The 57,671-nt window shown below is 43.4% G+C and carries 50 protein-coding genes and 2 pseudogenes (2 of these 52 running past the window's edge); 19 read left to right on the top strand and 33 right to left on the bottom strand.

Annotated features, from left to right (window positions below):
- Window positions 1-1,040, bottom strand: the 5' portion of a protein-coding gene (locus tag MKX36_RS24750) for a PTS fructose transporter subunit IIABC (RefSeq protein ID WP_340865997.1). Its footprint begins 958 nt before the window's first position; 1,040 of the gene's 1,998 nt are visible here — the first part of the coding sequence; its start codon is at window positions 1,038-1,040; its stop codon lies beyond the left edge, outside the window.
- A 169-nt stretch (window positions 1,041-1,209) separates the two neighbouring features.
- Window positions 1,210-3,162 carry a BglG family transcription antiterminator gene (locus tag MKX36_RS24755; protein WP_045244766.1) on the bottom strand — a complete coding sequence of 651 codons (1,953 nt, stop codon included), beginning with the start codon at window positions 3,160-3,162 and terminating at the stop codon, window positions 1,210-1,212.
- 161 nt (window positions 3,163-3,323) lie between these two features.
- On the opposite strand from MKX36_RS24755, the gene MKX36_RS24760 reads away from it, so the two are divergent.
- Window positions 3,324-4,211, top strand: a complete 888-nt coding sequence (locus MKX36_RS24760) for a GNAT family N-acetyltransferase (RefSeq protein WP_340865999.1) — start codon at window positions 3,324-3,326, stop codon at window positions 4,209-4,211.
- Here MKX36_RS24760 and MKX36_RS24765 read toward each other — a convergent pair.
- Window positions 4,192-4,749, bottom strand: a complete 558-nt coding sequence (locus MKX36_RS24765; RefSeq protein WP_340866001.1) for a GNAT family N-acetyltransferase — start codon at window positions 4,747-4,749, stop codon at window positions 4,192-4,194. The genes MKX36_RS24760 and MKX36_RS24765 overlap by 20 nt on opposite strands.
- A 247-nt stretch (window positions 4,750-4,996) precedes the next feature.
- On the opposite strand from MKX36_RS24765, the gene MKX36_RS24770 reads away from it, so the two are divergent.
- Window positions 4,997-6,115: an RDD family protein gene (locus tag MKX36_RS24770; protein ID WP_340866002.1), complete on the top strand. Its 1,119-nt coding sequence runs from the start codon at window positions 4,997-4,999 to the stop codon at window positions 6,113-6,115.
- Between the two features lie 277 nt (window positions 6,116-6,392).
- Window positions 6,393-7,388: a CdaR family transcriptional regulator gene (locus tag MKX36_RS24775; RefSeq protein ID WP_019689033.1), complete on the top strand. Its 996-nt coding sequence runs from the start codon at window positions 6,393-6,395 to the stop codon at window positions 7,386-7,388.
- A 172-nt stretch (window positions 7,389-7,560) separates the two neighbouring features.
- On the opposite strand, the gene MKX36_RS24780 is transcribed toward MKX36_RS24775, so the two are convergent.
- Both MKX36_RS24780 and MKX36_RS24785 read right to left on the bottom strand, forming a co-directional pair.
- Complete coding sequence (locus MKX36_RS24780) at window positions 7,561-8,706, bottom strand: glycerate kinase (RefSeq protein WP_340866003.1); 1,146 nt, start codon at window positions 8,704-8,706, stop codon at window positions 7,561-7,563.
- A 21-nt stretch (window positions 8,707-8,727) separates the two neighbouring features.
- Window positions 8,728-10,023, bottom strand: a complete 1,296-nt coding sequence (locus MKX36_RS24785) for a GntP family permease (protein ID WP_016822522.1) — start codon at window positions 10,021-10,023, stop codon at window positions 8,728-8,730.
- Between the two features lie 215 nt (window positions 10,024-10,238).
- Between MKX36_RS24785 and MKX36_RS24790 the strand changes: the two genes are divergently transcribed.
- Genes MKX36_RS24790 through MKX36_RS24800 form a run of 3 tightly spaced genes read left to right on the top strand, consistent with a single transcriptional unit; the run spans window position 10,239 to window position 13,874 of the window.
- Window positions 10,239-10,970 (top strand): GntR family transcriptional regulator, encoded by a 732-nt coding sequence (locus MKX36_RS24790; RefSeq protein WP_340866005.1) that lies wholly within the window; start codon window positions 10,239-10,241, stop codon window positions 10,968-10,970.
- Window positions 10,963-12,501 (top strand): gluconokinase, encoded by a 1,539-nt coding sequence (gene gntK / locus MKX36_RS24795; RefSeq protein ID WP_340866006.1) that lies wholly within the window; start codon window positions 10,963-10,965, stop codon window positions 12,499-12,501. Before MKX36_RS24790 ends, gntK begins: the two co-directional genes overlap by 8 nt.
- Before the next feature lie 26 nt (window positions 12,502-12,527).
- Window positions 12,528-13,874, top strand: a complete 1,347-nt coding sequence (locus MKX36_RS24800; RefSeq protein ID WP_025366221.1) for a GntP family permease — start codon at window positions 12,528-12,530, stop codon at window positions 13,872-13,874.
- Window positions 13,875-13,982: 108 nt separating this feature from the next.
- Here the strand turns inward: MKX36_RS24800 and MKX36_RS24805 are convergent, their stop codons facing one another.
- The 5 genes from MKX36_RS24805 to MKX36_RS24825 all read right to left on the bottom strand — a co-directional run bounded on the left by MKX36_RS24805 (window position 13,983) and on the right by MKX36_RS24825 (window position 18,371).
- Window positions 13,983-14,354: a DMT family transporter gene (locus MKX36_RS24805; RefSeq protein WP_016822518.1), complete on the bottom strand. Its 372-nt coding sequence runs from the start codon at window positions 14,352-14,354 to the stop codon at window positions 13,983-13,985.
- Window positions 14,354-14,905: a TetR/AcrR family transcriptional regulator gene (locus MKX36_RS24810; RefSeq protein WP_123797840.1), complete on the bottom strand. Its 552-nt coding sequence runs from the start codon at window positions 14,903-14,905 to the stop codon at window positions 14,354-14,356. The genes MKX36_RS24805 and MKX36_RS24810 overlap by 1 nt, the downstream gene beginning before the upstream one ends.
- 188 nt (window positions 14,906-15,093) lie before the next feature.
- Window positions 15,094-16,050: an endo-1,4-beta-xylanase gene (locus MKX36_RS24815; RefSeq protein ID WP_340866009.1), complete on the bottom strand. Its 957-nt coding sequence runs from the start codon at window positions 16,048-16,050 to the stop codon at window positions 15,094-15,096.
- Window positions 16,051-16,344: 294 nt separating this feature from the next.
- A complete protein-coding gene (locus tag MKX36_RS24820) occupies window positions 16,345-17,283 on the bottom strand; it encodes an alpha/beta hydrolase (protein WP_249507015.1) in 939 nt (312 codons plus the stop codon).
- 26 nt (window positions 17,284-17,309) lie between these two features.
- A complete protein-coding gene (locus MKX36_RS24825) occupies window positions 17,310-18,371 on the bottom strand; it encodes an LLM class flavin-dependent oxidoreductase (RefSeq protein ID WP_019689040.1) in 1,062 nt (353 codons plus the stop codon).
- A gap of 321 nt (window positions 18,372-18,692) precedes the next feature.
- Between MKX36_RS24825 and MKX36_RS24830 the strand changes: the two genes are divergently transcribed.
- A complete protein-coding gene (locus MKX36_RS24830; RefSeq protein ID WP_164964365.1) occupies window positions 18,693-19,274 on the top strand; it encodes a TetR/AcrR family transcriptional regulator in 582 nt (193 codons plus the stop codon).
- 145 nt (window positions 19,275-19,419) lie between these two features.
- Here the strand turns inward: MKX36_RS24830 and MKX36_RS24835 are convergent, their stop codons facing one another.
- A complete protein-coding gene (locus MKX36_RS24835) occupies window positions 19,420-19,830 on the bottom strand; it encodes a YjdF family protein (RefSeq protein ID WP_016822512.1) in 411 nt (136 codons plus the stop codon).
- A gap of 286 nt (window positions 19,831-20,116) precedes the next feature.
- Here MKX36_RS24835 and MKX36_RS24840 point away from each other — a divergent pair, with 286 nt between their 5' ends.
- Window positions 20,117-21,562, top strand: coding sequence for a DEAD/DEAH box helicase (locus tag MKX36_RS24840; RefSeq protein WP_340866012.1), 1,446 nt, complete (start codon window positions 20,117-20,119; stop codon window positions 21,560-21,562).
- 62 nt (window positions 21,563-21,624) lie between these two features.
- On the opposite strand, the gene MKX36_RS24845 is transcribed toward MKX36_RS24840, so the two are convergent.
- A complete protein-coding gene (locus MKX36_RS24845) occupies window positions 21,625-22,704 on the bottom strand; it encodes an elongation factor G (protein ID WP_340866013.1) in 1,080 nt (359 codons plus the stop codon).
- 241 nt (window positions 22,705-22,945) lie between these two features.
- Here MKX36_RS24845 and MKX36_RS24850 point away from each other — a divergent pair, with 241 nt between their 5' ends.
- Together MKX36_RS24850 and MKX36_RS24855 are read left to right on the top strand one after the other, a co-directional pair.
- Complete coding sequence (locus MKX36_RS24850) at window positions 22,946-23,536, top strand: RNA polymerase sigma factor (RefSeq protein ID WP_151255240.1); 591 nt, start codon at window positions 22,946-22,948, stop codon at window positions 23,534-23,536.
- Window positions 23,497-24,564 (top strand): DUF4367 domain-containing protein, encoded by a 1,068-nt coding sequence (locus tag MKX36_RS24855; protein ID WP_340866015.1) that lies wholly within the window; start codon window positions 23,497-23,499, stop codon window positions 24,562-24,564. The genes MKX36_RS24850 and MKX36_RS24855 overlap by 40 nt, the downstream gene beginning before the upstream one ends.
- A 116-nt stretch (window positions 24,565-24,680) precedes the next feature.
- Here MKX36_RS24855 and MKX36_RS24860 read toward each other — a convergent pair whose 3' ends face one another.
- The 3 genes from MKX36_RS24860 to MKX36_RS24870 form a co-directional block, all read right to left on the bottom strand.
- Entirely contained in the window at window positions 24,681-25,391 is a 711-nt protein-coding gene (locus MKX36_RS24860; RefSeq protein ID WP_290409659.1) for an SDR family oxidoreductase, read from the bottom strand.
- Between the two features lie 79 nt (window positions 25,392-25,470).
- Entirely contained in the window at window positions 25,471-26,049 is a 579-nt protein-coding gene (locus MKX36_RS24865) for a TetR/AcrR family transcriptional regulator (protein ID WP_016822504.1), read from the bottom strand.
- Window positions 26,050-26,414: 365 nt separating this feature from the next.
- Window positions 26,415-27,914 carry a malate:quinone oxidoreductase gene (locus MKX36_RS24870; protein ID WP_340866017.1) on the bottom strand — a complete coding sequence of 500 codons (1,500 nt, stop codon included), beginning with the start codon at window positions 27,912-27,914 and terminating at the stop codon, window positions 26,415-26,417.
- A 543-nt stretch (window positions 27,915-28,457) separates the two neighbouring features.
- On the opposite strand from MKX36_RS24870, the gene MKX36_RS24875 reads away from it, so the two are divergent.
- Window positions 28,458-28,814, top strand: a complete 357-nt coding sequence (locus tag MKX36_RS24875; protein ID WP_340866018.1) for a hypothetical protein — start codon at window positions 28,458-28,460, stop codon at window positions 28,812-28,814.
- A gap of 137 nt (window positions 28,815-28,951) precedes the next feature.
- Here MKX36_RS24875 and MKX36_RS24880 read toward each other — a convergent pair whose 3' ends face one another.
- The 5 genes from MKX36_RS24880 to MKX36_RS24900 form a co-directional block, all read right to left on the bottom strand.
- Window positions 28,952-30,514, bottom strand: a complete 1,563-nt coding sequence (locus MKX36_RS24880; protein WP_340866019.1) for a sigma-70 family RNA polymerase sigma factor — start codon at window positions 30,512-30,514, stop codon at window positions 28,952-28,954.
- A 93-nt stretch (window positions 30,515-30,607) separates the two neighbouring features.
- Window positions 30,608-31,471, bottom strand: coding sequence for a hypothetical protein (locus MKX36_RS24885; RefSeq protein WP_340866021.1), 864 nt, complete (start codon window positions 31,469-31,471; stop codon window positions 30,608-30,610).
- 95 nt (window positions 31,472-31,566) lie between these two features.
- Entirely contained in the window at window positions 31,567-32,991 is a 1,425-nt protein-coding gene (gene araA / locus MKX36_RS24890) for an L-arabinose isomerase (protein ID WP_340866022.1), read from the bottom strand.
- A 41-nt stretch (window positions 32,992-33,032) separates the two neighbouring features.
- On the bottom strand, window positions 33,033-33,728 hold the full coding sequence (locus MKX36_RS24895) for an L-ribulose-5-phosphate 4-epimerase (RefSeq protein WP_016822497.1): 696 nt from the start codon (window positions 33,726-33,728) through the stop codon (window positions 33,033-33,035).
- A 1-nt stretch (window position 33,729) separates the two neighbouring features.
- Window positions 33,730-35,343, bottom strand: coding sequence for a xylulokinase (locus MKX36_RS24900; protein WP_017426026.1), 1,614 nt, complete (start codon window positions 35,341-35,343; stop codon window positions 33,730-33,732).
- Window positions 35,344-35,634: 291 nt separating this feature from the next.
- Between MKX36_RS24900 and MKX36_RS24905 the strand changes: the two genes are divergently transcribed.
- The 3 genes and pseudogenes from MKX36_RS24905 (at window position 35,635) to MKX36_RS24915 (ending at window position 38,914) form a co-directional block, all read left to right on the top strand.
- The gene (locus tag MKX36_RS24905) at window positions 35,635-36,723 is read left to right on the top strand and encodes a GntR family transcriptional regulator (RefSeq protein ID WP_340866023.1); all 1,089 of its coding nucleotides are present in this window, start codon (window positions 35,635-35,637) and stop codon (window positions 36,721-36,723) included.
- Window positions 36,724-36,938: 215 nt separating this feature from the next.
- Window positions 36,939-37,178: a hypothetical protein gene (locus tag MKX36_RS24910; RefSeq protein WP_025366236.1), complete on the top strand. Its 240-nt coding sequence runs from the start codon at window positions 36,939-36,941 to the stop codon at window positions 37,176-37,178.
- 315 nt (window positions 37,179-37,493) lie between these two features.
- Window positions 37,494-38,914 (top strand): annotated as a pseudogene (locus tag MKX36_RS24915) (MDR family MFS transporter).
- A gap of 38 nt (window positions 38,915-38,952) precedes the next feature.
- On the opposite strand, the gene MKX36_RS24920 reads toward MKX36_RS24915, so the two are convergent.
- The 3 genes and pseudogenes from MKX36_RS24920 to MKX36_RS24930 form a co-directional block, all read right to left on the bottom strand.
- Complete coding sequence (locus MKX36_RS24920; RefSeq protein ID WP_340866024.1) at window positions 38,953-39,486, bottom strand: YceI family protein; 534 nt, start codon at window positions 39,484-39,486, stop codon at window positions 38,953-38,955.
- Between the two features lie 405 nt (window positions 39,487-39,891).
- Window positions 39,892-40,446 (bottom strand): annotated as a pseudogene (locus MKX36_RS24925) (GNAT family N-acetyltransferase).
- Window positions 40,447-40,602: 156 nt separating this feature from the next.
- On the bottom strand, window positions 40,603-41,937 hold the full coding sequence (locus tag MKX36_RS24930; RefSeq protein WP_340866025.1) for an SMI1/KNR4 family protein: 1,335 nt from the start codon (window positions 41,935-41,937) through the stop codon (window positions 40,603-40,605).
- Between the two features lie 275 nt (window positions 41,938-42,212).
- Between MKX36_RS24930 and MKX36_RS24935 the strand changes: the two genes are divergently transcribed.
- The gene (locus tag MKX36_RS24935; RefSeq protein ID WP_340866026.1) at window positions 42,213-42,593 is read left to right on the top strand and encodes a hypothetical protein; all 381 of its coding nucleotides are present in this window, start codon (window positions 42,213-42,215) and stop codon (window positions 42,591-42,593) included.
- Window positions 42,594-42,665: 72 nt separating this feature from the next.
- On the opposite strand, the gene MKX36_RS24940 is transcribed toward MKX36_RS24935, so the two are convergent.
- The 5 genes from MKX36_RS24940 to MKX36_RS24960 form a co-directional block, all read right to left on the bottom strand.
- On the bottom strand, window positions 42,666-43,193 hold the full coding sequence (locus MKX36_RS24940; protein ID WP_340866027.1) for a hypothetical protein: 528 nt from the start codon (window positions 43,191-43,193) through the stop codon (window positions 42,666-42,668).
- Window positions 43,194-43,314: 121 nt separating this feature from the next.
- Entirely contained in the window at window positions 43,315-43,956 is a 642-nt protein-coding gene (locus tag MKX36_RS24945) for a hypothetical protein (RefSeq protein WP_017426018.1), read from the bottom strand.
- Window positions 43,957-43,989: 33 nt separating this feature from the next.
- A complete protein-coding gene (locus MKX36_RS24950; protein WP_290409649.1) occupies window positions 43,990-44,550 on the bottom strand; it encodes a DUF4303 domain-containing protein in 561 nt (186 codons plus the stop codon).
- Window positions 44,551-44,655: 105 nt separating this feature from the next.
- A complete protein-coding gene (locus MKX36_RS24955) occupies window positions 44,656-46,620 on the bottom strand; it encodes an elongation factor G (protein ID WP_290409648.1) in 1,965 nt (654 codons plus the stop codon).
- Window positions 46,621-47,013: 393 nt separating this feature from the next.
- Window positions 47,014-47,598, bottom strand: coding sequence for a TetR/AcrR family transcriptional regulator (locus MKX36_RS24960; RefSeq protein WP_031462523.1), 585 nt, complete (start codon window positions 47,596-47,598; stop codon window positions 47,014-47,016).
- A 129-nt stretch (window positions 47,599-47,727) separates the two neighbouring features.
- On the opposite strand from MKX36_RS24960, the gene MKX36_RS24965 reads away from it, so the two are divergent.
- On the top strand, window positions 47,728-48,879 hold the full coding sequence (locus MKX36_RS24965; protein ID WP_290409646.1) for a YhgE/Pip domain-containing protein: 1,152 nt from the start codon (window positions 47,728-47,730) through the stop codon (window positions 48,877-48,879).
- A gap of 128 nt (window positions 48,880-49,007) precedes the next feature.
- Here MKX36_RS24965 and MKX36_RS24970 read toward each other — a convergent pair whose 3' ends face one another.
- Complete coding sequence (locus MKX36_RS24970; RefSeq protein ID WP_340866029.1) at window positions 49,008-50,726, bottom strand: methyl-accepting chemotaxis protein; 1,719 nt, start codon at window positions 50,724-50,726, stop codon at window positions 49,008-49,010.
- A 708-nt stretch (window positions 50,727-51,434) separates the two neighbouring features.
- Here MKX36_RS24970 and MKX36_RS24975 point away from each other — a divergent pair.
- Window positions 51,435-51,986 carry a DUF421 domain-containing protein gene (locus tag MKX36_RS24975; protein WP_031462526.1) on the top strand — a complete coding sequence of 184 codons (552 nt, stop codon included), beginning with the start codon at window positions 51,435-51,437 and terminating at the stop codon, window positions 51,984-51,986.
- A 101-nt stretch (window positions 51,987-52,087) separates the two neighbouring features.
- Here MKX36_RS24975 and MKX36_RS24980 read toward each other — a convergent pair whose 3' ends face one another.
- Window positions 52,088-52,930, bottom strand: a complete 843-nt coding sequence (locus tag MKX36_RS24980; RefSeq protein ID WP_340866030.1) for a helix-turn-helix transcriptional regulator — start codon at window positions 52,928-52,930, stop codon at window positions 52,088-52,090.
- 141 nt (window positions 52,931-53,071) lie between these two features.
- On the opposite strand from MKX36_RS24980, the gene MKX36_RS24985 reads away from it, so the two are divergent.
- Complete coding sequence (locus MKX36_RS24985; protein ID WP_017426008.1) at window positions 53,072-53,674, top strand: isochorismatase family protein; 603 nt, start codon at window positions 53,072-53,074, stop codon at window positions 53,672-53,674.
- A gap of 238 nt (window positions 53,675-53,912) precedes the next feature.
- On the opposite strand, the gene MKX36_RS24990 is transcribed toward MKX36_RS24985, so the two are convergent.
- On the bottom strand, window positions 53,913-54,086 hold the full coding sequence (locus tag MKX36_RS24990; RefSeq protein WP_249507027.1) for a hypothetical protein: 174 nt from the start codon (window positions 54,084-54,086) through the stop codon (window positions 53,913-53,915).
- Between the two features lie 984 nt (window positions 54,087-55,070).
- Here MKX36_RS24990 and MKX36_RS24995 point away from each other — a divergent pair.
- Entirely contained in the window at window positions 55,071-55,256 is a 186-nt protein-coding gene (locus MKX36_RS24995; protein WP_340866032.1) for a hypothetical protein, read from the top strand.
- Window positions 55,257-55,411: 155 nt separating this feature from the next.
- On the opposite strand, the gene MKX36_RS25000 is transcribed toward MKX36_RS24995, so the two are convergent.
- Together MKX36_RS25000 and MKX36_RS25005 are read right to left on the bottom strand one after the other, a co-directional pair.
- The gene (locus MKX36_RS25000; protein WP_290409642.1) at window positions 55,412-56,542 is read right to left on the bottom strand and encodes a protein kinase family protein; all 1,131 of its coding nucleotides are present in this window, start codon (window positions 56,540-56,542) and stop codon (window positions 55,412-55,414) included.
- Between the two features lie 367 nt (window positions 56,543-56,909).
- On the bottom strand, window positions 56,910-57,671 hold the 3' portion of the coding sequence (locus MKX36_RS25005; protein WP_340866033.1) for a hypothetical protein. Its footprint extends 381 nt past the window's final position; only the last 762 of its 1,143 coding nucleotides appear in the window; its start codon lies beyond the right edge, outside the window — the gene reads right to left on this strand; the stop codon is at window positions 56,910-56,912.

Below are 57,671 nucleotides of genomic sequence, written 5' to 3' on the forward strand. Positions count from 1 at the left end.
CAAATCGCAACGGCGATCGGTCCCATAATTTCGTAATTCCCTTCACCAATCATGGCCGAGCCAAATAAAAATGCGACTTTATTGACTGGACCACCCATATCAAAGGAGATCATCGCACCTAAAATCAGTGCCAATAAAATTGAACTTGTACCTTGCATACCTGCAAGCCAACCCGTTAAAGCTTCAAACAATTGTGCGACTGGAGAACCGATGATAAAGACAAAGATTAATCCTACAATTAAGGATGACAACACAGGGATAATAATAATAGGCATGATCGGCTGTAATGCTCGCCCAACCTTCAATTTCCGAATACCCAGTGCAACATAACCCGCCAGGAAACCAGCGATAATTCCGCCGATAAATCCGGCTCCCGCCTCACTTCCATAAAAACTGCCGTTCGCAGCAATGAATCCGCCAACCATACCCGGTGCAAGCCCCGGTCTATCTGCAATGCTCATCGCGATGAACCCAGCGAGGATGGGTATCATAAAGGTAAATGAAGCCGAACCGATATCCTGAACCGTCTTCCAAAATGAACCGTCCGGTATAACCAGACCGCCCGGTGTCTTCTCACCGCCAATCGTCAACGCAATGGCAATGAGCAATCCTCCAATGACGATAAAGGGTACCATATAAGATACACCATTCATCAAGTGGCGGTAGATAGGATTTTGCTTCGGTTTATTCTCCTGTGAGCTAGCTTCGGAGGTACGTGACTCTGCCTGGTACACAGGCACATTACCCTTCATCACCCGCTGGATCAATTCTTCCGGACGGCGAATCCCATCCTGTACTCCAACGACCAGCAGTTTCTTGCCGACGAAGCGGTCTTTGACCACCGTCTTATCCGCTGCAATAATAATGCCATCCGCTTCACGGATCTCCTGCTCAGTTAGTTGATTTTCTACCCCAATGGAGCCTTGTGTCTCGACCTTCATCTCGATACCCAGCTTGGCTGCTGCCTTTTGCAGATTCTCAGCTGCCATATACGTATGTGCAATTCCGTTAGGACATGAGGTAATCGCTAATATCTTCATAGTCATTCCCCTTCTCTCTGGTGTTTCCGCTTACATTGATAGTATAACCGCCTTTTTTGCTGTTATCGGGCGAACTTTTTACCGGAACTTTCGGAAAAATAGAATAATACGGACAAAAAAACAGGACTTATCTATAAGTCCTGCTCCAAAGCATGGCTTTTAATTTAGTTTATCCCTTTAGCTTCCCTAATAGTCTCATCGCATCGGTCTCCTTGGATAAAGCATGAACTAGAGCTGGCTGCTCACTGATTAGGGACAACTCCTTAAATAACTGCCGCATTTCTTCCCGCCCATCCTGTTTTACCGCAAGCAAGAACACAAGCTCCACTTTCTCGGTTCCCCAAGTAAGTGGCTTCTTTAAAGTAGCGACTACAATGGCTGACTGCCTTATCCACTCTGAGCCGCCATGCGGGATGGCTATGCCTCCCCCGATCGTCGTAGCCGACATTTTCTCTCGCGCCAATACGCTGTCCACATAACCTGTTTCCACATATCCTTTGTCCTCCAGTATTTGCGCCAGCTTGGAAATCAATTGTTCGGGACGCTGCACTTCTTGCTGGGGAAAGACTAAAAAAGGTGTTGTGTACTTAAAAAATACAGATTCATCTGCGACTCTAGGTTCCGGCTCATCCATTCGTCTGATCACTTGCTCCAGTTGACGCTCATCCTTGGCATCTAGCAATGGAGAGACGAGAATATGCGGAACACTAAGCTCTGGAAGATCCACGGTTGTAATGATCAGATCCAACTCCCGGGTTGCCAGATAGTCCTGGACTTCTGCCTTCGAAAGAGTTGTCTCCACATGTACAGCCGGAAACTTACGTTCCACCTTTGTGCGCAATAGCTGGGACATACCAATGCCCATGTGACACACGATAATGGCCCTCTGAGGATGACTTTCTTTCTGGTGAAGTCGCTCCACAGAAGCCTGAAAATGTAGCGTTAAATACGCCGCTTCCTCCTCGGGGAACGATAACCGAACCAAATTCCCTACCTCTTCCAGCGTAATAATAACCCGGTCGAACATGTAAGGGTACATCTTCTTGATCTCAGTCAGCATAGGATTAGACACCGTCAACCCATATTGAAGCCGATTCAGGGTCGTATATAAATGGACTTTCAACCCTTTCAGCAACATCTTATCTTTGGAAAAGTCAATCATATTCAGCTCCGACATCCGCCGGACTAACTGCTCAATCAGTTTAGGCAAAAGCGGATGGCTGTCTGCCAGATCGCTGTGTTTCCCCTTGCTATCCTCCTGCTGATAACGAAACTTTCCACCCAACAAATGCAGGGTTAGATAGGCCGTTTCTTCCTTGGAAAAAGGTACGGAAAACAGCTTTTGCAGCTGCCGTAAAAACGCAGTAGCCCATGTAAACTCAACCTTCTCCTGCAAAAAGGCAATGTCTTGTTCGGAGAGAGAAATGGGCTGTCCCAGCTTGGTTCGTTTGACCATTAAGAGAATATGGAGCATGAGACCCTCAAAGGCTTCATCCGTAAAGCTGAGTTCATGATGCTTTTGAAATACTTTTAATTCATGATGGATGGTGGCAATCTCGTGTGGCTCAAACTGCTTGCGCATCATCTGTCCCGTCAACTCAGGACTATCAATCAGCTGATTCATCCGCGCCAAAGCGATCCGCTTGTTTTTCTCAGTGCCTTGAATGGTCAAGCCTACACGCTGCTTGGTAATCAAGGCAAGATCAAAGCTGTGCAGCCAGTCATCAATCTTTTCCATATCTCTACGGATCACCGTCTTGTTCACATAATACTGAGAGGCCAGATCTTGTATCGTTACAGGCTTGGCATCCATCAAGAGCCGATAGGCGAGATGCAGCACCCTCTCCTCATCCGATTCATGCTGGGCTGTACTATCGCCTGCATACAGCCGGTGAAATAAATCAGCCTGCTCCGCTTCACTGATCTCCAAATAAATGCCACGTCCCGGTCTTCTCACCAGATTGGCATTGGAGTGCTTGACTAGATATTCTTCAATTACTTTTAGATCGTTTCGAATCGTCTTTTCTGAGCAATCCGTTTGATCGGCCAGATCCTGCACTAACCACAGTCGGTTCGATTCAGTTAACAACTTGCGAAAAATTTCTACTTGCCTTTTGTTCATTCCAATCTCCTATCTTCCAAAATAAAGAATGTCCAGGCATACCGGGTTATATTTTGTTAGCCTTATATTAGCTTATCGATATACTCATTGTAACCCTACAGCAACATACGGAGTGTATAATAAGACAATCCCAATATACTGGATTTTCAGGAGGAAGAACAGTGATCACCTATTTGAGATGCAATGAAGTCAGCATGGAGCACATTTTCCAGGCATTTTCGCTCGGATTCTCAGACTATTCCATTCGCCTGACCATGGAACAAGACGATTTCGCGGCACGTTTTTTCGGTCCAGAGGGTAATTCACGGAGCCACTCTTTCCTTGCCATGGATGAAGATCAGCCAATTGGCTTGATTCTAGGCGGTATCCGGCAGTTTGACGGGTATAAGACCATGCGTTGCGGCACGCTATGCATCGGTCCAGCTTACCGTGGCCAGGGTATTAGCAACAGGTTGCTCGAATTGCATAAACAAACGGCCATCTCCGAGAACTGTCAGCAGCAGCTATGGCTCGAAGTCATTACGGATAATGATCGGGCTGTCCAGTTCTATAAAAAGCACGGCTATGAGGTACGCTATACGCTAAAATACTACAACGGTACTGTCCCATCAATCTCTCCCGCTCCCTCATCACCGTACATGTTTAAGAAACTAACATTTGATGATGTCGCAGATTTTCGTACAACTCTTACCGACTGTCACATCCATTGGCAAAGTGACACACCTTATTACGCTAACAGCACACAGGAAGTTTTTCTCGGCATCTATGCGGTGAATCAAACCCGAGTCGGTATGATTGCTATGAGTGCTCAAGGTAAAATCAACTTTCTTTGGGTCGATCCCAAACATCGAAACCAAGGCCTTGGACGTACCCTACTTCATAAAGCGGTAGAAACCCAAAAGGTCGAGAAGGTATATATCTGCCTGTCCGACAATCACTCTCTTGAAGGCTTTATCCAAAAAACAGGCTTCTCGAAGGACCCTATTGAGCAATATGAAATGTGTATACCCCTTGATCCAACTACTTCTCTCATTTCTGAGAACGATTGATATATTCTGATTTAACGAGTGCGCACATGCAAAGATCATCATATTTCCCGGACGTAAATTCATACTGGGACAGGATTCCTTCCTGCCGAAAGTCTGCTTTTTCAAGCAAACGCAAGGATTGTGTATTCTCCGGCTCTACTAGTGCCTGAATGCGGTTCAACGGTAGGATATGAAACCCATAGTTGATCACAGCCGCAAGTGCCTCGGACATTAACCCTTGACCCCAATAGGCTCTGGACAATTCATAGCCCATTTCTGCCCGGTGATGACGTTGATCCCAGTTATGAAATCCGCAAGAACCGATGATTTTACCTTCCTTCGTTTGAAGAGCCCAGCGGATTCCCTGATCTGTCTCAAAAATCCGATCATACCAACGGATCTCATCCAGTGCCTCCTGTTCAGACTCAAATGGGCTCAGCCCGTAAAACTTCATCACCTGCTCATCTGAAAAGTATTCCAACATGTCCTTGCTGTCCGTCGCTACCATTTTTCGTAATACAAGACGTTCGGTTGTTATAACCGGAAACTCACGTTTCATATTCTCACCGCCTTCTCCGTTGTTCACTTTCGCAAGCTTTTCCTTGCATACCTACGCCGCTAAGTTCAATATTCGATGATCATTACTTTCTTCTTCCAATTATAATGTAAATGAAAGAATACCTCTAAAGGGATATTTATAATTAGTTCTTTGTTTATAGAATGTTTTCCTAATCATGGATGATAAAAAGACCGTTATATAAGGAGTGTGTTTTTAAATTATGGATTATTAAAATGAGGTGTACGATTTGGAAGACCAGCACATACCACAGAATTCACAAGTAGCAGCAAGAGAGAAGTACATTCGGCATGGGCAAAACTATGGGGAAACAAACAGAATGGCCGAAATATCAAAAACCTACGGTTCGTCTATTTTGTTTAGACGTTGGGGAGCAACCCTTTTTGATTTTATATTTTTTATAATCGGGTATATTTGTTTCTTTATCTCAGTCATTCAGATAACAGACAGATGGTTGTTACCCTTAGTGATTGCTTCCCGTTGCATTCTGATTATAGCTTTCTTCTGCTATTATTTGCTCTTGGAAGGTTACACAGGCTATACGCTTGGCAAATTCGTTTTTCGTATTAAGGTGGTTACCGGAGAAGGAAGACCTCCTGGTTTTCTTAAATCACTCATTCGTACGCTGCTCAGGTTAATAGACACCAATCCATTGCTAATGGGTTCACTACCTGCTGGTATCAGCGTGTTAGTAACTGCCTCTAGACAACGAATTGGTGATTTAGCTGCAGGTACATATGTGGTAAAGGTGCGGGACTTGGAGCCGATTAGCAAAAAGACAATGAGACGGTCGCTCTTCATATTTTTTACCGCAATGGTGATCTTGGGAGCCTCGTTTGTAAATGCTATTTTTGTACTGGCAAACAGTTACAAGTCCAGTGAAGCTCCGGTAAGCAAGCAGGAGCAGAGCTTTGTAAGTAGAGATGGACATTTTCAGATTTCTGCCCCATTAGACTGGTCGACAGACCCGGACCGGGAAGGAAAAGCAGATATTGCGATATTCAATCCCTACATTGAAAAGTCTGTTATCGTACGATCCAATTCGAAGGAGAAATTGGGTAATGTAACGCGCCAGTACTACACAAAGAAAATTCAAAACAACATGACCAAAGAGTTTAACCTCTCTACGGTAGGACCTTCTTCCAACACCACAATTCAAGGATATCCTGCCACTCAGTTCACGATTAAAGGGCAGAAAGATATAAACCATTATGTCACCCATGTATCCATTATTGAGACTGATAATAATTTCTGCCAGATCATCGGGTATACGCCTGCATCAAAATATAGCCGTTTAAAGAAAGAAATTCATGATATTACCTATAGCTTTCGTGAGGTTCGACCTTAGACAGCGTGACGGACCAGGACGAATAATGAAAGAATAAGACGCAAAAGACAGGTGCTCCTTGGAGCCCTGTTTTTTCGCATACAACTATTCTTGATATCTATGATAAAATAGGCTGACATGTTCGGCGCCCTGTTTTATTATATTGTTCAGATGCACAACAAATTGAAAGCCCTTTCAATTAATGTGATACAGTAAAACACCTTACATCACTAGATAAAGGAGGAATCCTGATCTGTTTCCGCTCTCCGAAAGACAAGCCCAAGACATCGTAGACAAAATGATGAAGGATATTCCATACAATATCAATATTATGAATGAACGAGGCATCATCATTGGCAGCGGCGAGAGTGAACGAATCGGAACCATTCACCAAGGGGCTGTTCAGGCGCTCGAAACCGGGAAAATGATTGAAGTGTGGCAGGACGGACATTACGAGAAAAAAGGAACCAATGAACCGATTGTCATTCATCATGAGCTAGTTGGTGTCATTGGTATTTCAGGCAATCCTGACGAAGTGCGTCCTTTTTGCAATATTGTTAAAACTACGGTGTCTCTCCTGATTGAACAGCGTATTTCCTTGGAGCACTTGGCCCATGAGGCCAACCGCAAAAAATCTGTACTGGAAATGCTGTTAAATCATCAGGGAGCCTATACCCAAAAAATAAAAAAAGAAGCTGCTCAATATCACATTGATTTGCTTCTCAAAACTTCGGCCGTATATGTAAAGCATCTTCCTTCCGATCCTGCTCATTTCGCCGAGTTATCCAATATATTCATGCAGCATCCATCCTTTCGTATGGAGGAAGACAGTTATCTCATCCTGATGCAAAATCAGGAACCAACGACCAAGCTACTGGAACCACTTGTACGCAGCCATCCTGATGTGCTGATTGCCATCAGCAGACAAGAGCACAGCATTGCGGATGTTTATATGCAAGCCAAGTCCGCTATGAATGTTGTACTAGCTCTGCGTCCACCTGTGCAGATTGTCTCTTTTGCAGAAGTCGAATTCTTGGTCAAATTAAGCCAAACCAACCTGACTAACACAATCCACCTGGTCAGCAAGCTGGAAGATACCGTGGATTTGCTGGATACGCTGCGAAGCTTTATTAACCATAACGGCAGTGTCTCCTTTACCGCAGATGAATTAAACATTCATCGAAATACACTGCAATACCGCTTGAAGCGCATCCATACCTTAACTGGCAAAGATCCCCGGAATCTCCTTCAGCTTATTGAACTTACGCACGGCTTATTGGCGCTGCATCAATGAACTGCTGTATCACGCCAGATCATGCTGCGATTATATCCTATTTTCGCTCGCCGTCACTCCCGAATTTCTCCACCAATCTCCGTTGGCTAAAGAAAACCGGGGTTACAGGCGAGCGCTCGTATTCCATTGTAATTATATTATGCCGTTTTATGTTCCTCGCCTATCAATCCGATCATTTCTCACTGATTTGAAGTACTCTCGCGATATTCTCGCACGTACGCTCTACGTTTTGTGGCCCTTCGGCCAGCAGCTTACTCAGCTCCGAGGCTCCCGGCACGATGCCAAACACCGCATCTATTCCTTCCTTGTATAGCGTGTCGATCCCTTCCCCGATATAACCTGCAACCGCAATGACCTTTTTGCCTGATTGTTTGGCTACCTGAGCTACTCCATACGGAGTTTTACCGAATTTGGTCTGAAAATCAATGCCGCCTTCTCCCGTCAATACGATATCAGCCGTGGCGAGCTTCTGTTTTAAATCGGTGTATTCAATCACGATTTCAATGCCCTTTTGCAGCGCCGCCTGAGTAAAAATCAATAAACCGGCACCCAATCCGCCTGCTGCACCCGCGCCTGGAAGATCGCGCACATCCTTGCCCAGCTGCTGCTTCACCACATCCGCATAATGGGCAAGATTAGCATCCAGTTGCTGCACCATTTCCGGGGTTGCTCCTTTTTGTGGGCCGAATACACGAGATGCCCCATGCTCCCCACATAACGGATTTGTCACATCACAGGCTACAATCAATTGCACCTGCTGCAAGCGGTCATCCAGTGATGAAATATCAATACTGTCCAGCTCGCCCAAACTGCCGCCGCCGCGTGGAAGAGTATTGCCTGCCGCATCCAGAAATCTAGCCCCCAGCGCTTCCGCCATACCTGTACCGCCATCATTCGTCGCACTTCCGCCAATGCCGATGATAATTTTTCGAATTCCCTGGTTCAGACACTCACGTATTAACTCACCCGTACCATAGGTTGTTGTCTTTAACGGGTTTTTATTGTCCTTATTAACCAGATGGATTCCGCTGGCAGATGCCATTTCGATTGCCGCAGTGGTGCCGTCTCCCAGCAAGCCATATGCCGCTTTTACAGGTTCTCCAAGCGGTCCTGTCACCTCCATGTAACGAAGCTGCCCGCCTGTCGCATCCACCAGTGACTGCACTGTTCCTTCACCACCGTCTGCCATCGGAACGTGGACATAATGGGCTGTCGGATAGACCTTGCGCAATCCTTTCTCCATTGCGATGCACACTTCCTTTGCCGTCATGCTTTCTTTAAAAGAATCCGGTGCCAGTACAAATGTTTTCTCTCTCATTTTGTCACCCCATCGTGAATATTAAAGTATGAATCCATACAATATGGTTGCTACAATCGCCATAGTTCCGCCCACAATAGCTTCATAAGGGATTAATCCCATCCGTTGCTTAATGCTCATTTTCATGCTGTCTGCCGTAACGTGGAAATAGTTGCCCTGTGGTAAGGAATCAATGACGGTAGCTCCTGTATGCACCATCACAGCGGCAGCTAACGGGGCTGTCCCCATGTTCAGAATGGCTTCCCCAAACGAGCCAGTCGCCAAAATAACGCCAGTTGAAGTCGATGCTGTGGCGGCCGCCATCAGGATCCCTGCAAGCGGTGCCAAAAATGTGCCAGAAACTCCCGAAGCTTCAATCAAGCCAACTACCTGAGCAGATAAATTAGACGCAGAGATCAAACCCGCAATCCCACCTGCACCGATCAAGATGAGCACGGTTGCCGTCATTTTATTCAAACCGGAAGCCGAATATTTCAGGATATTGCGCCCTTGTCCCATGGCCAGCATACCTACAATCCCGGCGATCGGCAAAATGTACATCGCGTCGACCTTGAAGTTCGACAGTGCTTCAATGCCAGAGATGGAACCAATCGGGTTAATCATCAGCAAAATAACGGCTACCACCGGGGCTACAATCGCCCGTCCCAATGCTGGGTACTTCGACGTATCGACATCACTATCCATAATATCTTGTTCGGATACCTTCACGCCCTTGTTTTTCAACATAGACGCCACCAGAACCGTCATGATTAATCCGCATATCGCAGGTACCACACCCGCCAACATAACGTGGCTTAAATCCAGATTAAACCCACGCGCCGCCGCAATCGTATTGGGATTCGGAGAGATAATGTTCCCCGCCTTTCCGCCTCCAGACAAGGCCAGCAGAAGAGCCAGCTTGGAAATCCCCATTTTGTTCCCAACCGACAAGGCAATAGGTGCCACAATGAGCACGGCCACGGGAATAAATACGCCTACTGCTGTAATAATCATCGTCGCTAACGCTAGTGCAAGGATCGCTTTACTGCCGCCAAACTTCTTTACAATAGCCTGTGCAATTGTCTCCGCTGCCCCAGACTCCATCATCACGCCTGCCAATACACCTGCCGCGAGCACACGAATGACCGTCCCCATCACGCTCTGCGTACCACTAATTAATACGCTGATCGTTTGCTCCAGATTGGCTCCGCCCAATAAAGCGCCTACAATAGCTCCCAAAAATAAAGCGTAAACCGGATTCAACTTTCTCAATATCAAAATAATTGCAATAGCCAGCCCTGCTAGAGCTCCTATCCAACTGATCGTTAACCCTTCCATCTGTCTAACCCCCCGGGCAATTTTTGATTACGCTTTCATTATATCGATTGCAGCGTGTGAATCATATTGAAGAACAGACGAAATTGATTGTGCATTTGCACAAAAAGGACAGAACAGGCTTACAAAATCAATTTAATGAATACGCTTGCAAATTTAAAATTTTAGATTATAATACTTGTATACAAGTATACTTGATTAATTGAGAAGGTGAATTTATGGTTCTGTCCAGTGAATTCCTATATCCCTCCAAATGGCTTCTCAAAGCCTCTGCTGGGGATCGTGTAACATCCGAGCTTAGAATGCGCATCATTTCTGGCGCAATTGAAAGCGGTACCATACTATCTGAAAATAAATTAGCTGCTGATTTTGCTGTAAGTCGCTCTCCTATTCGTGAAGCGTTAAAAATATTGGCTTCTGAAAATATCATCCGACTCGAAAGAATGGGTGCGGTCGTTATTGGTCTATCAGAGAAAGAAATAGAAGAAATTTATGATGTTCGTCTACTTATAGAATCCTTCGTATTTGAACGTCTTATAAAGATGGACACTCATGATTTAGCAAAGGAACTTAGTAAAATACTCGAAATGATGAAAGTAGCGGTCAAATATAGTGATGCCGATGAGTTTTCATATCAAGATGTCTTGTTCCATGAAACGATTATTCGTGCAGTTAATCATTCATACATTCTGATGATCTGGAATAACCTAAAGCCCGTGATGGAAAGTCTCATTCTGTTGTCGATGCGTATGCGCTTCAAAGAAAAGTATGAAGACTTTACACGCATTGTATCAAATCATGAACTTTATATTGAAGCAATCCAGGCAACAGATAGAGAACTTATGATTAAGTCTTTACATGAAAACTTTGATGATGTTCAAGGTAAAGTAGAAGACTTATGGATGTCCCAACAACTGCTGTCCAAAGGAGTCGTGCCACAAAATGACTAACTACATGTTAGGTATAGATATCGGAACCACCAGTACGAAAGCCGTTTTATTCAGTGAAAAAGGCGAAGTTATCCAACAAGAAAATATCGGGTACCCGCTTTATACACCAGATATAGCGACAGCTGAACAAAATCCTGAGGAGATTTTTCAAGCAGTCCTACAAGCGACTTCGAATATCATGAAACATCACTCACAAAAAAAACTATCGTTTGTTTCATTTAGCAGTGCCATGCATAGTGTCATTGCCATGGATGAACATGATCAACCACTTACGCCTTGTATCACTTGGGCAGATAATCGCAGTGAAGCGTGGGCACATCAAATAAAAGAGGAGTTGAACGGCCAAGAGGTCTACAGACGAACAGGAACACCCATTCACCCCATGTCACCCTTAACTAAAATAGCTTGGATTGTGAATGACCTTCCTGAAATCGCTATCAAAGTTAAAAAATATATCGGAATTAAAGAATACATTTTCAAAAAATTCTTTGATTTATATGTTGTTGATTATTCCCTGGCTTCAGCCATGGGCATGATGAATCTCGAAAAGCTGGATTGGGATGAAGAAGCATTAAAAATTGCGGGTATAACCCCTTCTCAGCTATCTGAGCTCGTGTCCACAACCAAAATATTTACCGACTGTAATTCAGATTTAGCAAAAAAGATGGGGATCGATCCACAAACACCATTTGTCATTGGGGCCAGCGATGGAGTTCTCTCTAATCTAGGTGTCAATGCGATACGAAAAGGCGAAGTTGCCGTCACTATTGGGACAAGCGGTGCCATTCGAACCATCATAGACAAGCCGCAAACAGATGAAAAGGGAAGAATATTTTGTTATGCCTTAACGGAAAAGCACTGGGTCATTGGCGGACCGGTAAACAATGGCGGGATGGTTCTTCGCTGGATTCGTGACGAGCTTGCCTCATCAGAAGTAGAAACAGCGAAACGACTAGGAATTGATCCATATGATGTGTTAACCAAAATTGCTGAACGCGTAAGGCCCGGGTCTGATGGATTGTTATTCCATCCCTACCTAGCTGGTGAACGTGCACCCTTATGGAATCCAGACGTACGTGGCTCATTCTTCGGTTTAACGATGTCGCATAAGAAAGAACATATGATTCGCGCAGCCTTGGAAGGAGTCATTTACAATTTATACACCGTATTTTTGGCCTTAACCGAATGCATGGATGGTCCCGTGACCCGAATCCAAGCTACAGGAGGCTTTGCAAGGTCAGATGTTTGGCGGCAAATGATGTCTGATATATTCTCATCTGAAGTCGTCGTTCCAGAAAGCTACGAAAGTTCTTGTCTAGGAGCTTGTATTTTAGGCTTGTATGCCACTGGAAAAATCCAATCATTTGAAGTGGTTTCTGAAATGATTGGCAGTACCAACAAACATGCACCCAAAGAAGAAGCAACCAAGGAATATAGGAAGTTGCTACCGATTTTCATTAACCTATCCAGAGTATTGGAAGAAGATTATACACGGATTGCTCATTACCAAAGAGGCTTAATTAAACACTAAAAGGATAAATACAGGGGGTAATTACAATGCCATTAGTCGTTGTAGGGATTGGAATTTTAGCATTACTCGTTTTAATCATGGGCTTCAAATTAAACACCTTCATTTCCTTAATCATTGTATCGTTCGGTGTAGCCTTAGCCCTTGGAATGCCATTAGAGGAAATTGTTAAAACCATTGAAGCTGGATTGGGCGGAACATTGGGTCACTTAGCGTTAATCTTTGGACTCGGAGCGATGTTAGGGAAGTTGATCGCGGATTCTGGTGGTGCCCAAAGAATTGCCATGACCCTCGTTGACAAATTTGGTGAAAAAAATATTCAATGGGCGGTCGTAGCTGCTTCATTCATTATCGGGATTGCGTTATTTTTTGAAGTAGGGTTAGTATTATTAATCCCAATTGTATTTGCCATTTCAAAAGAATTAAAGGTTTCTATCTTATATCTCGGTATTCCGATGGTCGCTGCTTTATCCGTAACACATGGTTTCTTACCTCCACATCCAGGACCAACTGTTATTGCTGGTGAATATGGCGCGAATCTGGGTGAGGTTTTACTTTATGGCTTCATTATTGCTGTTCCAACTGTTATTTTGGCTGGCCCTGTATTTACGAAGCTTGCCAAAAAACTCGTACCTGCCTCATTTACGAAAACCGGTAATATTGCCTCTTTAGGAGAACAAAAAGTATTTAAGTCTGAGGAAACTCCTGGATTCGGAATCAGTGTATTTACGGCAATGCTTCCTGTCATCTTAATGTCGATTGCTACGATTATTACTTTGCTTCAAAAAACAATGGGGTTTGAAGATAATAGTTTACTGGCCGCGATCCGATTTATTGGTGATGCATCCACTTCCATGTTGATTTCCTTACTGGTTGCCGTCTACACCATGGGAATCGCAAGAAAAATTCCAATCAAAGATGTAATGGCATCTTGTACAACGGCTATTACTCATATTGGAATGATGCTCTTGATCATTGGGGGAGGCGGTGCCTTCAAACAAGTACTGATTAATGGCGGCGTAGGTGACTATGTAGCCGATTTATTCAATGGAACTACATTATCACCAATTCTGCTAGCCTGGATCATCGCTGCAATCTTACGTATTTCCCTGGGTTCTGCAACTGTTGCAGCTTTAACAACCGCTGGTTTAGTGATTCCGATGTTAGGACAATCCGACGTTAATCTTGCTTTAGTCGTGCTTGCCACGGGAGCGGGTAGCTTAATAGCTTCCCATGTTAACGATGCCGGGTTCTGGATGTTTAAAGAGTATTTTGGTTTAAGCATGAGAGAAACCTTTGCCACATGGACATTGCTTGAAACCATCATTTCTGTAGCCGGATTAGGATTCATCTTAATACTAAGTTTATTCGTATAAACCATGATTTCCGGGCGGTAGATTCCCCACTTATCATTCTTAGAATCTTCTAAGTCGATAAGTGAGGAACTACCGCCTATTTACGAACTGGAGTGATATCACCTTATTTCACTTTTGAACGATTGAACTAGTTGCTTCTGTTGTTCCTTTTGCCTCACCATGTCCTGCACCAAATAGGTTCAATACCACCACGCCAATAACAATTAAAGCAATCCCTACGATACTTCCTGTGTTGATTTTCTCCTTCCAGATCAATACTGAAATCACCGTTGTAGCAACAGCCCCCACCCCTGACCAGATGGCATAGGTCATATTAAGAGGAAGTGTCTTGAGGGTTAGTGAAATAAAGAAGAAAGAGATTACAAACGCGACAATCGTGAATAGAGTCGGATACAGTCTCGTAAAACCTTCAGAAGCTTTTAGCATTGAAGTACCAATAAGCTCACTAGCAATAGAGATTGCCAAGAAAAAATAAGCCATCATTCATTCTCCTTTATATATGTCTTTAATTCTTCTATAATTTTTTGCTTCAATTCTTCATTGGGAAGAGCGAGTCCGAACATTTCGGCAAACCACAAACCGTCTATAGCTAATCGGACGATCGTAGAACGGACCGGGTCCAATTCGTCGTTTTCGATTTTATTTTGGATATTCGCATACTCATCCTGAAGCAGCTTGAGCATGTGAGGGTTCGTAAATTGTGCTGCCGAGAGAGCGGTATACAGGTCACTTGCATCCTGATCCCCGGAAAATGACGTATTCATATAAGCGCGAGTCCATCTACCTTGGGAATGTGTATCGTTTTCTGCCCTTTCATTAAATTCAGTGATAAAGCTAGTCGATAGCTGCTCAACCATTCCCAGAATCAATTCATCTTTATTCGGAAAATGGTAAAGCAATCCTCCCTTACTTACTCCCGCCTTCTTAGCCACCGCTTCTAACGTTAATTTTTCTACTCCTGCTTCTTGGACAATCATAGAAGCTGCTTTAAGTATTAATTCTCTTTTTAATGTTTTTTTAGTTGTGTTCATTCTGATCACCGCCCATTTAACTATACCGTCCGGACGGTTTTATTTCAAGTAAAAGATACGTTTAAGCTAAATAAAAAGAAGCCTTGGGCGTGTAACATTTCAGCCAAGACTTCTTTAAATAAACAACTACCCAGCCCGGACATTTGGCAAAAGTCCGCATCTGTTGGGTTTTAAGTGCCACCTATAGCTTATCTTTGCAGATATTGTCTCAACCATTGGAGTGCAGGACGTTCCGAGCCGTTCGAGTTCAGCAGATGTGTGTTCGCCTTCCAGGTTTGTCCCTGGATATACCCCCAGAGCGTAACTCCCTTCACTGAAGGATGTTGCCAGAGTACCGGAAACTTCTCTTTGTATCTGGCAAGTTGGGTGTTGTCATCTCCAGTTATATCTAGTTCCGACACATAGATCGGCAACCCGGTCGCCGACAGCTTATTTAGTACAGTATTCATCGTGTTGACTGAGACGTTGTCCATACTGAAATGGTGGCATTGAATGCCAATACCGTCAATCAGGCCTCTACTCTTGAGCTGATTAATAATATTGACATATTGGTCGGCTAAAGAAGGGTCGTTGATAATACCATAATCATTTATATGCAGTTTGGCATTCGGGAAAGCTTGTCTAGCCTGTTGAAACGACCATATGACCCAATCCCATCCGGTCGACCCGTCACCACCAATGGCATTGCGGTAGGACGGCTTCTGATGCAACGGCTCATTCACCACATCTACAAACGCCGCATTCGGATAGCGCTGACCTGCTGCTTTAATCCACTGAGTCACTTCCGCTTTCTGATCAGCAGCCGACAGTCCTTTAACCCATCCTGGCTCCTGGGCACCCCATACCAACGTATGGAACTTGAACGGGAAACCATTGCTACGGGCATAATTGTAGGCGGTATCCGCCTGCGACCAGTTCATGTTGTTACGACTGCCTTCAACCGATTCCCACTTAGTCGAGTTCTCCGGCGTCACTTGATTCCAGTATGTCCCGTAACTAGGAGGGACACTGCCCGCAATGATATTCCCCAGAAATTTGCTTCCATTTGCCAGGCCAGCATCAGCCTGGTTGACCAGAACAGATGATAACAACACACCCGCCAACGCCAAACTGCTCACCAGCTTGCCCACTTTAGTTCTTAACATAAAATCTCCTCCTCACACGTATAATTTGATATTACTCTTCCTCAATAATTTAAGCGCTTACATTTCCAATTATAAGAATGAATAGTTGTTTTCTGCTACATGTGAAAGTATAGATTTTACCCGAAAAATCTTACATCATTGCAGAACAGCCACAACACGAATCCCAAACAACTCTGAAACGATAACAAAAGGCTGCTGCGAAAAGTGATATACTCCCTTCACAGTAGTAGGTTTTATTATTCAACCTGTCTATCTTCTTGGGAGCATATCACCTGAAGACCGCTCCTTAATTATTTAAGGATTAAGCGCTCTTGCAATCGCGTCTACATAACTTTGGCTGGCGCGTTGACTTACTTCTGCTTGAGGAACCATCCCTTCAAAATTGTGGAATGTGCCGGGATACAGATGAAATTCGACGTCAACGCCCGCTTGGGCAAGGCGTGCCACATATTCGATCGTCTCATCTCGGAATAGATCGAGCTGCCCTACGCACGTGTAGGTCGGCGGCAGACCAGCCAAGCTTTCTGCTCTCGACGGCACCGCATATGGGGAAACCTCGCTATCTTCGGTACGATTACCCAAGTACATGTTCCAGGCCGTCAAGTTGTTCTTCCGGCTCCATGGTGCATTATCGGCCGTAATTTCATGACTTGATGCCGTAACATTGCGGTCGTCGATCATCGGATATAGCGGCATTTGGAAGATAAGGGCTGGTCTACCTTTGTCACGAGCCATTAAAGCAAGTGCTGCGGTTAGACCGCCACCCCCGCTTGCACCAGCAATTGCGACCCGGTCCAAGTCGATGCCCAGCAGCTCAGCTTCATCGGTCATCCACGTCAAAGCGGCATAACAGTCATCGATGGCAGCTGGGTAGGGGTGCTCGGGAGCAAGTCGATAATCGACCGATACGACGACGCAATTAGCCGCCTGCACGAAGCGTTCGCACAAAGCATCGTCCATATCAGGATGCCCCATTACATAGCCTCCCCCGTGAATCCACAGCATGGCCGGAAGCTTAACATCAGTTCGCTGGGCAGGTTCGTAGATTTTGACTAATATCTCGCCTGCAACGCTCGGAATCATCCGGCTTGTCGTGCGTACGTGTTCCGACTGCTCAATAGGCGGACTCGACAAATAACTTCTGCTCAGTTCTAAATTCTCCTCCAGTTGGAAACCGGGGAATTGTGCAATTACTGACCTTAGTTCTGGTAATAAACGATTTTCAAAATCCATGCGAATCACTCCTATGTTAGGTTATTTTATAGTCTTTTTTCCGTCTCCGCTTCCCACTTGGCTATTTCCTTCCGCACTCGGGGTGCTACCTCTGTTCCAAGTAGCTCAATGGCTCTCATCACCTCGGCATGCGGCATCGTGCTTAACGGAACATACAGCATAAAGCGTGTAACACCTACATGCTTGCGAAGATGAATGATCTTCTGGGCAACCGTCTCGGGATCGCCAACATACAGCGCACCTTCAAAGCTGCGCGCGGCATCGTAGCTGGAACGATCATAATGCGCCCAGCCTCGCTCCCTACCCAATCTATTCATACCTGCCATCGTAGAAGGGAAATATGTATCTGCCGCTTGCTCATTATTCTCTCCGACAAATCCTATCGAGTGCGACCCAACCCTAAGCTGCGATTCATCATGACCAGCGTGCGCTGCTGCTTTCTTATAAAGCTGGACAAGCGGTGCAAAATTTATCGGGTTTCCTCCAATGATCGCCAGCATCAAGGGCAGTCCTAACAGACCTGCACGAATAGCAGAATCCTGCCTTCCCCCGCTGCCTACCCATATTGGTAAAGGGTTCTGAACTGGCCGTGGATACACGCCCAAATTGTTAATGGCTGGCCGATGACCGCCCTTCCAGATTACCTTTTCGGACTCCCGTATTTTAAGGAGAAGTTCCAAATGTTGTTCAAACAGCTCATCATAGTCATCCAAGTCATAGCCGAACAGAGGAAAAGATTCAATAAAAGAACCCCGACCCGCCATAATCTCGGCACGTCCATTTGAAATACCATCCAGCGTAGCAAAGTCTTGAAAAACGCGCACCGGATCAGCTGAAGAAAGCACCGTCACTGCACTGGTTAGCCGAATCCGTTGTGTCTGCGCTGCAGCCGCGGACAGCACCATTGCTGGTGAAGATGCCGAATAATCCTTTCGATGATGCTCACCTACACCAAACACATCAAGTCCCACTTGATCAGCAAGGATAATTTCCTCGACAACTTCACGCAACCGCTGTGCGTGACTTATCACTTCGCCTGTCTGAGCATCAGGCTTTGTCTCTACAAACGAGGTAATACCTATCTCCATGGTCTATCTCTCCCGTTCTAATAGCTTTCTTTGTGTGCCAATTGAATAACAATAAAATATCATACCAACTGGTATGTTATTTTCCCCAGTAAATATAACTCACAAAAAAGAATACTGTCAACAATCATAGTAAATCCACTTTGATTATTCTTTCATATTCACCTCCTCTTTTCGGGAAAGACCAACCTTCATTTGACAATTTTAAGGACTAATTATAAGATAATAACGTACCAATTGGTAATCAAATGAATGTCACTGAACATTATAATCAGATACATGGAGCCATTAAGAATAAAATCATGAGTAACGAGAGGTATTGTTATGGGACGAACCCGCGAATTTGACGAAGAGAAAGTTTTAGATGCAGCTATGCAAATATTTTGGGAAAAGGGATATGAAGCCACCTCATTAAGTGATTTAACTTCCAGAATGGAAATTCAACGCCCCAGTATATATTCCACTTTTGGGGGCAAAAAAGAATTGTTCGAAGCCGCGCTACGCAAATACACGATGTCCCGTGCTTCTCTGATCCGAACCAAACTTCAAAGCATTCCATCTGTAAAAGAAGCATTTCGTACTTTTTTTGAGGGTGTGGTTGAAGAGGAGTATGCGGAAAATCCTAGAAAAGGATGCTTTTGCATTAATACAATGGTTGAACTTGCGCCCCATGATGAGAAGTTTGAAATTCTTACAAGGGAGCATCAAATGTACCTAGCAGTCATTTTTCAAGAAACCATTGAACGAGGGATACAATTAGGTGAGCTTGAGATCGGACTAGATGCGAAGGCTGTATCACAGGCATTAGTTGTATCGTTAATTGGTCTGACCGTCATGATAAAGTCTCGTCCAGAACGATCATTTATTGATAATACAATAGAAGTAACACTGACATTGCTTAAGTAATTTGGAATGGATTCATTTTAGCGGATAAATCTCTATACAACAGTTTAAAGGGCACCCAGTCGGGTACCCTTTGTGCGTAACACATGTTTTCACATATGTTGATATAAAACATGCATTACAATTGCGTATAAAAATGGAGGTTTTATTAATGTCCACGATGTTTTTCTTTCGCTTTTTTCTCCTTTAATTCCCTTATCCGTGCCTTCATAGATTCCTTTTGTTGTTTGGAGTAAGTACGTTTCTCCAACTTACGCTTCTCATACTCTAACTTTAAGGCCTCTTGTGCGTTGGAAGAGACTCCCTTTCGCCTTAATTCATACGCTGCCTGCCTTGCTAGCCGCTTTGGATTGATCTTCTTCGTTTCAGACCCCTTTACAGCCACCTCTTGTGACAGCCGACTAACAAGTTCACACATTTCCTCACGGATAAAATGGAGAATTTCTTCGTCTTTAGGCTCTGTACCAAAAATGTACCTGGCTGCCTTCAATTTCCCTTGGTCCTGCTCCTCCACGACTCCAACCCAATACTGTCCATCATGATAAATCGTAAGCTTCATTTGAATCCCCCTCATTTTAAATCGAAACGATGGACATCCCGAGGGGGGAAGGTTACTGACATGGCACTCTTGCTAATATAGAGTCGTCCATGCGTCTGGACTACCAACCAGACTGTGTTTTTTCGTCTCAGAAAAAGTATAGTTGCCTTACTGGAAAACAGCAAGTTAATCGCTGATATGTATTAGAGTGAACCTAGATATAGAGTATACTAGATGAGTATAAGTTCGGTACACGATGACATGATATATGTAATGGTACTTAAATACAGCGCAGAAGAGGTTGAGAATGAGTCAGAAGCATTTTGCAGATTATCCATTAAGTGAAGAAATTGTGAGGGCTCTGAATAGCTTGGGCTATGAGACGCCAACAGAGATTCAAACGGAGGTTATTCCCGTTGCGCTTGCGAAGAAGGATCTTGTGGCCAAATCGCAAACAGGCAGCGGCAAAACAGCAGCATATGGTATTCCACTTTGTGAGCTAGTAGATTGGAATGAGAATAAGCCCCAAGCTTTAATCCTGACACCAACTCGTGAACTCGCATTACAGGTTACTGAAGACATCACGAATATTGGACGCTTTAAGCGGATCAAAGCAACGCCCCTTTATGGGAAACATCCTTTTCATATACAAAAGGCCGAGCTAAAACAAAGAACACATGTGGCTGTAGGTACGCCTGGACGTGTACTGGATCACATTGAACGAGGCACGCTATCCTTAAATCGAATTGCCTATCTCGTGATTGATGAAGCTGATGAGATGCTGAATATGGGCTTTATCGAGCAGGTTCAGTCGATTATTCAGGCGTTGCCTAGTGACCGGGTTACGATGTTGTTTTCCGCTACTTATCCCGAAGATGTAGCCAAACTATCACGTAAATATATGAACGATCCTGCGGAAATTGAGATTAAGGCGACGGGTGTAACCACAGCCACGATTGATCACTCTCTTATTCAGGTGCGAGAGGCAGACAAACTGGCTCTGCTCCAGGATCTGCTCATTGTTGAGAACCCTGACAGCTGCATCATTTTCTGCCGTACGCAAGAGCATGTAGATACACTATTCAGAGCATTGGCTGACCTCGAATATCCATGTGATCGCATTCATGGCGGCATGGAGCAGGATGAGCGATTTGAGGTAATGAACGCATTCAGAAGGGGACAATTCCGTTACTTGATCGCAACGGATGTAGCCGCCAGAGGGATTGATATCACAAATATCACCCATGTCATCAACTACGATATTCCCCTTGAAAAGGAAAGCTATGTTCATCGTACAGGCCGTACAGGACGTGCTGGCAAAACGGGGAAAGCCATTACTCTAATCACTCCTAAAGACAGCAACCGATTAGCTGATATTGAAGCATATATTGGATTTGCAATTCCGCAAGTAAAAGCCCCCTCAGAAGAGGCTGTAGATCTCCGCAGAGAAGATTTCGAGCGGAACCTACATGTAAAAACTGTGCTCAAAAACGACAAGCGCGAGCAATTAAACCAACAGATTATGAAGCTCAATTTTAACGGCGGTAAGAAGAAAAAACTTAGAGCTGTCGACTTTGTGGGTACCATCGCTAAGCTTGACGGGGTAACGGCAGATGATATCGGCATCATTACGATTCTGGATAATGTGACAGATGTTGAGATTCTGAATGGCAAGGGCCCACTGGTGCTTGAAATTATGAAGAATACGACCGTAAAGGGCAAGCTGTTAAAGGTACGCAAAGGGCATAAGTAGAAGGTACGCTGCATAAAAAGAGTGAGGCCATCCCGTCCAGAACAGCCAAAGGTTTTCGTAAGCTATACAGGCGGGATGGCCAAGTTCATCTCTTGCTCCTCTAATTCATCTTTCCATTTAGCGATATTATAAATGACTTTGAATTTCTCTTTTAACTGAGTAACACCTTCAACTGGCACATAGCTGTCCAATTCTATATGGAAGTCCGAAATATCTTTTTTATGGTTATACATCTCTTCTAGAATATCAATGATTGTGGAAAGTCTAGATTTAAACGATAACTTATAATCATCTTCGTCCTCGAGTATACATAGATTTTCTACCCCTCTAAAAAAGGAGTTCTCTTCAAAATATAGCTTGTTACAGATCATATGGGCCTGCATCAATGGTTCGCATATTTGCCAATCTGCTTGCTGCATGGCGGTTTTAAGCGATACATGTGCTCCACTAGTGTAATAATAATCTCGATAAAAACACATTGAACAAGAGGCCTTCATTATTTTAATTTTAGAATCTACAGCAGGATACCCTAATACAAATCCTTCAGCTAATAATTTCTTGGAAAAGTAATCTAACGATTTTACGAATAATTGGTATCCAAGCTCCTTACCTTCCTCATCATCTTTATGACAGCAATAGTGAATAATATCTTCATTTACTTGTTTATTTTCATATTGATATCCCATTCCAGCCTCTAAACGATCAATATGAATTTCGACTCCTGCAAATAAGTCATTCAAACTTGTTATTCTGGAATGATTGCCTTTCAAATTTATGTTTAAGTCAGCAGTACATTCTCTATAGAGTATGCAGGTGTCTTTGATATTCAGGTTAACGTCTTGTCTATTCATAAAATTAGCAATTCTCTTGAGATGCAAGTAATCCATTCCTATAAAAATTATGTTCTCATATTCAATAGCCCCAGCATCAGATTGATTAAAATGAACAGCAATACAAACGTCCTCATCGTGTGCTATCAATGTCTCAATACTCTCAATCATCCTATTCCGTAGTGCAGCTTGTCGAGGAAATGGCATGGTTAATCCAATGTATTTTGATTCTAGGTTAGGCAGCAGCTTCATTTGATCATGAAGGTAAAGCATCACACGATCAAAATTATATTTCTTAGCACTTTCATTCATTAGAAACCGTAGACCTCCTTCTTATCAATTCTTAATTTCATTTTACCATCCCCCCACTTCCACAATATACCTTTAACTCTATAAAACTAACTACGTGGGTGATAATTGTTCTGCTTTATCGTATTCTCTTAAAGAGTCGCTAGAACACTTAAAAAAATTTTAGACAAGGTGTCCCTTTTGGTCATCTTCGTTTGTTATACAGATATAGTTTGCTTTTTGATCAGAGGGGGTGCCTAAATCCTTGAATGAGGACATCGAATACAGAATCAAACGAGTTCAAGCCGGCGAAATCCAGGATTACGCCTACATTGTAAAGGAGTATCAGCGTCAGATTTTTGTGTACTGCTGGAGGCTATTAGGAAGTGAGCAGGAGGCAGAAGAGGCTGTGCAGGATATTTTCGTCAATGCTTTTGAGAAAATCAGCAGGTACAAGCCGACAGTGGGCTTTTCCTCATGGCTGTATAAAATGGCCTATCATCACTGCCTGAACCTGATTCGCAGGAAGAATCTACAGCGCAAATTTAAACTTACCCTGTTCACCTCAGCTGACATGACTTCAGACAGTGCAGCGCAGGTTATGGAACGTCAGCTTTTCAGTGAACCGCTGAGCCGAGCGTTGGACCAACTGAACGCGGAGGAGCGTAACCTGCTGGTGCTGCGCATTTTTGAAGAAAAAACGTTTGGAGAAATCGGGGAAATCATGAACAAAAGCGAGGATGCTATCAAGAAAAAATACGGCCGAACAAAAACAAAGCTCAAAAAAATAATGGAGCCCCTAAAGGAGGACCAAAAATGCGTGAGTTACAAGACAGAATTCAAAAACAAAGCCTGAAATACACCGATCTGCAAGACAGGGGGTTCAAAAACATGGACAAGCTAACCGAGCCAGAGAACGCTTTGAAAATTCAGGCTTTTGACGTCTCTGACAAAGTAATGGAACAGGTCTACCAAAAGGCGATGCCCAAAAAAGGAAATATCGGAAAAATCCATTTTCAGCCTCGCTTGACTGTCCCCATCATGATTTTGCTTTTTGTAGTAGGGGCCTCTGTGACCGGATACGCAGCTTCACAATATCTTGAGTTCCGCAACAGTAAGGGCGCCGTTGTATTAAATACCGCCAAAACACCTACCGAAACGGACGCCTCCAAAACGTATACCTCCACCTACGAACGGTGGAACGAAGAGGTGAAGCGCCGTTTGCAACCAGGAGAATATGCTGCTTATTACGTCAAAGACGATTCCATGAATCAAAAAAACCTATCTAATCCGGCCCAGTTTGCGTACAAACCGGCTGAACTTTCAAGTTTCAACAGCTTACAAGATGAAATCAAGCGGACTGAGGCTCCTTTATTCAACAACCCTACTCACCTACCGGATGGCTATCAGTTTGAATTTGGATACGTCTATCCAGTCGCTGCATATCCTGGAATGATGGATAAAAAGGAATATCGCGCTTTAACCGATCAACTGATGCAACAGGCCAAAGCTGCACCGGAGGGTGAAAATCTGTTTATTCAAAAGCTAAGCTGGGACAAGTCAGACTCCTCCTTTGCCCGGTATGCGAAAGGAAACGACTATGTAAACATTACCGTCACCAAATACACTCCTGAAGTCACGAAGACGACCATCATGCAAAATGAACAGGATTCGGCTGAGCAAGTGACAATCAAAGGAACCAAGGTCTATTACATCAGGGCAAGTGAAGCAAGCAAGCCCTTGGAAGCAGGAAAAAACCGACTGGGATGGCTCGATGAAAAAAGACATTTACACTACAACATATCCGATAACCAAGACAGCCCGCTGACCAAAGAAGATTTGGTTAAAATAGCCGAAGATTTGCTTAATGGTTCACCACAATAGCTGCAACGGTAAGATTTAAAAAGAGACTGCCCTTCGCCAAGGGTAGTCTCTTTTTAAAGAATAGTCCCTATACCATTTCCTCACAAACCACTACCGCATACACCATAATCAACGCTTTACCACGGAAGCTGATCATCCATGTAATAGAATCCGCCTGTTGGACCATCCTCTGGCAGGGTCGCCAGTCGGACCGCCGTTTTTGCTCCATCCTCCACCGACAGTTCCGCCTTTTCCCCACCCATCTGCGTTTTGACCAAGCCGGGGTGTACGGAGTTAACCTTCAGATGCGTCCCACTGTTTTTTTGCGCCCAGTAGGCCGTCAGCATATTCAAAGCTGCTTTGGAAGCTGCATAAGCCGGGGTAGCAAGCCGCTGCACCCGTTCATTGGAAAGTTGGAACTGAATCGATCCTATAGCGCTGCTTTGGTTGACGATTCTGCCTGCTTCGCTCTTTAACAGTAATGGCAACAGTGCTTCTGTAATCAAATAGGGTGCGAACGTGTTCACCTCAAAAGTATCTCTGAAAGCATCCCCGTCATAACCCGCTTTTTCTGCCAAAATGCCTGCATTGTTGACCAAAATGTCCAGCCGACCGTAAGTCTTCTCAATGAATTGCGCCAATTCCGCGATATGTGCAGAATTCGTAACCTCCAGCTTCACGCCGACTGCCTGAATGCCATCTTGCAATAGCCCGGCCGCTGCTTCATCTGCTGCTGTTTTTGTGCGCGCAGCAACTAATACCGTTGTCCCTTGCCGCCCCAATTGTCTGGCAATCTCCAGTCCGATTCCTTTGCTTGCTCCGGTAATTAACGCGATTTTGTTTGCCATGATTTATTTCCTCCTCATTTTTATAAAATTGAGAATGATCGTTCTAATAACATGAAAAAAATTTGTTTTCGTGTATCGTCTATGTCTCTAAAATACGTAGATTTAACTCGGCTATCCGTTGCAGCTTTTCTTTCGGAACGGAAGTCCGCACCATCACCCTCAGTCCCGCTAAGGCATTTTGCAGATACTCAGCCAATTCCTTCGCTTCGTACTGCTGTGTGAATTCGCCGTTTTGCTGTCCCCACGTTACGATTTCTGCAAGCAGCTCCTCCGATTTTGCAAAGGCCTTCGTCGCTATCGCATCAATCTCCTCATCCCGAGCTGCTAATTCGACAGCCGAATTCACGAACATGCAACCGGGCGGTACGTCCTCTTCACCATTAATGATAAAGTCGAAAATGAACTGAAGTGCCTGCTTAGCCGTCTGGGATTGCTTGATCCCTGCCGACCATCTACCACTAACTCGCTCTCCGAATCGGTCCATCACTTTAAGAAACAGGGTGTGCTTGTCGGTAAAAGTATCATAGATACTTCTTCGATGGATCCCCATGTGCTCGACAAGATCATTCATCGAGGTTTTCTCATACCCCTGCTCCCAGAACAGCTTCATAGCTTTTTCCAGAACAACGTTTTCCTCAAATTCTTTGCTCCTGGCCATCGTAGCTACCCCCTGACCACTTAGAATAGGTTTGGATTAATTTGCATGACCTTTTGGAAACGATCGTTCTACATTGGTCGCTGATATGTCTTTCTTCTCTGTCTGGCTTTATCCTAACATATCGGGAACGATCGGTAAAGAATTACTTTTCCCCCTTTATAGCCCGCTCCATGATTACTGTAATCACTATAGCAAACACCAATAAACACAGAAGGATTACAAAGTTTTGCACTCGTAAGCAAGCATTTTAGCGGTGGGAACTCCCCACCGCTTCACGTTGTTGCTTATGCGACTGAATACGTATTGTAAGATTACTTTGTATTTTATTAAAATATTTGGATGATCGAGTTACTAGCCATGTAAAATTAACGATGCAGCGGTTCTTTTTCGCCCAGACCCAGCACCTCTGTAGTGGTATTGTGGATCTGTTGGTAAAGCTCTGAGTTTTCCGCTAACGACAATCCATAAGAAGGAATCATCTCTTTTATTTTTGGTTCCCATTTTTCCATATGTTGTGGGAAGCATTTCTCTAATACCTCCAGCATAACGTGAACAGCAGTAGAAGCCCCCGGAGAAGCACCGAGCAATGCAGCCACCGAGCCGTCAGCGGAACTAACCACTTCCGTACCAAATTGAAGGGTTCCTTTACCGCCCTCTGTATCTTTGATCACCTGCACACGCTGACCTGCTACCACGATATCCCAGTCCTCAATTTTGGCGTTGGGAATAAACTCGCGTAATTCCTCCAGGCGCTTTTCATTCGATAACATCACTTGCTGGATCAGGTATTTGGTCAATGCCATCTCTTTTGCCCCTGCCGCCAACATCGTGATGAGGTTATTGGGTTTTACGGAACCAATCAGGTCCAGATTTGAACCCGTTTTCAGGAACTTTGGTGAGAAGCCGGCAAACGGTCCAAACAGCAGCGCTTTTTGGTTACCGATGTATCTAGTATCCAGATGCGGGACAGACATAGGAGGAGCACCGACCTTCGCTTTACCGTATACTTTTGCTTGATGCTGGGCGACCACTTTAGAATTGTTACATACCATAAATAGTCCACTTACCGGGAATCCCCCGATATATTTGGACTCAGGAATGCCAGTTCTTTGGAGTAAAGGTAGACTTCCGCCCCCACCACCGATAAAAACGAATTTGGCAGTATGATATTCGATTTTTCCGTTATCCAGATTATGCACTTTGACTTTCCACGAGCCATCGCTCGCACGTTTAATATCCTTTACACTATGCTTGTATTTAATCTCGACGTTTTTGCTTTTTAAATGGTCAAACAACATGCGTGTTAAAGCACCAAAGTTGACATCTGTTCCAGAGTCGATTTTGGTTGCCGCAATCGGTTCATTCAATGTACGACCTTCCATAATTAGCGGAATCCATTCCTTCAGCTTTTCAGGGTCATCGGAAAATTCCATGCCTTGAAATAGCGAAACACTTGAAAGCGCTTTAAAGCGCTTTTTTAAAAAAGATACGTTTTTTTCACCCATTACCAAACTCATATGGGGTATGGGCCTGATAAAGTCCTGTGGATTACGAATCAAATTACTGTTGACAAGAAAAGACCAAAACTGTCTTGAGAGCTGAAACTGTTCGTTGATATTAACCGCTTTACGAATATCTACAGATCCGTCCGCTTTTTCGGATGTGTAGTTCAGCTCGCACAGTGCAGCATGACCCGTGCCTGCATTATTCCATTCGTTAGAGCTTTCTTCTCCTGCACTTGCCAGTTTCTCAAACACTTTAATTTCCCATTCCGGTGCTAACTCTTTCAGCAATGATCCCAGAGTCGCGCTCATGACTCCGGCACCAATTAAGATAACGTCTGTATTTTTCTGAATACTATTCATAAAAACCTTCCTTATCTCTTATATTTGCAAAAAAGAGCAGGCCCTCCTGCTTAACTGACTCAAGAAGCAAGGCTCCACTCAGGAACATACCTTTTCTATCTCCATTATAACTTAAATATAATCATTTAAAAATTATATCTACTTTTATCTGATAATTATAAATCATTTCTGCTAAAAAGTGAGAATTTTCTTGCGAAAATAAAAATTGAACTCAGCCTTTTATAAGAAACATAGCTGATTTTGTTACTCTCGTGGAATACAGCTTCCCAATAATTAAATCAACAGTTTATGTATATGAATAACCAGGAATTGTTATGTAGGATTTCAAGAATTAATGCGCGATCCATCTTGGGACTGTACGCAAACTGTACAATGCATAGAAATCAAGTAAAATAAGGGACATAAGGCGAAGATCCCCCATGACCTGGACTATTGTTGGAATATTTTCTTTTGTCAGGGAAGAACGGTTTTCGGACTGAAATGCTGAAGAAGCAGAATCTGTAATGATTCTGTAAACCTTGTAGGAATGGGGACTAGAGTGCTATGAGGAAAATAGTAGTTAGTGGGAATACGTACTTGTGGAGTTATAAAACAGTCAGAGGTATTTACTGTAGATCCAAGTTGACTATTATTTCTGAAAATAAAGATATAAAATTTATAATTCAGTTTACTACTAAAGATACAATTGTCACTGGTAGCCCTTTGAATGAGGGATTACGGGTGATGAAAGAGGGTAAACAATATTCTATTAATCTGAACCAACCTAAGTATGTTGCTGAAGTGTTGCAGTATATACTTGATATGGAGTTAGATGTGACAGTGAAGAAAGTGCATGAGCTAAATGGTAATGAATTGTTGGTTAGTATGGGGTATCAGGATGTGACTGGACTTTTGATATGAACTAAGCCTGTTCCACATTCTAAATCAAGCAAAAGGCCTTCCCCGAAGGAATGGCCTATTTGTTATGGAAAGACACCTCATTTTTCATGCCTCACTCTTAGTCACTTTATAGAGAACTTGCTGTTATTTAGGATAAGTTACGTATACACCAACTGCTTTCCCTCTGAATCCCAACGCCATGCCAAATCACCTTGTAGCCATAAACCACCATAGCACTCGTCTATTCCCTTTATCTTCACCCAGTCATGTACTCCCGCCACTGTATTCCTCCCTACTTCCGTTAATGCAACAACGCATTGGTCAAAGAATGGAGTTGTTTTCTTTTGATGATCAGAAAATGAGTGGCGACCTTGAATCTCCAATAGTGCATGTGGTTGCTCCGACATATTCCTCAAACGATACCAAAATTCCAAATCACCCATGCCCAAACCACTTATTCGGTTCCCAATCTGCTTAAACAATTCTTGTGGAGTATTTACTCCTTGCTGGATGAGTTCCAAAGTTGTCTGCTCTAAGATGCCCAGCCCATTGGCGGTAGAAGGTAGACGAGATAGGTGCAGTTCAAGTGCCGCATGAGCAAAAGGCAGGGCAGATGTGTCTTCGTGCAAAATATCAATATGCCGCGTTATATCCGGGGAGGTATATGCTTCCCAGATTCTTTTGCCCATCTCAAGCTCCTGCTGGCCAATCTGCTGCCACGTGCCTGACAATTTTTCTAATTGCTTCGTTGTAAGCTGTCCCAAGCCCCTAAACAGTTCAATACCTGGGTAGTTGCCGATACACAGCAAGCTCAGTTTGGTTTGGCCTAGGGTTTGCATTGAAAACCAGTACAACAAGTAACTTAGCATCAGCTGGTCGAACAAATCGTGCTCAAACCATAGCACGACTTCGTCGTACTTATGAAAGTTATGCAGAGTCTGCTCCTGAGCCTTGCAATTGGATACATAGTCTTCTGCCGGAATCCCGAGAGTTCTCTCCAAGTATTCCGCTCTAGCTGCTCCAGATGAGGGCTCGCCCATTTCAAGGAAAACCGGACCTACCGGATACACTTCTCTCCAGACCAGGATATCTCCGCGAATGTTCCCTTTCCTCAGCTTATCACCAACATGGTCTCCGTTGACTATATGTAGCACCGATTCTCCTCCTTCGTAAATATCGTTAAACATGGATACAAAGTCGCTGACAAGCAGCGAAGCTCTCAGATTATTGCGGGCATCGAACAATCGTTTTTTCAGCACGGATGGAGATACACATAGATAGCTTGATATTTCACCGATTGAATACCCTTGAAAATAGTACAGCTGAACTGCCAGTTTTAACTTGTCAGATAAACCCTCGACGGATTGATGAAGCTTCTGATGCCATTCCCTTCTCTCTGCGATAAGCTCCACATCATATTTCTCTACATCCATGACTATAGTTTCGTCCAACGGCATCATCGTCGGCTTCTTGCGGCGCAGAAGGCGATGACATTGGCGTTCGACAATGATCTTGAACCATCCAGGGAACGCCTCTGCTTCCTGTAACTTATGGAGATTGGCAAAAGCCTCAGTGAACGCTTCCTGAACTGCATCCTCAACTATGCTCCAGTCACCCAGCTTGGTAAATGCTACTGAAAAGGCCATCCCACTAAAATGCTGCACGATCTGCTCCCATGCGATTTGGTCGCCTAGCCGAGCTTCCTCAATCCATCGCTGCACCTCTTGCACCTCCTCTGTATGTAAATTCTATATATAAGTGCCGGTAAGGCTGCAAATGGTTACTTTGTCTAATTAAACTATCGTTTCCCGAGATTATAAATACTTCATCATGATGTTCGAAACAGTCCGCTGTTGATTCTCCCAATCATAATCGGAGTTATCCATTATAAAAGTTTGAAAAGGAAGCTGCTCAATAATGTGCAATTCTAGCTCTCGTCGATGTTCAAGGAACTGTATATATCCATCGTACCCGTGCAACCCCTTATTTTTTCCATAATCCTGCTCCGTATGGTACCAAATCACAAAATCTAGCCACTCTTGAGGCCTCATCGTTTTCACTCGCTCAATCGTCTCACGGACACTAGGTTGCTTCAGATAGAACAAAATTGGATTAAGGTCCTGAATTTGCTCCGCAATCTGTAATACGTGCTGAACAAATCGATCATTTCCAGCATCATGTCGAGCGAGTAATGCACACCCTGGGTTCTGTAAAAAACAGCATTCGAGTATGACCAGCTTATCCTTTTCTCGCTGATTCTTAGCAAAAGAACTCCAACGTTGAACCATCAACTCGCAATATTTTTCTACAGGTATTCCATCGTAGATTTCATAGCGCCGGATTTCCTCATACAAACTAGAAGGAATTTCATTTTGAGCTGATTGCTGCGCAAGCGCGTATGCGATTAATGAGTCGTTACCGCTTAGCGATACAAATGGATCAATATCATGAAATACATCGGCATAGCTAGACCGGAGCCTATCAAGTTCCTCATTCGGCACACATGCAACCGATTCATAATCAGCGGGATGTCGTAAGTTCCCTTCTAAAAATAGCTCTGATTCTATTCGATGCGTGTTTAAGGTGTCCTGTATATATTGGGATAATGTAGATTTTCCAGAGCCAGGTATCCCTTCAACCATAACCAATTTTGTTGCCGCAGATGGTAAATTCGCCATAGTATCACATCCTCATGAATTAAAAATCCTCTGAGAAACAATAAAAAGCATTGGGTCCTGAGGACTGACCCAATGCTTTTATAGATGATCTATAATTATTTAATAATTACGTATTCCAGGTTAACCAGTTTTGCATAAGCAACAATTTGGTCTGTAGTTAGATTCAAGGAAACTACAGTATGGTGACCGCCGCCGTTCTCAATCCATGCTTTAACTCCATCTTGGAAGTTTGGCTTCACGTTCCACAGTACACGGGCCACTGGAAGTTTGGGAGCAGGAACTGTTGGTTCAAATGCAGTAACCTCATTGATCAGCAGTTTATAATGTGTGCCAAAGTCAGCCATGGAAACAACCACACCGTCTCCTGCCTTACCGTCAAATACCAGACGGGCTGGATCTTCACGATCGCCGATACCTAACGGAGAAACGATAATTTTAGGCTTGTTGCTTGCCAACGTTGGGTCAACTTCAAGCATATGAGATTGAAGGATCGATTCCTGACCAGCTGCTAATTCATAGGTGTAGTCTTCCATAAAGCCAGTGGATTGGTTATGGCTCATGACTTTAAGCAGACGATCGAGCGCTGCAGTCTTCCAGTCTCCTTCACCAGCGAAGCCGTATCCTTGTGCCATCAAACGTTGAACGGCAAGACCAGGAAGCTGTTTCATACCGTAGAGATCTTCAAAGTTTGTAGTGAAGGCAGTATAACCACCATCATTCAGGAATCGTTTAATAGCAATTTCATAGCTTGCTTGCACTCTTACGCTGGATTCCCAAGCTTCCTTGCTGTAAGTACCATAATCAAATTCATACAGTTCGGAATATTCCGCGAACAAAGCATCAATTTCTTCTTCCTTCACAGCATTGACGTACTGAACAAGGTCGCCAATTCCGAAGTAGTCAACGGTCCATCCAAATTGGATTTGGGCTTCGACCTTATCCCCTTCCGTAACACCAACGTTACGCATGTTGTCGCCAAAACGGGCAACTTTGATATTGAAGCTTTCGTTATAAGCAACCGCTACATCCATCCACTCTGCGATTTGCTTTTGCACTTCCGCGCGTTCCCAATACCCTACGACCACTTTATTCTGTTTTTTCAGACGGGCATTGATAAATCCATATTCACGGTCACCATGAGCTGCCTGGTTGAGGTTCATGAAGTCCATGTCAATTGTAGCCCAAGGAATGCTTTCATTATACTGAGTAGCCAAATGAAGCAGCGGTTTTTGCAACAATTTAGTACCGCGAATCCACATTTTTGCAGGTGAGAAAGTATGCATCCAAGTGATGACACCAGCAACCTCATCACGATAGTTGACTTCTTTCATGAGGCTGGTGATTTTGTCTGCACTAACTGCCAGATCCTGCAATACGAGCGGATAAGGCAACACACCGCTTTTATTTAAGGCATCGGTCATTTCTTGTGCGTGTGCTTTCACTTCTGCTAATGCTTCTTCCCCATACAGATGTTGTGAACCTACGACAAACCAGAACTGTTTTGTACCTACTGTTGACATAACATTCATCCTCTTTTCTTCGTTTGTTAGTTTAGTTGGTCTTATTTTTGCCCGTAGTAAGCGTCTTTCCCATGTTTGCGCAAATAGTGTTTATCTAGAATACGCTGCGGCAATTCTTCAGCAAAATGATTCAATTCCCGTGCGAATAGGTTCATTTTCGAAACTTCTTCCAATACGACGCTATTCATAACTGCGGATTTCGCATCTTTTCCCCAAGTGAAGGGAGCATGACCCTTAAGCAGGACACCTGGCACTGCTAAAATATCCAGCCCACGCTGCTCAAAAGTTTCGATAATGACACGGCCTGTTTCGGCTTCGTAACCACGATCAATCTCCTCTTGTGTCAAGAAACGAGCACAAGGAACAGAACCATAGAAGGTGTCTGCATGAGTAGTCCCCATTACAGGTACGTCCAGGCCGGCTTGAGCCCAAACGGTCGCCCAGGTCGAATGCGTGTGCACAATACCGCCGATTTCTGCGTAGTGCTTGTAAAGTACGGCATGAGTCGGTGTATCCGATGAAGGCCTCATCTCTCCTTCAACCACATTGCCGTCAAAATCAACAACTACCATATCGCTAGGTTTCATCGTGTCATAGCTAACACCACTCGGTTTGATAACGAATAAGCTGCGCTCACGATCAACAGCACTTACGTTACCCCAGGTGTATTTTACGAGTCCATGTTTAGGCAAATCCAGATTGGCTTGAAATACTTCTTCTTTCAGCTGCTCTAACACGTCAATTCCTCCAGTTTTCCACTAGATTATCTACAGCAGCCTGCTCAATCGCCAGGCCTTGTGTGTAGCGTTCCAAGAATGTTTCGAATCCCTTAACATCGGAACCGTCGGGATGAATTTCTTGTCCCTCAACATCTCTGAATACTTTTTGGTCGAGGAAGTCTTCCAGACTTTCTTGCTGATCCTTGTTCATCATGTAAGAAGCCAGAATAGCCATACCCCACGCTCCGCCTTCTCCAGCTGTTGCCATCACGGATACCGGAACATCCATAGCTGCCGCGACAATTTTTTGTCCAACGATAGGGGTTTTGAATAAACCGCCGTGAGCCAGAATGCTGTCAATTGCGACATTTTCTCTCTTCGTCAAAATATCCATCCCGATTTTCAAAGCAGCAAATGCAGTGAACAGATGAGTGCGCATGAAATTGGCCAAATTGAAACGGCTCTCAGGGGAGCGGACAAACAATGGCCGGCCTTTCTCTATTCCGGTGATGTTTTCTCCTGACAAATAGCCGTAGCTAAGTAAGCCGCCGCCATCTGGATCTGCTTCCAGGGCCTTATTCAGCAACACGCTGAATAATTGATTCGGGTCCGCCTTTTGCCCCATGGCCTCATAGAACTCACGGAACAAGCCCAGCCAAGCATTGAGATCACTTGAGCAGTTGTTGGCATGAACCATTCCGACCGGATTACCATTCGGTGTGGTCACCAGATCAATTTCCGGATATACCGCCGAAAGATCCTTCTCTAATACGATCATGGCAAAAACTGAGGTTCCCACAGACACGTTGCCAGTACGTTTTCTCACACTATTCGTAGCGACCATTCCTGTTCCCGCATCACCTTCTGGAGGACAAAGCGGAATACCTGATTGCAAATCTCCGGATTTATCTAAGATTTTGGCTCCCGCTGCGGTTAGTACACCTGCCTGCTCGCCTGAGATATGAACTTTAGGAATAATGTCTTGTAATTTCCAATCGTAGCCTTTGGCTGCAATGAGTTCATCAAATTGCTTAACCATCGACTCGTTATAATCATGTGTAGTCTCATCAATTGGGAAGATCCCCGAAGCGTCTCCGATGCCAATGGCTTTGTTGCCAGTCAGCAGCCAGTGAATATATCCAGCCAACGTCGTAATAAAATCAATATGAGGAACATGTTGTTCTTCGTTCAATATCGCTTGATACAAGTGAGCAATACTCCATCGCTCAGGAATGTTGAATTGGAATTTATCAGTTAAAGCTTTTGCTGCAGCACCAGTTGTCGCATTCCGCCAAGTCCGGAACGGAACAAGTAATTCACCTTTGCTGTCAAAAGCCATATAGCCGTGCATCATTGCAGAGAATCCTATAGAACCAACCGTATGAAGGGTGATTCCGTATTTTTGTTCAACCTCTTGTTTCATTTCACGATAAGCCTCTTGTAGACCTGTAATAATGCTCTCTAAGTTGTACGTCCAATATCCATCTACCAAGAGGTTTTCCCACTCATAGCTTCCAGATGCGATTGTTTCAAAACGATGATCAATCAGCACTGCCTTGATACGTGTGGATCCAAATTCGATACCAAGTGAGGTTTCTCCCTTAGTAATCGCTTGTTTAATGTCTTGATCCATGCTCACGTTACTCCTCTCTCTGAACAACTGTTATAATCGCAATAATTGAAAGAAGGCGCTTTCTTTTGTTTACAGCCTTAGTATATTTTTTGTGCGTACATTTGTCAACACAAAACCATAGTTATACTTACAAATACTTTGACGAACCGAGTATTTTTCTATTTTTAACTTTAGTATTTATACAGATAGGACAATAGATTATAATAAACTCATAATTATGCTAAAATATGTACATACAAATATTATAGATGCATCAATTAGTATTAGAACAACTTGGAAAGAAGGAATAAAGTGAAACCAAAGTATCAGGTCATCCTTGAGGATATAAAAAGCAACATTCTTTCAGGGGCATACAGCGTAGGAGAACAAATCCCAACGGAATTCGCTTTGCAGGATAAGTATAAAGTTAGTCGCCAGACGGTTCGAAAGGCTATTTTGGAACTATCTAACGAAGGTTTTTTAAGAAGTGAAAAAGGATCTGGCACCTATGTCAGCAACCAATTTCGGTCAAAAACCGGTGGCAATTCCAGCAATAAAACCATCGGAGTCATCACAACCTACATCTCTGATTACATCTTTCCCTCTATTATTCGCGGGATTGAAGCCAGATTGAACGAAGATAATTATTCATTACTATTAGCCAGTACCAATAATGATGTCGCACAGGAAAAGAAAGCTTTGGAGATGATGCTGTCCTTTGGTGTCGATGGTTTGATCATTGAGCCTACGAAGAGCAATCTATATAATCCCAATATCGCTTACTATCTGACGTTCAAGGAACAGGATGTTCCATTCATCATGATTAATGCCTATTATGAAGAGTTGGAGGTTCCTTACTTCTGTCTCGATGACGTACAATCCAGCTATCTGGCAACCAAAGAATTGATCGCTAACGGACACACACAGATTGGCATCATTGCCAAAATGGACGATTTACAAGGGAAGTATCGAATGAAGGGTTATATCAAAGCGCTTGGCGAAGCCAAATTACGCTTTCACCCCGAGCAAGTGCTCTCATTCTATACTGAGACAAAGCAGGAACTGTCCACCAACTTAAAGAAATTCCTGACCGAACAAAGAGACGATTTAACCGCAATTGTCTGCTATAACGACGAGGTGGGATTAGAAGTTGTACATGTATGCAGACAACTTGGTATATCCGTTCCCGAAGATTTGTCCATTATTGGCCAAGACAATTCCTATATTTCCAAAAATGCAAACATCAAACTAACAACATTGACACACCCACAGGAACAAATGGGCCGTGATGCCGCCGACTGGGTTATTAGGAAACTACAAGGGAAGAAGGATCTAAGCAACCAAACCTATTATCAGCCCGTGTTAATTGAAGGAGAGACGGTAAAGAAGAAATTGAAGTGAAGGGGGGAATTTGTGATATTCACATACTCGTAATATACAAAACGCTACTGATAACGGAATGTCAGTAGCGTTTTGGCCTTTTTTGGATTCCTTGCCAGATGCGAAGCGAAATAACTTATCCAGCATTATCACCTGAAAACTAAATCTGTTGACATTTTGTGGGGAATACTGTATATATTCAAAGCCAATATGAAAGGCAGTAGAGGAGGATCTGCATGCACAGAGTGATCAAGATCAGATTTACGCTTTTTTACGGTGAAGTGCCTGAAGCAAAATATTACGGGTACTTGGAGTTGAATCAGGATGGAAATATAATCGCGCTCTACAATAGGTACGGTGAGGAAATAGACATGTATGGCGGACATGAATTTGTTAGGGTAAGGGCACTTGGCAAATTTGATGACCAAGACCGTGATAATTTTTATTCTTTGTTAGAAAGTGATGGTGTAGGATAATCTGCACGATAGGCTGACGATTCCGGTGCCAAGGCACTACGAAAAATCAGCCTTTTTGATTTTATTTGCCTTATAGAGTTGACCGGCACGTTATCATAATCCCCTAACCTCATCTTGTCAAGAAATAATGCGCGAATGAGCGACACCGTGGCGGACCCCCCTTTTGCTTTCGAAATATGAATGAATTTCCGAGTATGATGAGTAATTTCGCTTTTTCCAATTCATCCCACTCCACGTAAAATGATCTTCAGGCGTTGCGGGATAAGCGATGTACAAACAATAGACGGAACGTCATGAACAATGGGGAGGTAGAAGATGGACAATCAGGCTCAAGATGCAAGAGAAATGAAGAGAGGGGCAATATTAACCGCTCTACTCATCGGTACATTTGTCGCTTTTCTTAACGAAAATTTACTTACCAATGCGTTTCCTGCATTGATGAGAGAATTTAACGTTGCTGCTTCGACCATACAATGGTTATCGACCGGTTATATGCTCGTGATCGGCGTACTGGTGCCGGTGACCGCATTACTACAGCAATGGTTCACGACTCGCCAGATGTTTATGTCTGCGATGGCGTTATTTTGGCCGGTACCTGCTTGTGTGCAGTATCCCCGGGATTCGGAATCTTGCTGATGGGCAGGGTTGTTCAGGCTTGCGGAACAGGATTATTGATTCCGTTGATGATGAATACGATTCTCGCCCTCTATCCTCCAGAACGCCGGGGTGCCGCCATGGGTCTCATGGGGCTGGTCATCATGGTCGCCCCTGTCATCGGGCCAGCTTTGTCTGGCTTGATTATCGATACCTTTCAATGGCGATGGCTGTTCTACATGGTGATTCCTATCGCACTGTTTTCGATGATTTATGCATTCGTGTACTTAAAGAATGTGACAGAACTGACCAAGCCAAGGGTCGATCTTGTATCCATTGTGATGTCAACCGTCGGTTTCGGCTGCGTCACCTATGGCTTCAGCCAAACAAGTGTCTCACTTGAGCCTGAAGGTTACGGATCGATTGCAATAGGCAGCCTTTTCTTGCTCTTGCTTGTATGGCGCCAGCTTAAGATCAAAGAGCCGTTGATCGATCTTTCCGTATTCCGGCATTACACTTTTTCTCTGGTTGCGGTATTGATTGTAATTCTGATGATGGTTCTATTCGCCACAACAACATTGCTGCCGTTCTATATGCAGGATGTGATGAAGTTGACAGCATTTGCGACAGGCTTACTTCTAATGCCAGGTAGCATTTTGAACGGGATGCTGATGCCGGTATCGGGTAAATTACTCGATAAATTCGGGCCGAGACCCGTCATTGTGCCCGGACTATTCCTGATCGCCATATCGTTGTGGCTGTTTACCGACATCGACAGTGATACAACACAAGGTTCCGTTCTGTTCAATCATATCCTCTTATTCTTAGGCATGTCATTCGTCGTCATGCCGGCTCAGACAACAGGATTGAATCAACTTCCACGTCACCTGGTTCCTCATGGCACAGCCATATACAATACGCTCCAACAGATTACAGGTGGAATTGGCATCGCATTGTTCGTCGGCATCATGTCGTCTGGAGCCAATCGTTATCTTCATCATTCGCTCAATCCCACTGCAATGCATGAGAAGACACAAAGCATGGTTTCCGGTCTACAAACAGTTTTTTGGATTGAATTTATTCTTGCAATACTTATTATAGTGCTGGGTTGGTTTATAAAAAAGCTACCTGAACATAATTAATTCATTACTAGGCACAGATTAAATCATGTATAGGATCGCTACTCTATTTTAATTGCCTCGATATAAAGTTCAATTCTCACTTCATTCGCGACAACAATCCCGCCTTTTTCCAGATACGAGTTAAATATCAAGCCAAATTCATTGCGTTCAATACTGGCTGTAGAATGAAATCCTACACGTTCCCGGCCGCGAGGGTCTTTGTTAAGTCCTTCAAAAACGGTATGAAAAGTGATGGGTTTTGTTACTCCATGCAAAGTTAGATTGCCCGTAAGTTCATATTGCCTTTCGCCAGCAAGGACGCAGCTGGTGCTTTCAAACGTAATGGTTGGATACTTGGCTGCATCAAGGAAGCCGTCGCTCTTCAGGTGCTCATCTCGTTGCGATTGGCGAGTTGTGATACTATTTGCATCTATGGAAGCCTGAATACCCATGGTTGTTAGGTTGTTGGGGTCAAAACTCAAGATCGCTTGGAAATGCTCGAATACTCCTTTGATTCTATTAATCATTAAATGCGTTACCGAAAACTCGACGGAGCTGTGGTCCGGATCAACTTCCCACTTGATATTTTCCATGAATAAGTTCCACCTCTATAATAAGATTTTGAGAAGGGTCGCTCCCTCTCAAGGCACTGCGATATTCGCATACTCCTAATATACAAAAACGCTACTGACAACGGGATGTCAGTAGCGTTTTAGCATTTTTTTGGCTTCCTCGTTGTCTACAGACAATAAAGTTGTGTTCTAACTTATAGTAACTTGTGAGTGACTGGAAGCTTGCGGAAACAACCTGTGAAGCTGAGTAAGGACGAAGATCGATCAAGGTCAGCAGATTGCAAAGCCGTTTTGGAGTAGCTAAACCAGACCCTATATCGAAACTTAAAAGCAAACGGACTTTTCTCTGGAATCCACTAAAGAGAAGTCGCCGTATTTGTTATGTAACGTTTCTTAGTTTTAAAAATGAGTTTAATCTCTTGTTCTTTATTTCTGATTAGCACGTTGAGAGAGCCATTCTTTTTTCAGTAATGCATATTGATACGTATTCTCGTATTTCGGCGTGCCGTCTTCGTATTTAACAAATGAAACGAATTCCATGAAGCAGCCTTCCTGGCGAAAGCCCAGTTTATCACACAGCTTCTGGGAACGGAAGTTATCGTCCTCAACATAGGCGTACAGTCTCCTTACTTCTTGTTGCGTAAAGAGATATTCTATGAAGGCGTTGGCGCTCTCACTTGCGTACCCTTTCCCTTCAAATCTGGCATTAAAATTCCATCCAATACCATACGTATCCGAATCTCGTTCTTCCTTCATACCAAATAGTTCCCCGATCAGTTCGTTGCTGTCTTTCAGTCATACCGCGATATGGGAGTCGTCACTGCTTCTTTTTTCGACCTCCTCTGTAGCTTCCTCCAACGTCGAAATCTGGTGATCCATAAAGCAGTTAACTCTTGGATTAGCTGTATACTCTAACAATCCGGCAGCGTCGGTTGCGGCAAAATTCCGCAGGATCAATCGGTTGGTTTCAAGTATTTGCATGGATATACCTCCAGTTGTTATTTAAACGGCCAATAAAGTTGTGTACGAGACATTAATGAAACATCACGAAGGTGAGCTTGCAGGTGCCAATCAATTGAAGGCTGATACTCTAAACTTATCCGTCAACATTTTATGGATAATTTATACACGCCTTCCTCACGATTCGTCTTTGTCGAAATAATCATTTGGCAAATGCAGTTCTCGCAAACAGCTGATAAATTTTCCTTTGAAATTCGGATTGCTTTTATATTCCGGCCATACCGCCTTATAGTAAGGTAGCAACTTCTCATGTGGGATAATGCCCCAGTATAAAATCAAGTTATTCAGAACCTGCGGGCCGCCCCCCATCAACATCTGCTCAATGATCTGCCAGCTTTCCAGCTTGTTTTCGCAACTGCGTGCGGCATAGATGGCAGTGGTTTGCATTTTCAGGTCGACATGACACAAGAAAGGCGCAAAGTTCTGAAGCGTAATCGCACCGTAATTCTCCAAAATATACCCTGCATAACGCAACGCTTCTGGGTCGTCAATCCTGTCAAGCCTTTGCAAGATCACTGAAATAAACTTCGTTAAATCCTCAGTTTTACTGGAAGCGTGCAGAATCTGTAAAGCTTGAAGAAAATCCTCATGTTCATCCGATTGCAACAGCTCCAGAAGATATTTTCTACCCGTGTCAAAGGAAGTTTTGCAGATGAGCCTAATGGCTGTGGTCCGATTTTTGGGGCTTTGTTCCGCAATATTTTTCAAAAAAGCAAGGGTTAGCTGAGAGACCTTCTTAAACTTGAACAATCCATCAAGCGCTTTGGCTTGGATTTCTTCGTTTGGAGCGCTCTGATAAATCTGGATCAGTGCATTCTCATCACCCGGCATTCGACTGCCAAACCACCCGATATCATAATCCAGAATAATTTCATCCAGCCAGCGCTCATACCAATCCAGAAAGCTGCCTTCATAGACAAAGAAAAAAGGATGATCGGGATGAAAATCGGAGGTGTACACAATTCTCCCCCTATATTTCCCTTCAAGTACGAGATACATGTCGTATTCGCAGCCTTGGGTACCTATGCACAACATGCCGCCCAACACCTTATTACAGGTGTCGTCATATTCCTCATCGGGAATGTCCTCGTCCCTGGTCAGGGGCTCAATCAGATGGTTCCATTCCTCTTTGGTCATCCCGGGATGCAGAACGGATTTTGCAAGGAGCACCTGGCGCTCGGTGTAGGAAGTTGCCTTTCCAAGTGAATAAATTCCATAGTAGGGTCCGGCGCCTCCATTGCCGATTTTCATTAAAAACAGCGCGTAAGGCTCAGGAAGTGTGACCTGATTGAGGGTTTGCCAGTCCTCTAGCTCTTTTGCTGTAAGCTTCTCTTTAACCCTATATTGATGTGAGGATGCTCCAAACACCGAGAAGTCCGCGTCTTTGCGCATGGCTTGACTCAGTTTGTTTTTTATTCGATCCAGTTGCGTTTCTTTCTTCCTAAACCACATATTTGAACCCTCCTGTTGACCATAGCCAGGTTTCCTTGTTTACTTATCCAGCAATTTTATTGTTTTTTCTATGGGTCGTACCTCTTTAAAATGATATGTATCTAGAGTACCACAGGAAAAATCCATATGAATGGAATCTATATGTGGATTAGACTATAATCACCTTGTTATTCATGTAAGCCACTCCTCATTTCTCGGAAATTAACGACATAATTATTTAATTAAACTCATTAAACGCAGTTCATTTTAAACAACATAGAGTGAGGGAGAAAATAATGAAAAGCCAGTTAAGAAATATTACGGTCGACGGTTATGCCTTCGTTTATTGGTATTCAGGCGGGTCCCGCTTCGTCTTAAACCTATCTCCCAAAGAGAATAAAAACATCAAAGTCACGCTCATCTTCCAGGCAGATCCTCCCTATGAAGAGCCTCGTACTTATTGGGCCTTTTATGATATTTCAGCACAAAATAATAACATGGAAACTGTCCTCCATCTGGGTAAACCCAAGCATATCGCTGAAATTATCTCTTACTTGATGGCAAAACGACAAGAGCTTTGGACCCAGGGGAAACCTCAGGTTCTGGATAATGCCTGGGATTTATTAAAGGAGATGGGCTATTCCGAGTTCAAACCGATTTGGATTAGACAGTGGTAGTGATAAAGGTTTGTGGACTAGCCCCCTTTGACCTGACCACTCAAAGGGGGCTTAAAGTCCACAGGGGTACGATTATTCGTTATTCGGCGTAGTCGGACTAGCCGAGGGCATCAAGCCTTTAACAGCGCCGAGAAACGGGCGAATAGACTTGATCATGCCGTAGCCCATCTTCACAACCGGGACAAATTTCTGGATCATGCCGAACAGTCGCAAGCCGCCGCCGAGCATACCGCCAAGCCCTCCTGCGCCCGCAGTGGAGCCGCCAAGGCCGCCTAACAGCGAGCCCATCATCGGCAGGAATGCCGACACCTTGGCGTCCGGCTTGCGAGAGCGCGAACGGCTAGACGGTTTACGTGCACCGCTTTTCCGGTTGCCGAGACGGACGCCCGAGGCATGCGAACTGGCTCTGCGTTTGAGAGGTCGGGAGTCTTGTTTCCTGGAAGGAGCACGCGGGGGAGCCCCAGCACTGGAAAGTACCAACCCGCCGCGATTAACGTCGGTGATGTAGCCGACATAAGTCTCTCCGCTGTGCAGGGTGACACAGACCGGACGGCCTTGAAACTTCTTAGCCCGTGCACGCATCTCTTTCGATTGTGCCATGGAAGTTCACCTCGCTCACTGATTATAATTCAGTTTACGCCAGGGGCGGGCTTCCTGCTTGTGCGAATGGGGCATACGCACGCCAAAAATCGCCTAACGTGCTCGTTAGCCCCACGCCAAATCAAGAGAATTGCCAAAAACCTGCTACTGGATGTTGTATCTCAGTCGTCCCCACGTTGGCGAAAATATATAGTGATCCAAAACCAAAGGGATAATTGTAATCCTCTTGAAGCAACGTTTTGGGATAACCATCTTCATCTACCTGAAATAAAAAAGAGAATGATTCCTCTTTCAACTTCGTAAAATAATAGTCTTCATTTTGAATAAGTCTCGGGTTTCCGCCTACTTTGATCAAAAAAGGCTGATCCATCGATTTTTTGTCATGGCTTAATTCCCCATCTGAAATTGCATGCTTTACAAGCCCTGGGTTAGTAAACATATCTTTGACACTTTCAGTTGAAGTGGGATGCTCAATCACCTTGACCGAGCAATTAGGATAAATGTTGTTTTCTAAATACTCCTCATAGTCTTCAGGGATGAAGATCGAAATCATGCTCTCCGGTTTAAAGGGATGGACGAGGCTCAAGTAAAAAACATATTTTTGGTTATCTTCGTGGATGAGGTCCGATTGATTATCAAAAAATTCGGGCGCATTCCCGCCGATCCAGCCCGCACTATGCTTGTTCGATAGGATCGACCCCGCATAATAAAGAATACATTCCGTTCTCTCAGCTAAAATATTCATTTGATATTCATTAGGCATTTTACAACTCTCCCTCAAAAAACGCGAAACCCCTTACTCCGCTGCTTCCGCCAGCCATGCTTGCATAGCTGGCGACTCTGCCTGATTCAAACGCAGGGCGATTTCGGTATTGATCTCATCTGGCGGCATGATCTCGACAAGGACACATACAGACTCTCGCGGTTGATTCAAGGCAAACACGCCTTCATCATCGAGCATTTTCATCGCCAGCTCCATGGCCTTCAGCCTCGAATCAAATTCACGATTCCATTCATCAGCTTCAAGCTTCGCAATGGAAGGACGCTCCATAAATAATTGTTTAACATCATCGAAGTCCTCATCCTCGTAACAACAATAGGGTGAATCGGCATAAGACCATTTGATGAGTTCCGCAATCGTTGACCCCGGCGTGTCACTTTCTTCTCCTTGCCTGGCCGCTTCCCTCTCCAAGGCCTCCCATGACCAGGCGGAGATGCTTGGCGCATGTCCCTCTCCAGTAGTAAATAGCGTGCAGTAATAGTAACGTTCACCATTTTCAAAAAGAGTGCGAAAGGACGTCCTAGCCATATCAGCAATTTCTGCCGCCAGCGCCTGTATTTCATGCGTCGGTTCCATGACAATCGCCCCTTAGCCCTATAAAATATATATCTTATTTCCATTATAAAAATTGTTCGTTCTAAATTTACCTACTTTTCGCCTGAATCTTGGAAATGTGTGCGATTAAGGTTCTAATTCAAGGTGCATCTTGGCCTCCGCCTCATCCCATGGCACCGAGTAACCCGCCCCTTTAGCGCAAAAGATAGAGGATGATGTATACAGTGGGTCTGCCCCTTTGCGGTAGCCCATCCGCTCTATGACTTCCTCCGTATTATGACAGCGATCGTAGCCGCTGAACACGCAACGGATACTGCCTCGTCCATGCGTAAAGGATGCAAATTCGGTACTGTAGTTCATGAAAGTCGACACAGGCACCCTGCCCGTGACCACCGCTTGCGTTCCGGTTGTCTGCGGCGGATTAAAAATACCCGAAGCACGCTGAATATCGGACAGCACCCTGCCCATTTCATCGATAGCGACCTTGATTTTGAAATCGTAATAGGGCTCCAGCAGCACATTGTCCGCCTTCTCCAGCCCCTGTCGTAGTGCTCGAAAAGCAGCCTCACGAAAATCGCCACCATGGGTATGTTCTTTATGCGCGCGCCCCCTCAGCAGCGTAATGTTCACGTCGGTGACCGGCATGCCGGTCAGCAGTCCGTGATGCTCCCGTTCATAGAGATGATTCCGAATCAGATTCTGATAGCTGACATTCAGATCATCGGCATGACATCTGCTATCGAACATAATGCCGCTGCCCCTTTCTCCCGATTCAATCAGCAGATGCACTTCCGCATAATGCCTGAGCGGTTCGAAGTGGCCGTACCCCTTCACAGCCGATTGAATCGTTTCCTTATACAAGATTTCTGGTTGTCCAAAAGAGATAGCAAGGCCAAACCGCTCTCTAACAAGCTGCTCCAGCACTTCCAGTTGAATCAATCCCATGACACGGATAGAAATCTCCTGCAATTTTTCATCCCAAACGACGTTCAGAGATGGCTCCTCCGCCTCCAGCGTGCGAAAAGCACCAAGCACCTTCTGTACATGTATCGAATTGTCGAATAATACCTTAGATTGTAATGTCGGCTCCGAATCGTAAGCTAACTTGTCCGATATCGACCCCAGACCTTGTCCGGCCTCGGCGGCGGACAATCCGGCAACCGCAAACAAATCGCCGGCCTCCACTTGTTCCACCGGCTGCGATTTAAGTCCGTTAAACAAGAAGAGCCGCGTAATTTTTTCGTCATATTGAACCCCGCCGCTCTCGTAACTAAGCTGTTCTCTCACCTTCAGCCGACCACCCAGCGCCTTAATGAACGTGAGTCTCACTCCGCCTGCATCGTGCCGAATTTTATAAACCCGCCCCTGGAACGAAGCATTCTCGTCATAAGTGGTTGTCGTCAGCAGATGCAGCTGATCCAGAAATTCAACGACGCCTGTATCCTGAAGCGCAGAGCCGTAAGCACAGGGGAAGAGAAGACCCGCCACTATCATCCTCTGCAAGGCCTTCAGCCAGAAGCCGGAATCCTCTCTCCCCTCCAGGAATGCTTCCAGCAAGGCTTCGTCTCGCTCCGCCATGGCCTCCCGCAGCGGCTCGCCGACTATGCCGTCAGCCAAGCTCTGTGTAATGCAGCATACTTCCCCCGTCAACTGCTGTCGGATGTCTGCCTCGGTTCTGCCTACATCCGCGCCGATCCGATCCGTTTTGTTGATAAAGAAGAACGTCGGAATCCGATGTTTGCGTAGCAGCTGCCAGACCGTCTCCGTATGGCCCTGAACACCTTCAACTGCGCTTACAATCAGGATGGCATAATCAATGACCTGAATCGCTCGCTCCATCTCCGGGGAGAAATCGACGTGTCCGGGCGTGTCTATTAAATAATAACTGTCTCCTTTATATTCCATTACCGCCTGATCTGCGAACACCGTAATGCCCCTTGCCCGCTCGATGTCGTGGCTGTCCAGAAACGCATCCTGATGATCCACCCGCCCACGCGACCGGATACTGTTCGTATGGTACAGCAGCTGTTCCGCAAAAGTCGTCTTACCTGCATCCACATGGGCGAACAGGCCAATCGTTAGTCGCTTCATAGAATCCCACTTTCAACGCTTCTTGTTGATACTGCTCATTTTATTAAAGCATAGAAATTGGGAGCGTGGGTAGGTAGTTGATTTTGAAAGAGGGACTTTTTCTATAAATAGAAAATAAGGGTAACCGTTTAATGAATCTGTAAAAAAATTATGGACCCTTTGAAAATAGTGCTTACATAAACGGTTTAGGATGCCCCCAATTGTATCATTTCTATCCTCCAAATCCCCCACCATTACTTATGATACGGTACAGTCTTTCAAGTAAGCCTTGAACTGTATACTTTGTTAACGAGCACTTAGCATCTAGTTGTTGATTCTTTAAATCAATCTGTTCGAACATGTTTTCATCGCCTTAATAATTGTAGAGGAATTGTATGAGTCCTCGGCGCCTCATTATTTCTTTTGAATAAAGGAAATAATATCGATATATAATACGGTCATTTCTTGAGGGGTTTTATCTAATCCATTTTGAACCCATTGTTCTATTAATCCTAAAAAAGCAGACGTTATAAAAGATAAAAAGTATTCCATGGGCACCTTTAAATTTGCATTGAAGCTTTCATTTTTCTCTAAATTAAAACGCACCTTTTCTGAAAAGGCATTTCTAAATCGAAGATGAAAACCCGTTCTGCCATGATCACTTAAAAATATCTTTAATATTGGCGAATGCATTTTAATAGAGCTAAATAATGTAGCAGCTAATTGCTCTTGTCCTTTTTCAAACGTATGAGTAGACGAATAGCGAGATTGCAATTCATCAATATGATTTCCTAAATCCTCAAACAACTGCTGTTCTATTTGCTCTAGCAAATCGAATTTATCTTTATAGTGCAAATAAAATGTCCCGCGATTAATTTGTGCTATTTTCGTAATGTCCCCTACCGTAATCAATTCAAATGACTTGTTTTGTAAAATTTGTATAAATGACGTTTGAATGAGTTGTTTTGTTTTTCGATTTTTCTCTGCATAAATGCTCACAAGGATCACTCCCGCTTTAAAATTCAACAATCTGTTCAGTTTTGTTCATTGCTTATACACTCTTAAAAATTATAAGATATATGCATGCTACTGAACAACATGTTGAAAATTGAGAAAGGGTGAAATCCATTGAGATTATTTAAAGAAAAATTAGCATGGGCTGCTCCCGTCGCTGTTATATTAATTATTGCTCTGTTCTCATTAAACTTATTTGCTCAAGGAGATCCACAAGTAAAAAATCTGCCAGTTGCACTTATTACGAGTGATGAGGGAGGTCACGTTGACGCTGTAAAAGCAGCAATCGAACAAATGAATAAAGGTATTGCCGGTGAAGAACCGATGTTAGCTTTTACAAATGAAAAAGAAGCAGATATCGAAGAATTATTTGCTAATAAAGAGTATTATGCAGCATTAGTTATTCCTGAGGGTTATAATGATGCCGTACAAAATACCATGACAAGCAACACGCCGGCAACCTTAAAAGTATATATTAACCAAGGATTTAACATGACAGGTGCAAACTTCGCAAAAACTGCCTTAAATGGTCTAATTACGCAAATCAGCAGCAAGTATTCAACAAATTTTGTAGCACAAATGGGCGATCAACAAATCGATGCTAATCAAGCATCCGTGCTTGTACACCCCATTGTTTCTGAAGAAAAAGTATTCAATGCCATCACTACTGCTACAGCAAATGGTAGTGCACCAACATTAATGGCCGTACCTGCTTGGGTAGGTGCATTAATCGGTGGTTTCATTGTATTCCTAGCATCATCAAGCATTCTTAAAAAGGAAATGTTAACACGTAAACAAACATTACGCCTAATAGGTGGTCAAGTTTTATTCGGTCTTATTATTGCCCTATTTTCAGGCTTTACTGTTGCAACACTTGCACAAATGGCTGGTATTAACATGCCAAGCTACTTCTTAATTGCTTTCTTTGTAACGTTTGCAGCATTCTGTTTCTTCTTGCTAGTATCAGCTATTACTGCATGGATTGGAAAACCAGCCATTACATTATTCATGGTAGTTATGATGTTAGGTATGGGTGTTCTAATGACACCACAAGAGATGCTTCCAAGTTTCTTCGTAAACTTTATTCGTCCATGGGTGCCGATTCGCTTTGCATCTGAGGGGTTACGTGAAATTTTCTACTTTGGTAGTGGCTTCTACACTGGCCAGTCCTTCAACATCATTTTAGGAATTGGTATTACCGGTTTAGTCATTTTCCTACTGTCTATTTTTAAACCAGCACGTGTACAAGCAACTAAAGCTGAATAAAAGCATTGATAATCATGTGCACCACCCACCCCACCTTGAGGTGAGACGATACGCACGCTTTTCATCAACGAGGGCAGAAAAGGAGCCATCCCTAGTGGGATAGCTCCTTTTCTTATTCTCAATACGAATTATTCTTGTACAATTCGGAATTTGCTAATCATTTCGCTCACTTGTTGGCTTGATTGTTTCAATTGTTCAGCTGCATTATGCAGATGGGAATACGCTTGACTCTGATCGTTAGAAGCCGAACTTATCTCTTCTGTGGCAGAAGCTGCGTCTCGAGCTACATCGGATATCTTGATAATGGATGAGATGACCTGTTCCCTGCTAACATTCATCTGCCCTATATCCCCATCCATCTCTTGAATCGAACTGATGATTTCCTTTAGCATATCCATAATCGATTCAAATACCGTTCCCGACTCCTGAACAATAAGAGATTGTTCGGAGATAATTACCTCTGTCTGATTCATGACCTGCAACGTTTGAGAAACTTCTGCCTTGAGGCGTGCAATAGTTGTGTTAATTCTCTCTGTTGATTCATAAGTCATGGTCGACAGCTTGCGAATCTCTGTAGCGACGACTGCAAATCCTTTTCCGGAATCGCCGGCACGCGCCGCTTCTATGCTCGCATTTAATGCGAGGAGCTTCGTTTGCTCAGATACTTCATTAATCGTTTGTACAATTGTGGAAATCGTAAGCATCTGTTCTGCCAGGCCTTCAATATGTTGTACGACTAATTGGTTTGCTTCTGTCGTTTGGAGATTGTGATCCTGTAATTTCTTTACTTTATCCATGCCGCCTCTTAAGACGATTTCCGCCTCCGAAGACAAGCTGGTCATTTTTTTGTTCCTTACATTTACCTTTTCAATCGTGTCCGATAGCGCCATCGTTTCACGGCTCGTTGCCTCTGTCAAGGACGCTTGCTCGGAAGCACCAACTGCGATTTCATTAATGCCTGACGTCATTTCCTCGCCGGTTGCCGTTGTTTGTTCCGCGATAAAGGTAAGTTCATGAGCGGAAGTATTTACATGGCCAATCGATTGGCTTACTGTCGAAATGAGTTCCTTCATACGAGATACCATTATATTAAAATCAGCGGTTAATTGCCCAAGCTCATCCTGGGAGAAGGTACGTATATCGACGGCCAGATTGCCCTCCGCAATCTCTCGCACACGTCCACGCAAATAACGGATCGGATGATGGATGGATCGGATGATCAAATACCCAAGCAACGATGAAGCGATCAAGCCTGCCAATGTTAAAAGGATACTGATCAATCGCAGGAAGCTATATTGTTTTTGTGTGCTGTCCAACATGATTTGATTATCATCGTAGTACAGATCGCCTATGTGATCCAAAGCGTCCTCCATCTGGTCAAACTTTTCGCTGCCCTCCTGATAAGAAAGAAGATTCGCCCTTTCACGGACAGTTGAATCCTTTGACGATAATCCGTCAATCACTTTCTTGGAGACCAATTCATACGCTTCAACCGTTGCTTCGTAGTCTTGAATCAACTTTTCCTCATTATCAAAAATAGTTCCAATTGACTTATACTTATTAAGCTTCTTCTTTGCTGACTCCTTTTGTTTTTCGTAATCCTCCAGTTGTTTCGAAAATTGCTCCGACCCTGGTTCATAACTGTACAGCGATCGTTCTGCCAACAGCATCTGATATAGGTCGATATCTGCTGTACGAATGAGATCAATGACTTCCGCCCTAACACTAAGGCTCTCCTCAAGCGAGGATTGTACCCGCTTCAGATTGTAAATCCCAACGCCTCCGATCACAAGGCTAGTGATTACAGTAACGACGATCGTTAGAATTACCTTGTTCCTGATCGTCATCGTGAACTTCCTACCTCTCATTATGCCTCACTCCCATCTAGTCCCTCTCGAGGTAACATGAAATAATATTCGACATCGTTTGCCAAACACCTTTCTATACAGCAGAGTTATGGCGAAATCGTGAAATTGTTAGAAACCAAGAGTCACGCACATGGGATTACGTTTCCAAAACCCATTCTCCCTAGGGAAGGAATGCTTAATTTTTAAATCACAATCGAAGTACTCTGCCCCTTAATCCTTCACTTCATTTTGACAGCAAAGGACCCCTCTGCATGGATTGCAGAAGGGTCAGTGGTTAAAATGGTGTACTGTTACGGTTCACCGTATCGGATCTAACGGCAAATAAAAAGGGTCTGTTTACAGTGTCTCACTTAAACAACCACTTTAGAGTAATCCTGGAGTCATTAATCCGAACGATGAGACGACCGTTACATTCGGATAGGTCCATGCGCTGACGATTTTAGCCATATCCACAACTCACCCACTTGCATTTTTTTACAAATTGGAATCATACTAACATGACGATGTTCGTTCATTATTCCATCCCGCTAAAGAAAGGCCACCTGCCAAAATGGAAATAATTAGAGGTTTGGGGCTGGTCGCAGGGAGAATCATTACCATGATCCCGCTCATGTTGTTTGTCACTTTATTTATGGGGAGAAAAGCCATTGGGAACTTCCTGTTTTTGATTTTTTAGTTATTTTAATTTTGGGAGCTCTTGTTGGAGCAGATATAGCCGACCCTGATATTCGCCACATCCCAACAGCCTTCGCTATCGTTAGTATCGGGATCGTTCAAAAGATTTTCTCAGTTGGGGTACTTAAATTTCGTTGGTTCGGTAAATTGGTAACGTTCGAGCCTATCATCGTTATATCTAAAGGTAAGTTCATAGCTAAAAACATTAGAAAAACGAAATATTCCATAGATAACATCCTGCAAATGTTAAGAGAGGAAAAGATTTTTGATGTCACTCGCGTAGAAATTGCAGTCATTGAGGCAAATGGAAAATTGAGCATTCTCGAAAAGGCCAATCGTTCAAGCTCCTTCACCATATCTTATCCCATTGCTCGGGAGGGGAAAATCGAGAAACGAATCCTCCACGAACCTGGAATAAACGAACTTTGGGTTAATGCCCAATTAGCGGCACAGCAAATTCAAATCAATGAAGTCTTTCTAGCGACAGTTGACGATCTGCATCGTGTATCTATTACAAAATATATGGATAGCGATCTTACAAACTTGCCCCCTGTTCATCACTAGCCTAAGGAGAATTTCATTTATGGCTGTGGAGAACAAGGAGCTTGAAGTTAACCTGGTCATAACAAAATGGAATAACTTCAACGGACGTGGCAAATGCTGAATTATCGAGTAACCGCAGAAAGAAGTTTTCTCATTCTTTCAATTGTTGGGGTATCCAAAGGAATATTAACTGTGACCTGGAGGTCAACGGAGTCCATAGCCTGAAAGGAAAGATGACCAAAACGAAGGGAACCGACAACAGGATGATTAAGCAGCTTTTCACCTTCCGGCACATTTATAACTTGATGCAACGGCCACCATTCCCGGAACTCCTTACTTTGCTGGTGCAGGTCCTCAATAAACTCTCCCCACCAAGGATCCCCGACTGTATTTGCATAGTTGGCCCGAAACTGGGCTAACCGATGTTTGGCGTTCGCTTCCCAACTGTCACCCAGCATCCGCTTCGCATTATTCGTAGTGAATAGGCGCCATATCGAATTTCTATCTCTTGCCGACATTGCTTCGTAATCTCCAAAAACAAGAATCGCGGCCTGGTTCCAGGCTACGACATCCCACCTTGAATTTACCACAAAGGCAGGGCTTTCCCCCTGTCTGTCCAAAAAATCCTGCAGTAGCCGGCTTACCTTGTTCTGTGGCGCTTGATTACTCGGGGGTAAGTGTCCTGCAGCGAGCAAGAAGAGATGTTTTCGCTCAATGTCATTCATTCGCAGCGCACGGGACAAGCCATCAAGCACCTGGATGGATACCTGAATATCTCTCCCCTGCTCCAGCCATGTATACCAATCCACACTGATACCAGCGAGTATGGCAACCTCTGCCCTCCTAAGACCAGGTGTCCGCCGTCTTTCACCGGAAGGCAAACCTACCTGCTCCGGAGTCAGACGGGCCCGTCGGGTACGGAGGAATTCAGCTAATTCTCCGGTCTTTTCGCGTTCCTCCTGCATTTCATCTCATCCCTCCAGTATTTCTTTGTATTCTGGGAGTAACACTCCTAGGTTAATTCCTTCTCTCGTTATTCTATATCATCGATTATATACTGATGTAGTCATATTTAATTACAAGATAAGGTTAGGAGGAGATTCTATATGAACCAACTAAATGGCAATCATTTGAAGGGTGGGGAACGAGCACCGTTATTGGATTGGAACAAGACTTCTCTGGTCGTCATTGACCTCCAAAAATGGATTGGCAGTCAGTATGCTCCTTATTCTGCCGAGATGGTCATTGCAAATTCAGCTAAGCTGGCCAATCTTTTTCGTAACAAGGGGGCTTTTGTGAATCTTGTACACGTATCCAGTAAAGACTTCAAGGATATACCTTCTCCCAAGCTCGATATCACGGTACCTAGATTGAACCTGATAGAGGGCTGGGATGAATTTGTTCCCGAGCTCGGAGTGACCGAGACAGACCATATCATCTCCAAAAAACAATGGGGGGCTTTCCATGGAACAGACCTTGACCTGCAGCTGCGCCGCCGAAATATTGATACGATCGTTTTATGCGGTATATCCTCAGGTATCGGAGTCGATACAACCGCAAGAGAGGCATTTCAGCACGGCTATCAACTTATTTTTGCAATTGACGCCATGACCGGGTTCACCAAGGCCGAACATGAGCATGTACGGGATGTTATTTTTCCGAGGATTGGCCGGATTCGCACAACGGAAGAGATTCTAGAAGGGATTTAGGTTCGCTTTAAAAGGGAAACCCGATTGTGTCTAAAATCAAAAAACGTTTTTAAAAATATGGTTGGCTATGGCTAGCCATATTTTCTGCCATTTATTCACCAAGTTCACACCAACCTACTCCGTCACAGTATGAGGTCGAGTGTGAAGCGAAATTGCGTCATTTGTGATAAGGTTCACCTCATTGGTTGCTTCGGCAACCAAAAAAAGCTGCCGGTACAATACCACAGCTTTCCTTAGCTTAATCTTCTTTTTTAGGATCTAAACCTTTATTATTTCTTATTGCAAGTGACCTCAATTTAGCCACTACAACTGCATCAACTATTTTTTTAATGATTGCATCATTATTCAGATCTTTCTCTAGGTAAACATTGAGTTGTTTAGCCAATAATATTAAATTGTTTTTTGCTGACAATAAATCATTGCTTTTGAGGAATTCAATGGCACTTTGAGGAAGGCCCTACAAATTGCTGCCGACTTCTACAGAAAATATCCTGCCTTAATGGAGTACGTAGGAAGCAATGAGTACCTTTTCAGACACAGTAAAGTACAACTCAGTAAGGAAGCCAAGCCAATCAAAAAACTAGTCCCTACGGTTCAACGACAAATTACCAGCAAAGAAGGTCTTGAACCCCATACAGGGTCTGATTATGATTTCCATAAAGATGTCCCAGAATAAATCACAGTCGATATAGATTTCCCCTTTTCTCCACCTAACATTAAATAGACCGTTCCCGTCCGAGCTTGTTAATCATGGTTTGCCTCTCACCTGCCAGTTCGAATCAACTTTGTTTCAACGACTGTTCATCCTCATCAGACCAAGAGTTTGGCTTCTGCATTTCCTCCAACAAAAATATCAGCCAGCAGTAACAATGATATTGTACGCTGCTTGATTGTCATTAGTATTCAAAGCACTACCCCCTTACTCGCTATATATTAATAAAACGAGTAAGGGAAAAGATTACTCCTAAATTGGCCTTTTTGTTGAAATAGGTGAATTTAAGCGTTTTTTAAGTAGTCTTCTACTGCTTCTCTCCACTCAACTAATTGACCCGACAATTCTGTGTTCGATTCAACTTTACGAAATATTCCTTGATACTGTCTATATGTCTCATTCCACTTAGATTCATCATGATTAGAAAACCATTCTCATGTCACGCCACAAAATAAATATTCTAGGTAAGCTTCCTCAATTGAATAACCATATTCATTTTCAAAATTAAACCTTCTCTGGATTGAGGGCGAAAGCAGGTGAGGTGTGTCAATTAGTTGCTTTTCATCTCTTTCGTATGATTATTCCAACAATTGAAAATACTGGAGGTTCATTTGCTTAAGGAACGAATGGATGAATTAGCTGAGCTGGAAGTGGGGCTTTTGAAACGTAGCTGATATTGAGAACATGCTTAATAACAGGGAGTCCAATCCGATAAATCTGGCCCCTATTCGAGGAATGCTTGGGGAGTTTACACAGTTGTTCGATCAGATTGGTAATGAAAGGGAAAAACAATTAGTGGATGCGTTGATTAGGAAGGTGACGGTTACAAAGGATAAAAAGATTGCTAAAGTAGATTTAGAAATTAATTAAGAGCACAAAGCATATTCCTGAAAATACTATGTATCAGAAATATGCTTTACCCAGACCTACAGTGTAATCTTCAAATGAGTCGATAGATGTATGGACTAATCAAATCATTCACCCGTTCTATAGTAACAAAGGGTTGTTTGTAGATTAACTAAATCTTAGAATGGTAAGTCATCATCTATTAATGACTCTACGTTAATCTTTGCTAATCTTGTATATATATTATCCAAAACAATTTTTTGCTTATAAGGTACTAATCGCTGCATTAATTGGTAAAAATCAATTACCGATGAAACTTCAATATCATTTTTGGGGTTATATGAATATCTCCCGCTTATAAAGCATCTTATTAATTGACTATTATCCTGAACATGAGTTTCGAGAGAACTATGCCGTATAAGGATGGCTAATTTACTCAGTGTTGCATTGAGATCATTGACGGGTTCATATTTACCTATATGCTTAACTATATGAGATGAAAGAGAATCCGCAAATCTTTTATATACTGCTTTTTCTTTAGTAGTGAAATTTATTTCGCCTAGTACCCCTTTAGAAATATCTACGGAAATATCATTAAATGTCGCGTATCTTTCATTCGGATCTACTTTTATCATCTTATCAATTATGTGCTCAAATTTAAAATCAGTAGGTTCCTTACCAAGAACATTGCTAAAGAGCTTTCCAACAAAGTAAATTTCAGTTCGATGGTTGTATATTCTTTCTATAGCTGTTTCCTCTGGTAACTGAGATACAGGCCAATTTAAGAATACACTTTTTCCATCTTGCTCTTTGCTCTCCAGCTTTTTACCAAATCCAAAATCAATAACTTTAACATTCTCATCCTTATCGATCATAATATTCGCTGGTCGAATATCCCTATGCAAAATATTATTAGATTCCAGATACTCGAATGCCGATATTACCTCAGCAAAAATATCAGACCAATTTTTCCCCCAGTAACTTGGCTCAAAATCTGCAATTGTAACCCCATCTATAAACTCCATTTGAAGATATCCTAGTTTGTACTCAGGATACAAGTAATAATTATATACCCTAACTATGTTAGGATGAGATATTCTAAATAGTATTTTAATCTCTTCAACAAAACGCTGATAATTTTCTTCTATATAATTTGTATCCTTTGGGGAGTACTTTTTGAATGCAAAAAACATATCAGTGGTTTCATCCTCAAAAAGATGTGCATCTCCAGTTCCACCTGCTCCCAGAGGCCTAACATGCTTAAATTTCTTTTTTCTATCAAATTCAATTATGGTGCCTGTCTCAATCATTTTCCCACAACCATTCGATATACTTTTTTAATACACGGAAATTCCTCCAATGAGTTAGTAAAGGTTTTCAAAGCGCTACTTAACCCGCCGATATATTTCCTCGTAACCTGATTGCTAAAGCCAAAAATCATCGCCCCAATCCACCTCCTCTATTTACTTCACAAAAAGATTCCAACATACTCTAATTACCTTGACAGTCCCTTAGCAATTCGACTCTTGGCTCTCATTTGTCCCCATATTCAATATGTTAAAGCATTTATTCAAAAGATTTGAGACAGCGACGATGAGAAACACCTTCCGTTTATATAGTGGCACAACAGGTACATTTCATGTTCAGCAAATCAAGTAGTAAACCTGTAACGAATAATTAATCAAAATCCAGCTCGTTTTCAATTTTAACACTCGTTACATTAGACAATGTATACCCTTTAGACTCCTTAGTAAGAGTACCTACACAAGAAAACAAAGACCGATTGAAATGAGCAGTAACAGCCGTTTGGTAAAGTGTTGCAGGTAAATCAAAACTAATAATTCTATCCTTGTTCTCTATGTTAGTGATAATTGAAACCCTTCCTCCACGACTAGCATCTGTAGAGTCCAACTTTTTTACTATCCCTTTTAATTCAAACTCTTCGATAGGAGCAGTATAACGGAGATATTTCACATAGTCTTTTATTAACGAAAACGTACTCTTCTCGAATATAACTTTTCGCTGAGGAATCTCCCTTTGTAGTGGACGAATAGGGGCCCAAGACACACCTATTTCTAATTTTCCAACTTCATTCTCGGGCTGCATTAAAGTTAACGCCTCACAAAGATTCGCACTTACTCCAGTGCTTATTGTCTCTTCGATTCCAACCTCAGTTCCATTCGACAAGGCAGTTCTTAAATGATAAAGACTATTAAACAATGTAAATAAAACTCTTCTTTCAAAAATTTCATCCTGTTCGAACTCGGAGAAAATACTTCCTGCATAGCTGACAGCTTTTAAAGGAGACAAGACCGTGATTATATAGCTACCTCTTTCTGTTTGTCCCATACGACAACCATTCAAGTAATCTCTGGCCTCATTATAAGCCATTCTAGGAAAATACGATTTAGGTGTAATTGTCGAACAAGCTGCGGCTAA

Origin of the sequence: Paenibacillus sp. FSL W8-0439 (genome assembly GCF_038008995.1) — a bacterium.
Classification (GTDB): Bacteria; Bacillota; Bacilli; order Paenibacillales; family Paenibacillaceae; genus Paenibacillus; species Paenibacillus polymyxa.

Bases quoted from the DNA above. Each gene is read 5' to 3' on its own strand.
- MKX36_RS24755 (WP_045244766.1), bottom strand. From the start codon at position 3,162: ATGAACAAAAGGCAAGTAGAAATTTTTCGCAAGTTGTTAACTGAATCG.
- MKX36_RS24765 (WP_340866001.1), bottom strand. From the start codon at position 4,749: ATGAAACGTGAGTTTCCGGTTATAACAACCGAACGTCTTGTATTACGA.
- MKX36_RS24775 (WP_019689033.1), top strand. From the start codon at position 6,393: ATGATGAAGGATATTCCATACAATATCAATATTATGAATGAACGAGGC.
- MKX36_RS24780 (WP_340866003.1), bottom strand. From the start codon at position 8,706: ATGAGAGAGAAAACATTTGTACTGGCACCGGATTCTTTTAAAGAAAGC.
- MKX36_RS24785 (WP_016822522.1), bottom strand. From the start codon at position 10,023: ATGGAAGGGTTAACGATCAGTTGGATAGGAGCTCTAGCAGGGCTGGCT.
- MKX36_RS24790 (WP_340866005.1), top strand. From the start codon at position 10,239: ATGGTTCTGTCCAGTGAATTCCTATATCCCTCCAAATGGCTTCTCAAA.
- gntK (WP_340866006.1), top strand. From the start codon at position 10,963: ATGACTAACTACATGTTAGGTATAGATATCGGAACCACCAGTACGAAA.
- MKX36_RS24800 (WP_025366221.1), top strand. From the start codon at position 12,528: ATGCCATTAGTCGTTGTAGGGATTGGAATTTTAGCATTACTCGTTTTA.
- MKX36_RS24805 (WP_016822518.1), bottom strand. From the start codon at position 14,354: ATGGCTTATTTTTTCTTGGCAATCTCTATTGCTAGTGAGCTTATTGGT.
- MKX36_RS24810 (WP_123797840.1), bottom strand. From the start codon at position 14,905: ATGAACACAACTAAAAAAACATTAAAAAGAGAATTAATACTTAAAGCA.
- MKX36_RS24815 (WP_340866009.1), bottom strand. From the start codon at position 16,050: ATGTTAAGAACTAAAGTGGGCAAGCTGGTGAGCAGTTTGGCGTTGGCG.
- MKX36_RS24820 (WP_249507015.1), bottom strand. From the start codon at position 17,283: ATGGATTTTGAAAATCGTTTATTACCAGAACTAAGGTCAGTAATTGCA.
- MKX36_RS24825 (WP_019689040.1), bottom strand. From the start codon at position 18,371: ATGGAGATAGGTATTACCTCGTTTGTAGAGACAAAGCCTGATGCTCAG.
- MKX36_RS24830 (WP_164964365.1), top strand. From the start codon at position 18,693: ATGGGACGAACCCGCGAATTTGACGAAGAGAAAGTTTTAGATGCAGCT.
- MKX36_RS24835 (WP_016822512.1), bottom strand. From the start codon at position 19,830: ATGAAGCTTACGATTTATCATGATGGACAGTATTGGGTTGGAGTCGTG.
- MKX36_RS24840 (WP_340866012.1), top strand. From the start codon at position 20,117: ATGAGTCAGAAGCATTTTGCAGATTATCCATTAAGTGAAGAAATTGTG.
- MKX36_RS24845 (WP_340866013.1), bottom strand. From the start codon at position 22,704: ATGAATGAAAGTGCTAAGAAATATAATTTTGATCGTGTGATGCTTTAC.
- MKX36_RS24855 (WP_340866015.1), top strand. From the start codon at position 23,497: ATGCGTGAGTTACAAGACAGAATTCAAAAACAAAGCCTGAAATACACC.
- MKX36_RS24860 (WP_290409659.1), bottom strand. From the start codon at position 25,391: ATGGCAAACAAAATCGCGTTAATTACCGGAGCAAGCAAAGGAATCGGA.
- MKX36_RS24865 (WP_016822504.1), bottom strand. From the start codon at position 26,049: ATGGCCAGGAGCAAAGAATTTGAGGAAAACGTTGTTCTGGAAAAAGCT.
- MKX36_RS24870 (WP_340866017.1), bottom strand. From the start codon at position 27,914: ATGAATAGTATTCAGAAAAATACAGACGTTATCTTAATTGGTGCCGGA.
- MKX36_RS24875 (WP_340866018.1), top strand. From the start codon at position 28,458: ATGAGGAAAATAGTAGTTAGTGGGAATACGTACTTGTGGAGTTATAAA.
- MKX36_RS24885 (WP_340866021.1), bottom strand. From the start codon at position 31,471: ATGGCGAATTTACCATCTGCGGCAACAAAATTGGTTATGGTTGAAGGG.
- araA (WP_340866022.1), bottom strand. From the start codon at position 32,991: ATGTCAACAGTAGGTACAAAACAGTTCTGGTTTGTCGTAGGTTCACAA.
- MKX36_RS24900 (WP_017426026.1), bottom strand. From the start codon at position 35,343: ATGGATCAAGACATTAAACAAGCGATTACTAAGGGAGAAACCTCACTT.
- MKX36_RS24910 (WP_025366236.1), top strand. From the start codon at position 36,939: ATGCACAGAGTGATCAAGATCAGATTTACGCTTTTTTACGGTGAAGTG.
- MKX36_RS24920 (WP_340866024.1), bottom strand. From the start codon at position 39,486: ATGGAAAATATCAAGTGGGAAGTTGATCCGGACCACAGCTCCGTCGAG.
- MKX36_RS24930 (WP_340866025.1), bottom strand. From the start codon at position 41,937: ATGTGGTTTAGGAAGAAAGAAACGCAACTGGATCGAATAAAAAACAAA.
- MKX36_RS24935 (WP_340866026.1), top strand. From the start codon at position 42,213: ATGAAAAGCCAGTTAAGAAATATTACGGTCGACGGTTATGCCTTCGTT.
- MKX36_RS24940 (WP_340866027.1), bottom strand. From the start codon at position 43,193: ATGGCACAATCGAAAGAGATGCGTGCACGGGCTAAGAAGTTTCAAGGC.
- MKX36_RS24945 (WP_017426018.1), bottom strand. From the start codon at position 43,956: ATGCCTAATGAATATCAAATGAATATTTTAGCTGAGAGAACGGAATGT.
- MKX36_RS24950 (WP_290409649.1), bottom strand. From the start codon at position 44,550: ATGGAACCGACGCATGAAATACAGGCGCTGGCGGCAGAAATTGCTGAT.
- MKX36_RS24955 (WP_290409648.1), bottom strand. From the start codon at position 46,620: ATGAAGCGACTAACGATTGGCCTGTTCGCCCATGTGGATGCAGGTAAG.
- MKX36_RS24970 (WP_340866029.1), bottom strand. From the start codon at position 50,726: ATGACGATCAGGAACAAGGTAATTCTAACGATCGTCGTTACTGTAATC.
- MKX36_RS24980 (WP_340866030.1), bottom strand. From the start codon at position 52,930: ATGCAGGAGGAACGCGAAAAGACCGGAGAATTAGCTGAATTCCTCCGT.
- MKX36_RS24985 (WP_017426008.1), top strand. From the start codon at position 53,072: ATGAACCAACTAAATGGCAATCATTTGAAGGGTGGGGAACGAGCACCG.
- MKX36_RS24995 (WP_340866032.1), top strand. From the start codon at position 55,071: ATGCTTAATAACAGGGAGTCCAATCCGATAAATCTGGCCCCTATTCGA.
- MKX36_RS25000 (WP_290409642.1), bottom strand. From the start codon at position 56,542: ATGATTGAGACAGGCACCATAATTGAATTTGATAGAAAAAAGAAATTT.